Consider the following 57,671-nt stretch of genomic DNA (forward strand, 5'->3'; position numbering starts at 1 on the left):
ATGAGTCCCCGCCCATTCTCCCAAGCACCAAAGGTGCACTGATGCGCCCTGGTCGTGAACCATCAAGAGACTGGTGCCACACGTTGGCAAACCACGACATCTGTATCCACTTGGACACGATCAGGCACCGACGGTTTTCTGGGGCTTCGGCCAGGGGCCGCCTCGCTGTTCGCGACCAGCGGTCTTGATCCTGATGGGTGTCTGGTGCGGATCAGTCCGCAACCACCACTGAGAACAACGGGTGCGTATTGGAAGGGAGGAGCCACCACAACCGGCGGTTGTGGTGGATTGGCATTGCCTGTTGACTACGGCTGGCTAATGGGTGACCCCATTTTCACAATGCCATTCCCGGAGTCAGACCTAAACTCGGGGTCAGATGAAAGCCTTCATCTGACCCCATCTTCAAACCAGCTCTCCCCGGGGTCTGATGAAAACTTTCATCTGACCCCACTTTCACCCTCTCCCAAAAACTCCAGAACCGCCTCCCGATAAGCCGGAATCACAAATGTCGACCCATGCCCCGTATCGGTCTGCAAAAACCGTTTCGGCTCCCCAGCCGCCTCATACAGCGCCACCCCATGGTGAAACGGAATGATCCCGTCCCGAACGCTGTGAATCACCATCACCGGCACCGGTGCAATGTCGTCGATCCTTTCCACCCCCTCATATTCCGAGGGAATGGTCCAACTCAACGGCACCTGGAACGGCCAGGTCAGCCAGAACGCATCAAGCTTTTCCCGGGCAATACCCCGGAAGCCGGAGAAGGTGCCGTCAAGGATGACGCCGTCCAGTGCCGGGCGCTCCTCCCTCTGCACCCATTCACTGGCCAGGGCAATCCCGAGGGCACCGCCAAGGCTCTGGCCGAGAATATGGATGGGCCTCTCGCCAACGTCATCCCGGTTAACCAGCCAGCGAAACCCGGTCTCCACATCGTGCAGGGCGCCCTCTATGTCCGCATCGCCGGTGGACCGGCCGAAGCCCCGGTAGTCGATGGTAAACACGTTATAGCCTTGCTCAGGCAGCCAGGCGACGTTCAGGATATGGCTGCTGATGTTCTGGGCATTGCCGTGCAGGAAATACACCGTCCCCCGGGGCTCATCGCCGTCCGCCTGGGCCGGCAGCCACCAGCCGTGAAGCCTCTCGCCATCCGCGGTATCCAGATAGACGTCCTCGTAATCAAGGTTGAGCCGGTCCGGGGTGACATAGGTGATGTCATCGGGGTAGAAGAAAACACTGCTGCAGCCGCCCTGAACAACCGCCAAAGCGACGATCAAGGCGGTGAGCAGCGGTTTCCTGAGACTCAGAAGTAAGCGTGCAGTCCGGCGTGCCATGTGCTCTGGTACCTGTCGTAATGGTCTTCCCGGGTGAACTCGGCAAACAGGCTGAATTCCCGGCCGAGATGCCAGTTGCCTTTGATATAGGCCTGATCCTGTCGGTGCTGGCTGCTGACGATCCAGGCTTTGGTCCGGGCGCCGGCCATCAGGCTGAACCGGTTGTTCTGGTGCAGCACGCCGAGGTCCGCGCCCGGTGCGGCGTCATAGCCCCGGCGCAGGTCGTCGTCGATTTCCAGGTCGGCGGTGGCGATGGCAAAGGCCTGGGTGGAATCCCCCAGCGCCCAGCTGCCTCCGGCACCGCCTTCAAAGTAGGGCGCCAGCACCCGATCCCCGCCAGTGTCCGTCCGTCTTCCGCCAAAACCGACCTGCCAGGACAGGGGGGAGAAGAACTGGTCCCTCGGGCTCAGGGAGCGGATTTCCACGCCCACCAGTTGTTCCACCTGCAACTCGTCGTTGTCCGTGTAGTATCGGGCATCCAGGCGCAGGAACTGCAGCTGAGCCCCAGGCCGGTAACCCGCCGGAGGGTCCAGCACGTCGTGGTAGGCCGGCCGGAAGGTGAGCTGGGTAAATTCCCGGTGAGCCAGCTGACCGGCTCCCAGGCTCACCCGGAAGGTGTCATGGCCCTGGTCATCGCGAACGTCGGGCTCCGGTGGTCGGGAGCTGGCCTCCACACCGTCAATCCGGCTCCGGGAAACCAGCAGCTCATGGGACAGAGGCGCGGCATGTTCCCTGGGCCAGCCTTCGGCCTCGCTCTGGTAACGCACATAGTCGTAGGTGGCATCGAGCACCCTGGCCCGTTCCCGGTCACTCAGTTGTTGGACCTCGGGTGCATCTGTCTCAACATAGCCGTTGGCGATCGCTGCCGACAGGGTCTGATGCTCGTCCGGCAGTTCCGAGATCTGGTAAGCCACCGAAGTGGCCGCCGAGGGCCGGTAATACACCTCTTCCACCAGGTTCTTGTCCACGACCCAGCGCACGGTATCGGAGGGAATAGCGTGAGTGCTCACTTCCCCCAGCAGGTCGGTTCCCGGGCGCGCCACATCAATCAGCGCCAGCAGCCGGTAGGCACAGTTCTCGTCGAAGAAGTAGTAGTCGAAATTCTTGTCCTGGATTTCCCAGGCGTGGGCCAGCAGCAGGTCGACCTCACTCTGGTCCAGATTCAGGGTGTATTCCCACAGGTCCCGGTGTTCGATGTCCGAGTACAGACGGATCTTCTCGTAATAGGGCTGTACCGTGGTGATGCCCGGATAGCCGCCGAAGATGCCCTTGTAGGCAAACAGGATCTCACTGTCGTGGGCGGCCGCATCGGCGGCATAGGAAATGGTGTTGGCCAGCAGCAGGTTGGTTTCCTCGTCTTCCTGGGGCGGGTCGAGCCGCAGGAAAGTGTGCCCGAACATGGAGGAAGGACTGTTCAGGTAGGAGGCTGCAAACACCAGGGTGACGGTTTCGGTGTTCAGGGTATCTTTCCAGTCCTGGTACTCCGGGCAGGAAACTTCGGAGTCCGGCAGGTCCAGGCGGTCCCGGAGCCAGGCATCCCTGGCCGGGAAACGGCAGCGGGCATGATCGTTGCCACCGCCGGGTTCCTGGATCCCCGCCAGGGTGGCTTCAAGCTCGGCCCGGGGCGAGTGCTTGCCGTTCTCACTCAGGAAGAAAGCCGGGTCGTCGGCCTGGCTGGTGTAGCCATCGCCGAAGGTGTCGGTGTGGTAGTGGCCCAGTGTCAGCCAGGCCGGGTCCTGGTGCAGGTTTTCTGGAATTGGTTGTTGGTTGGCGTGGAGGTTGAAGCTGACGGCAAGGCAGAGAATCGCTTGCCCGAAACGCACGGTCTGGCCCATGGAGAAGATTGATCCGGGTCGTTGGGAAATCGGTCAGGCGCCGTCCCTGGCGCCATGTCCTTCCTTGCGGTTAACGGTTGTTATGCCGCCACGTATTTGCTCAGAGCCTGGTCCTGCTCCAGCAGCGCAACGATGGCATCCACGGCTTCACCGGAAGTGGTGTCGGCGTCCGGGAAGATGGTTGCGAAGTTGTCCTGGAGTACCTTGCGGAATGCGTCACGGTCGGCTTCCTCTACGCCCAGCAGAACCGCCAGGGTATCGAGGTTTTCACCGGAGCCACGGGACATGTCACGGGCAACCTTGTCGATGTTGCTGTCCATGTACATGGCCATGGATTGAACAGACTGGTTGGTCTGACAGCCCAGGGTGCCGGTGGTCATACCAAAGGTCTGGTTACCGAAGGTACCGTTGGTGGTGGCGGCCAGAACGTGGGGAGCAATACCGGATTGTCCTTTCCAGATCATGGCACCCACGCCACAGCCCGGCTGGGCGAAAGCCATGGAGGAAGCACCCAGAAGAATTGCACCTGCGATCAGTTTTTTCATTATCCACTCCTTTCTGTGGTTTTTTGCAGTCGTCGCATTGATCTCCCGGCCGGCCCCATCGGGGACAGCCGGGAAGGAACGGCCCTGACAGGTCCTGTGGAGACAGGTAGACCGTTGGCTTGAGTATAGTCCAAGTTCCGGATTCGCAAGTGAAAGGATTCGTGAGTAATTGATTTATGTCGGATTTTTCACGCTGACGGCGCTGGGATGTGTCTCTTTTCAGGCCATATGGACCAAAAAGCCGGGGCGTGTCGCCACGCTCCGGCTGTTCTGCCGATCCTTCGGGGTGGCTGTCAGCCGCCGAGATACGCGTTGCGCACGTCCGGGTTGGCCAGCAGGTTCTTGCCGGTGTCGTGCAGGCGGATCCGTCCGGTCTCCAGCACGTAGCCACGGTCCGCCAGGTTCAGGGCCTGGTGGGCGTTCTGCTCCACCAGGAACACCGTGATGCCTTCTTCCCGCAACTGGCCGATGATCTCGAAGATCTGCTGGATCACGATCGGTGCCAGCCCCAGGGACGGCTCGTCCAGGATGATCATCCGGGGCTTGCTCATCAGGGCCCGGCCGATGGCCAGCATCTGCTGCTCACCACCGGACATGGTGCCGGCGCGCTGGTGCTCCCGCTCCTTGAGCCGGGGGAACAGGTCATAGACATGGTCCTGGCTCTTGCGGATCTCCGCCTTGGTATTGAAGAACCCGCCCATGTGCAGGTTCTCTTCCACGGTCAGGCCGGAGAAAACCCGCCGGCCCTCGGGCACAATCGAAATGCCGGAGCGCATGATCTGGGAGGTGGGCTCGTTGGTGATGTCCCGGCCTTCCAGGATCACCCGACCGGAGCTTGCCTGGGGGCTGCCGCAGACGGTCATCAGCAAGGTGGTCTTGCCGGCACCGTTGGCACCGATCAGGGAGACGATCTCGCCTTTCTTGACCTCGACCGATACCCCGTGCAGCGCCTCGATTTTCCCGTAATGGGTATGAACATTCTCAAGTACTAGCATGGTTGGTCCTCAGGCCTCGCCCAGATAGGCTTTGATCACGTCGTCGTTCTGGCGGATTTCCTCCGGCGTGCCACTGGCCAGGGGACGACCCTGGTTAATGACGTTGATCCGGTCGGAAATACCCATTACCAGGCTCATGTCGTGCTCAATCAGCAACACGGAAACGTTGTAGTCCTCTTTCAGGCTGACAATCAGCTGATCCAGTTCCTTCGTTTCCGCCGGGTTGAGGCCGGCTGCCGGCTCGTCCAGCATCAGCAGCTGCGGTTCGGTCACCATGCAGCGGGCGATCTCCAGGCGCCGTTGCTGGCCATAGGCCAGGTTGCCGGCTTCCCAGTTGGCCATCTCGAGCAGCCCGACCCGGTCCAGCCAGTACCGTGCCCGCTCCAGGGACTTCTTCTCCCGCTCCCGGTAATCCGGGGTTTTCAGCAGGCCGGCCAGCAGGTTGGTGTTCAGGTGCCGGTGCTGGGCGACCAGCAGGTTCTCCACCACCGTCATCTTGCTGAACAGGCGCACGTGCTGGAACGTGCGCACCATGCCCAGGCGGGAAATCTTGTAGTCGGGCTTGCCCTGGATTTCCTGACCCTGGAACAGGATCTTGCCGCCGGTTGGTTTATAGAAGCCACTGATACAGTTGAACACCGTGGTCTTGCCGGCGCCGTTGGGGCCGATGATCGAGACGATCTCGTGTTCCCGGACATCAACGGATACCTGGTCCACCGCCAGCAGGCCGCCGAAGCGCATGGACAGATTCTGTACTTCAAGCATTGTCTGTCACCCCTGCTCTTTGAGTTCGATTTGAATGCGGCGCATGGGCAACAAGCCCTGCGGACGCCAGACCATCATCAGCACCATGGCGGCACCAAAGATGAGCATCCGGTATTCAGAGAACTCCCGGGCGAGCTCGGGCAGGATGGTGACGGCAATTGCAGCCAGGATCACCCCGACCTGTGAGCCCATGCCACCCAGGACCACGATGGCCAGGATGATGGCGGACTCAAGGAATACGAAGGATTCCGGGCTGATAAAGCCCTGCTTGGAGGCAAACACGGTACCGGCAAAGCCGGCAAAGAAAGCGCCAATGGTGAAGGCCGAGAGCTTCACCGCGGTGCGGCTCATGCCCAGGGAGCGGGCTGCGATCTCGTCTTCCCGCAGGGCTTCCCAGGCGCGACCCACGGGCATACGCATGAAGCGGCGGATGACCAGCAGGGTGAAGACGGCCAGGACCAGGGCAATCAGGTACAGGAAGATCACTTTGTGCTCGCCGGAGTAGGCGATGCCGAAAGTCTCGTGGAAGGAGACATTGCCTTCCTCCTTGACCCGGCGGCCGAACTCCATGCCGAACAGGGTCGGATCCGGAATGCCGCCGATGCCGTTGGGGCCGCCGGTGAGGGTAGTCCAGTTGTTCAGCAGGATACGGATAATCTCCCCGAAACCCAGGGTGACAATGGCGAGATAGTCACCACGTAACCGGAGCACCGGAAAGCCCAGCACAAACCCGAACAGGGCGGCGAGCAGGGCGCCGATCGGCAAGGCCAGCCAGAAGGAGATCCCGAAGTACTGGGACAGCAGCGCAAAGGTGTAGGCACCCACCGCATAGAAGGCGACATAGCCGAGGTCGAGCAGGCCGGCCAGGCCCACCACCACGTTCAGCCCGAGGGCCAGCATGATATAGATGAGCACCAGGGTGGCCAGATCGACTGCCCCGCGGGACACGATGAACGGCCAGACCAGGGCGAGCAGGATGATCGCCACAAAGAATACCCGCTCCATAAGCAGGCGCCTTTCCTGGGAGATCGGACCGCGCTTGGCCATTGGGTTGAGGTTCGGAACCTTGCCGAACACACCCATGATGCTGTCGCGGAACAGCTGGAACAGGAAAACCGCCACCGCAGCGAGGAATACATTGATCACGGTGGCTGTGGTCGCGCCTTCCAGGGCAACAGATGTGCCCTGGGCAACCAGGTTCAGCCCCAGGATCGGGTAGGCGATGATTATAGTGATTATTGCACAGAACAGTGCGTGCTTAAGGTTATGAGCAGCCATCAGATCTTCTCAACCTCCGGTTTGCCAAGCAGGCCGGTGGGTTTGAACAGCAGAATCAGGATGAGCAGGCTGAACGAGATGACATCCTTGTACTCGCCGCTGAGGTAGCCGGACGTCATGCTTTCTGCCACGCCGAGTATCAGACCGCCGAGCATCGCACCCGGGATGCTTCCGATACCGCCGAGGACGGCTGCTGTGAAGGCTTTCAGGCCGGCAATGAAGCCGAACAGGGGATCGACCGAGCCGTAGTACATGCCTAACAGGAGGCCTGCCACGGCAGCGAGGGCTGCGCCGATCACGAAGGTTGCCGAGATGATCCGGTTGGTATCAATACCCAGCAGGTTGGCCATGCCCAGGTCCTGGGAAACCGCACGACAGGCGCGACCGGTCCGGGAGCGGGCAATGAACAGCGACAGGGCTGTCATACAGATCAGCGTGGTGATGAAGATGGTGATCTGCATGTAGGACAGAGACATCTGGAAGCCATCGCCGGAACCAAAATTGAAGCCGCCTTCGATCAGGGCCGGGAAGCCGATGTTGCGGGAACCCTGTGCCAGGTGCACGTAGTTCTGCAGGAAGATGGACATACCGATGGCGGAAATTAGCGGGATCAGCCGGTGGCGCCCGCGAACCGGCCGGTAGGCAACCCGTTCCACTGCCCAGCCCATGGAGCTGGAGACCAGCATGGCGCAGATCAGCGCCACGATCAGGATCACCGGTAGCCAGGCAACGCCGAGGGAGGCCAGGCCGGTAATGGCAATCAGCGCGGTGTAGGCGCCAATCATGTAGATCTCACCATGGGCAAAGTTGATCATGCCGATGATGCCGTAAACCATCGTGTAACCGATGGCGATCAGGGCATAGGTGCTCCCGATCGTCAGCCCGTTAATGAGCTGCTGAGAGAAGTAAAGGAGGTCTTGCATTGTTTTTGAACTCCGAAGGCCCGCTCCCTCCGCTTCCATGCCCCTGGTCCGGGTTATCCGCACCGGGGGCAGGGGAGAATCAACAGGAGCCTAGAAAAACACCTTCTCCCGGATCGCGGTGAGAAGGTGCTCTCATTATTACCGTTTGTTAACGATTTTGGCTCAGTTTACCGGAGTTTTGCTGCCGTCTGAATGCCATTCGTACACAACAAACTCGAATGACTTCATGTCGCCGGCTTCGTCGTATTCAACGGTGCCGATCGGAGTTTGGAAGGTGCCACTGCGCAGGGCTTGGGCAACCTCGAACGGATCGGTGGATTCAGCCTGTTCGATACCATTGGCAATCAGCTGAACCGCGGTGTAGGAGGTCAGCACGAACGGGCCGGAGGGGTCTTCGCCCTTGTCCTGGAAGGCCTTGACCAGTTCCTGGTTCTCGGCTTTCTGATCGAATGCCGGCGGCAGGGTTACCAGCAGGCCTTCAGCAGCCTCGCCGGCGATGGTGTTGATGTCCTTGTTGCCGACACCTTCAGGACCCATGAACTTGGCGTCCAGGTCAGCCTGGCGCGCTTGGCGCAGGATCAGGCCCAGCTCAGGGTGGTAGCCGCCGTAGTAGACGTAGTCCACATCCGCCTGCTTGAGCTTGGTGACCAGGGAGGAGAAGTCCTTGTCGCCCGCGGTGATACCTTCGAACATGGCGATTTCAACGCCCTGATCCTTGAGGGTATCGCGCACGGCGGTGGCGATGCCTTCACCGTACTGCTGTTTGTCGTGAACGATGGCAACACGCTCAGGGTTCTGGCTGGCGATGTAGTTGCCGGCGACCGGCCCCTGCATGCTGTCCAGACCGATGGTGCGGAACACCAGCTCATAACCGCGCTCGGTGATTTCCGGGCTGGTGGAAGCCGGGGTGACCATCAGGATGCCTTCATCCTCGTAGATGTCAGAGGCCGGCTGGGTGGAGCTGGAGCACAGGTGGCCTACGACAAAGCCGACACCGTCGTTAACCAGGCTGTTGGCTACGGTAACGGCCTGCTTCGGGTCACAGACGTCGTCATATTCGACGGCGACCAGCTCTTCGCCCATCACGCCACCGTTGGCGTTGATCTGCTCGATGGCCATACGGGCACCGGAGAACTGCATGTCACCGTACTGGGCTACGGGGCCGGTCATCGGGCCGGCAATACCAATCTGGATCTCTGCGGCTGCCTGACCGGCGGCCATCAATGCAACAGAAGTGCTTACAGCGGTTGCGAGTTTTTTCACTGAGGTTCTCATTAGGTCAGTCCTGTTTTGTTCAGGGTTATTCTTGTGTTCTCAGAGAGCAAACAAACACCACGGGCTGCCGCTTGTCAAGCCGGGCCGGCCAGTGTTTGTTCAGGAACACAACTTTTCCAAACGTGTCCGCGTTGAAGACAGAAAGCTCCAACCTGGCAGAATGCCTGCAAAGCGTGTGCCTGACTGAGAAAAGTGTCACGCGTCCGTGCTGTTCTCTTCCTGATCCGGGAATACCAGTGTGCGGAAGCTTTCGTGTTCGCGCAACTGTTCGAAGCTCGGATCCACGGAAGCATCGTCCCGATAGGCTTCCGAAATATCGATGGCTTTCTCCAGCGTGCTGACGGCGTCTTCCCAGCGGCCGATCTCGGCATAGGCGCAGGCCAGCTGGTAATGGGCGTGGCCGTTCTGCGGGTCCAGTTTCAGGGCCCGGCGGCACAGGCTGATGGCCCAGAGCGGCTCCTGCATTTCAAGAACGGCATCGGCCTTGTAGCTGAGGGCTTCCACATCGTCCGGCCGGAGGTCGAGGATGCGGTCGTAGGCGGCGATCTTGTTCTGCTGGGAGGTTTCCTGGCTTGCCTTGAGCCAGAGCGAGTGCACCTCGTTGGTGCGTTCGATCTCGGCCTGGTTCTGGTGAATGATGTCGGATTTCTGCTGCAGCTGTTCCTCGATGGCCTTGAGGCGCTTCTCGTACTCCACCACCAGTTCGTTAACCCGTTTTTCCGCGACACTGGCCAGCTGGTTGCGCATGTCCCGGATCGAGTTCCAGCCGATCACAACCAGGATGGAGGTGGCACCGGCAATCAGATAGAAGAAGTAGGTGACTGTATCGGTAGCGTAGGACATGGTCTTGTCGGCCACGGACAATTCTTTATCGACCACCTTCTCGATCAGCTCGGCGCGGGTGTCCATCATCTCCTTGCGCAGGGCCTTGCTTTCCTCCAGCAGGTAGAGCTCGATAAACGGCGTGTACATGGGTTCTTCCAGATCCGCCAGAGCGGCGGCCACGTCGTCGGCGGTGACATCGTCGTCCATGGATGGCCGCTCGCCGGTGTCCTGGGCGGCCGCATTCCCGGCCAGGAGGAGCAGGCACAGCACGGTGCCGGTGCGCATTGTCCTGAGCAATGGCAGGAGCGAGAGGATGAATCGGTTGATCATGGTACTGCGTCCGTTTTGCGGTTTTGGAAAACAGCTGACCTTAGCATAGTGGCTGGCGGAAAAAATGCCGTACAGACAGTTTAAAGGGGGATCAGGCGAAGTTAAGTGGAAGTGCCCACTTGCATTTAGGGGTACAAAGACCTCTAATAGTTAGAGGTATAAACAAGTGTTGAGTAGTCGGAGCAACTCTGTGGACAATTACGAACAGGTGCTGGTAGCGCTTCGCCGCGTCATCCGGGCAACGGATCTTCATTCCAAGCGGCTGAGCAAGCATGCCGGGCTCACCGGCCCGCAACTGCTGATCATGCGTACCATCCGGGACCTGGGGGAGGTGACCATCGGCACCATCGCCGACAAGGTCAGCCTGAGCCAGGCCACCGTGACCACCATTCTGGACCGGCTGGAACACCGCAAGCTGGTCTATCGCGTCCGCAGCACCAAGGACAAGCGTAAGGTCCACGCCCATCTGACCGAAGAGGGCGCCGACATCCTCTCCCGCGCCCCGAATCCCCTGCAGGAAGACTTCATCCAGAAGTTCCAGAGCCTGCACGAGTGGGAGCAGACCATGATCCTGGCCTCGTTGCAGCGCGTGGCGAACATGATGGACGCAGACGAGATCGACGCCTCGCCGGTGCTGACTGTGGGTTCGGTGTTGAAGGATGACGGCTGGAAGGAGAAGGCCTGAGGTGTGAAAAAGGGGTCAGAAGAAGGCGTTCTTCAGACCCCGGAGTTGGCAAGGCTTGGCAGTGTTCGCCGGGTGAAAATGGGGTCAGATGAAGGCTTTCATCAGACCCCGGCCTGGCCCCCGGAGTGGGCGCGGTTCCCGAGGTATGCGGGGTCTGAAGAACGCCTTCTTCTGACCCCACCTTCACACATGCTCCCGAGTCCCAATCAATGCACCGAAGACCCCTTCCGCGGCTTGTTCCCAAAGCAGACCTGAAACACATCGTTATAATGCCGCGCAAAATTCACCGTCAGCCCTTCCTTGAGATACTCGGGCAGCTCCTCATAATCCCCCCGGTTCGCCTCCGGCAGGATCAGGTTACTGATCTTCTGCCGCCGCGCCGCGATCACCTTCTCCCGGATGCCGCCAACGGGCAGCACCTGGCCAGTCAGGGTCAGCTCCCCGGTCATGGCGATGTTCTGCTGGGGCGCCTCCTTCCGGGCGATGGACAGCAGCGCGGTGGCCATGGTGACCCCGGCACTCGGGCCGTCCTTCGGCGTCGCGCCCTCCGGCACATGCAGGTGCACAAAGGACTTGTCGAAAAAGGTCGGATCGCCCTTGTACCGCTTCAGGTTGGATGACACGTAGCTGTACGCGATCTCCGCCGATTCCCGCATGACATCCCCCAGCTGCCCGGTCAGCTTGAAGCCCCGCTGGCTGCTGTGGATGCGGGACGCCTCGATGCTCAGCGTAGCGCCACCCATGGCGGTCCAGGCCAGACCGGTGACAACCCCGGTACCTTTCAGTGACTTTTCCTTGCGGAAGGCGGGCTGCCCCAGGTACTCGGCCAGGTCTGCCACGCCCACTTTCACCGGCTGGTCCGGATTATCCAGCAGCTTCACGATGCCCTTGCGGATGATCTTGTGCAGCAGCTTCTCGAGGTTCCGCACACCGGCTTCCCGGGCATACCCCTCGATCACCTGCCTGAGGGCGGCGTCGGTGACATTGAGCTGTTTCTTCAGCAACCCTGCGCGCTTGAGCAGCCGCGGCATCAGATGATGCTTGGCGATCGCCAGCTTCTCCTCGGTGATGTAGCCGGACAGGCGAATCACATCCATCCGGTCCAGCAGCGGCCGCGGAATGGTATCCAGCTGGTTGGCGGTGCAGATGAACAGCACCTTGGACAGGTCCATGCGGACATCCAGGTAATGGTCGAGGAACTCCCGGTTCTGCTCCGGATCCAGGGTTTCCAGCAGGGCAGAGGCCGGGTCCCCCTGGTACGACGCACCGATCTTGTCGATCTCGTCCAGCATGATCACCGGGTTGGCGACCTTCGAGTCCTTCAGGGCCTGCACGAACTTACCCGGCATCGCGCCGATGTAGGTGCGGCGGTGGCCCTTGATTTCGGCCTCGTCACGCATGCCGCCAACGCTGAACCGGTAGAACTTGCGGCCCAGGGCATCGGCAACGGAATGCCCGATGGAGGTCTTGCCCACGCCAGGCGGGCCCACGAGCAGCAGGATCGAGCCGCTGACTTCGCCCTTGAAGGTGCCCTCGGCCAGGAATTCGACGATGCGGTCTTTCACATCATCCAGGCCGTCATGGTCCCGGTCCAGGATGCGCCGGGCCTCGGCCAGGTCGAAATGGTCCTCGGAATACTGGCCCCAGGGCACCTGGGTGAGCCAGTCCAGATAATTGCGGGTAACGCCGTATTCCGGTGAGCCCTGTTCCAGCACCTGCAGTTTCTGAAGTTCATCCCGGAAGCGTTCCTGTACCGGCTCGGGAGGATTCAGCTTGGCCATTCGCTCCTCAAAGCGCTCCGCGTCGGCGGTCTTGTCATCCTTGGCCATGCCCAGCTCGCGCTGGATGACCTTGAGCTGTTCCCGCAGGAAGAACTCGCGCTGATGCTTCTGGACCTTCTCGTTGACCTCTTCACTGATCTCTGACTGCAGTCGTGCTACTTCCTGTTCCTTGCGCATCAGCAACAGGACTTTTTCCATGCGCCGGAGCAGGGGCACGGTATCCAGCACATCCTGGAGCTCGGGCCCTGGCGCACTGGTCATGGAGGCGCCGAAATCAGCCAGGGGCGAGCTGTCGTCTGGCCCAAAACGGGACAGGTATTGTTTCACCTCCTCGCCATAGAGCGGGTTGGTTCGCAGCAGCTCCTTGATGGCGCTGATGATGGCCAGGGTATAGGCCTTCAGCTCGTCTGCGTCTTCCTCAGGCTCAGTCGGATACTCCACCTCCACCAGGTAGGGAGGTTTGCGCCGCAACCATTGAACGATGCGGAACCGCTGCAGGCCCTGGGCGATAAACTGGACCTTGCCGCTTTCCTTCTGGGCATGGTGCACACGCACCGCACAACCGATGGTTTCCAGCTGATCGCTGGCGGGGATGCCCTGTTCGGCGTCGTGTTCCTCCACGTAGCAGATGCCGAGCACGCGATGATCGGTCTCGCCCACGCGCTTGAGGGTTTCATGCCAGGGATCCTGATTGACCACCACCGGCTGAACCTGGGCCGGGAAGAACGGCCGATTGGAAACCGGCAGCACATACATGCGCCGGGGCATGATCTGCTGGGGCAGGGCAAGGCTTTTGCTGTGCTCGTCCTTGCCGATGTATTCGGTCACGTCTTCTTCGAATTCCTCAAGGCTGTCATTGCGGTTGTCGTCATTCATGCCGTCGTTGCATCCCTCAAAGGTTGTCATCGCACGGGCGATGGTGAACAGTGGCCCGCGATCAGGTCTACTTGCGTATGTAGCGGCAGTTACGGTTATTTCAAGGATTTGGCTTTACGACAGTGGCGGAGAGTCCGTGGCTGCGGAAGCTTGATTTTCCCGCCATTGACCCCATGATCGAGGCAGATTCATATATTCATTCAACGGTTCAGGTGCCCAGATGAGCAACTCGCCCCACGTTTTTGACGCCACCATGGAGAATTTTCAGCAGGAGGTGATGGATGCCTCCGCCAACACGCCCATCCTGATCGATGTCTGGGCCGAGTGGTGTGCGCCGTGCAAGCAGCTGATGCCGATTCTCGAGAAACTGGCCAACGAGTACGACGGTGGTTTCAGGTTGGCCAAGGTCAACGCCGACGAACAGCAGGAGCTCACCGCAAGCCTCGGCGTGCGCAGCCTGCCGACCGTGATCCTCGTGAAGGATGGCCAGGCAGTGGACGGCTTCAACGGCGCCCAGCCGGAGAGCGAAATCCGCAAGGTGCTGGACAAGCACGTGGAAGCGCCCAAGGAAGATCCCTATGACGCCGCCCACCGCCTGTGGGAAAACGGCGACGTTAACGGAGCGCTGGAGATCCTCACCGAGCTGAACCGCCAGGACCCCGAAAACATGAAGGTCCTGATCGACCTGGCGCAGCTGAAAGCGGAAACCGGAGACCTGGAAACCGCCGAGCAGGTGCTGGAAAGCCTGCCGCCGGAAGAAAAGATGCAGCACCAGGCGAAACAGCTGGCGGCCCGCATCAAGTTCATGAAACAGGCCGGCGAGCTGCCCCCGGTGGCCGAACTCCAGAAAAAGCTGGAGGCCGAGCCGAAAAACGCCGAAGCCCTCCACCAGCTGGCCCTGCAGCACGTGCTCAAAGACGAAAACGCCGAAGCCATGGACCTGCTGATTCGCCTGATGCAGGCCGACAGCACCTACAAGGACGGCATCGCCAGGACCACCCTGATCGAACTGTTCGACAAACTCGGCAACAACAATCCGGACGTGCGCACCTATCGTAGAAAGCTGTACACACTAATGCACTGACGGAGACAGTACGTGGGGGCTGCCTAACCCCGGGAAACAGTCCAAACACCGGGGTCTGATGAAAGCCTTCATCTGACCCCAACTTCACGCCGTGCCCCCACTCGGGGTCTGATGAAAACCTTCATCTGACCCCACCTTCAAACCACCCCAAAGCCATGCTCAAACTCCCACCCCAACCCCACCACTGCGAACTCTGCCAACGCCACGTCGCCAAACTCACCCGCCACCACCTCATCCCCAAACACCTGCACCGCAAAAAGCGCTTCCAGAAACTGTTCACCAAGGAAGAGCTCATAACCCGAACCCTGTGGGTATGCCGGCCATGCCATAGCGCCATTCATCGCGCGTGCTCTGAGTATGAGCTGGGGCTGCATTACAACACCCGGGACAAGCTGATGGAGCTGGAGGAATTGAGGGTATTCGTGGAGTGGATTCGGGAGAAGCCAGCGGGGTTTGTGCCGAAGCGAGGAAGGTGAGGGTTAGTGAAGCGGTAGGGGGCAAGGTCGGGGTCAGATGAAAGCTTTCATCTGACCCCTTTTTCATAAGGCTAACTGGCGCGCTCGCAATTCAGTTTGCCAGTCCATGAGGCTTACTTCCGGGTCATGAAACCAACTTCAATGTCGGTTGAGTCATCGGAGTGGGTGATCAGGAAAGCAAACTCATCAAAGCTTCCGGCAAGCTGCCAGATTTGGGCAGTGGCGGTTTCGCCCGCCCCGAAGTCCAGTGTTGCCTTGCCGGAGGTATCGATGCTCCAGTCGCAGGCTACGCCTGAGTATGTGCATGCGTTACTGCTGTTGATGATGAGCTCGTTGTCCACAGTATTTTCGGTGGGGATTTTGACATTAAAAGTCCCGACGAAATCTGCATCGCTGATTGGCTGAGTCTTGCTCGCACGTCGAACCTCAATTGCGGTTCCGAACTCTGTCCGCTCTGGGAAGTACATGGAGTTCGCCGACTCAAAGACCCGGAAGGTGTCAGAGAATTCCTCTGTGCCAATAACCTGCCCGTCCGCATCTCGGTATTCGACAGTTTCGGTTTCAGTCAGCTCACCAGTGGCATCGTTTACTGCCCATTGACTCTCGTATACAGAAGCAACTTGAGTTCCGTCGCTTTCGTAAGCGTCGTTGTGATAGTCGTACACAGTTCCGCTGGCTTTGTAGACCAGAATGACGGTTTCCTCTTTCTCCTCATTCCTCGCAACAAGCGCCTTGCCTGCAAAGGACTCAGTGATCACCGGGTTTGCTTGAGAGATGCTCGTGGCTGTGCCTACGTTAAGTAAGTTGCCCAGGCTGTCAAAGTCCAGGTAGATGCCAATGCGCTTGCCTTGTGCCGAGAGCAGGTGTAACTCGTCTGTGCTGGTATCGGCCTGACCACGCTCATCAGGCACTTCAAGTGCTCCGTTAGTGATGGTCGCATTGGTCATACCGACGTCTGACAAGAACTCAGCGCTCATCTCAGAATCAATGGTCAGGATGTCATTCTTGGTTTCCGACAGAGTCCCGTCGCTGCTCTTGGTTACCGTCGCCAGAAGGTAGGACTGAGTGCTGTCAGGTTGGGTGAACGGTTTGGTGGAATAGAGCTTGAGAGTGCTGTTGTCAACGCCCTCGAGGATCAAGTAATAAGGACTACCGTCGGTTGATTCTACGGCACAGGCGGTGAAGGTTTCAGTAACACCGTTGTCGGTGAATTGAAGAGAGCCAGCCGTTGGTATGTTCCAAGTGCTGCCGGTTTTCTTCTCAGAGAATCCCATGTCGTTATGGAATTCGGTAATGGTGTCGCCAGCGGCACCGAAGCTCATCAGGTTGATTTCTTTATCATTAGCCTCTGATCGGATAAATCCGTAGGTTTTGTAAACTAGATGTTCAGAAGTAACGGGCGTCGTACCCGTGCCACAGCTTGTTACTGGGTTTTCAGCGGCAAGCGTTTCTTCCAGGTGGCTTTTAGCCGCTGCCTCAGTCACCAGATCAGTTGGAGCGACTGTATTCTTGCTGGCCACTGAAAGGATGATGTTTTTGACTGATTCAAGATCTGCTGTCGCAACATCGGTCGGGTTCTGATTGGCCGCTTTGTCACGGGCTTCCCGTGTGATCGTTATACCATTGTCCGGAATCCCGTCGTCATCCAGAGTCTGAAGAACCCGAGCAATGTTTGCTGTTTTGGCGGGATCATTGGCAGCCAGGTCGACCGGAGTAACAAGTCCTTTCGCGTTCACTGAACCGAAGTTGATCGTGCCCAGTTTGAAGGAAACAGTCTCGCCATCGTTGTAATTGAACTCGCCGTTGCTATTGGTGATGCCCTTGTAGCCGGCACTAGTCTCATACTCGATGCCATCCACTGCACTGTCCACGAACCGGCCAGTTTCTGACCCTACGGAGATAGTAGTGCTGGTGTCATCAGTTGTCGGCGGTTGTTCTTCGATGTTTGCGGTGTCATTGGAAGATGAGCTTGAAGATCCTCCGCCGCATGCTGTCATGCCAGCAGTGAGTGAAGCTGTGAGAATGGCGAGCAAAAGTTTCTTTTTTTCGAACATCACTGTTTCCGTTGTCATTAGTAAGAGAATGGCAGCATTGCCTGGAATGCTACCTACTGCAGTGGGGGTATCAGGCAAGGAGGATTCGGATAATTGGTGAGTCGTCCCTGATCAATACTCCCGAAGCCCATGTGTTCTGTTAAGGGCTATAAGAAAGTAGGTTTTTCTCGTTACAGGGACAATTTTAGGTTTGCAAATGATTGTTAAATATCAAGTTTTGTTTTGGTTGATATTTAACAAGTCAATAGGCGGAAAGGGTATTTGGTTGATCTGGGGCAGGGGTTTAGGGGTCCGGCATGAAAAAGGGGTCAGATGAAGGCTTTCATCTGACCCCGACTTTGACCCCGGCTTCGGTCCCGACACCGAGTGGGGTTATCCCCATCTGGGGGCTGGCAACAAGTTCTTAGCCGTTGCCTTTCTTCATCTGCTCATACTCGTCCTCGAAGAAGAACTTCTCCTCTCCGAAAGCCGGTTCCAGCTCGTGCAGCCAGGTGGCTGTGTCGCTGTACTTGGCGAAGAACGGGCGCTGTACCCAGTCCGGGTTGCGGCCCTGGAGGAAGCGCAGGACGAAGACCTTCTCACCTTTGATTTCGGTGATGCCCTGGATCTCCACCTTGCCGGGGCCGGCGCTCATGCTCGGGCCGCGGGCGGTGCGGGCCAGGCCGGAGACCTGCTTCATGGCCTCGCGGTAGATGTTGTAGGCCTCTGCCAGCGGCACCTCGAAGTAGTTCTTGGCGCCGGTGTCCCGCTCTACGAACATGTAGTAGGGAATGATGCCCAGCTTCACTTCTTTCTTCCACAGCTTGGCCCAGGCATCGGCATCGTCGTTGACGTGCTTGATCAGCGGGCCCTGGGCGCGGATTTCGGCACCGGTGGCACGGATGCGGCGGATGGCCTCTTCCGCGATTTCGGTGGTGATTTCCTGCCAGTGGTTGTAGTGGGCCATGATGGCGACGTGTTTGCCGGCGTCGACCAGCTTGGCGAACAGCTCGATCAGCTCGTCCGCATCCTTGTCGGTCACGAAGCGATACGGCCAGAAGGTCAGGGCCTTGGTACCGATGCGGATGGTCTGGATGTGGTCAAATTCCGGCTCCAGCAGCGGCTCCAGGTACTGGACCAGGTTCTTGGTCTTCATCACCATCGGGTCGCCACCGGTGACCAGCAGGTCGGTCACTTCGGTGTGCTCTTTCAGATAGCCGTGAAGCTTCTCGGCTTCGGTGCTGGCCATCTTCAGGTCTTTGTCACCCACGAACTGCGCCCACCTGAAACAGAAGGTGCAGTAGGAGTGGCAGGTCTGGCCCTGAGCCGGGAAGAACAGCACGGTCTCGCGGTACTTGTGCTGAACGCCGTCGAGCACTTCACCGTCCAGTTCCGGCATATTCATTTCCATCTGGCCGGCCGGGTGCGGGTTCAGTTCGTCCCGGATTTCCTTGGCGGCGGCCTGGATTTCCTTCTTGTCGGCACCATCCCGGTGCAGCGCTGCCATACGCTCGAAATGTTCGTCCTTCAACATCCCTTTTTGAGGGAAGACAAGTTGGTAGATCGGATCGTTGGGTACATTGTCCCAGTTGATCAGTTCGTTGATCACATACTCGTTGACCCGGAATGGCAGCACGCTGGCTACCACCTTCATTTCAAACAGGGTCTCTTCGGGGAGATTCTGGATGATTTCGATCTTGTCGAGCTGGCGGTCGGTGTAGACCTTGAAACGCCGTTCCTCGAACTCCGTAGTGGGAATCCGGTTCGGAAAGGTGACGATGGAGTTCATAGATCGCCCTCTGTTGTTGCCAATGACAGAAAAAGTGGTCGGACCACTTTTCCGGTGGTTAAAAAACGGGCAGGCAAGTATACATAAATCGGAATTTATTTTCAGGTCTAATTAAAAAATGTCGCCAAAGATGTAGGGTGCGCGGCTTGAAGGAGCTTAAAAGCATCTGAAAATAAAAGAGAAATAGATCGAAGAAAGAGTCAGATCGGTGCCGGATCATTTAGTAACGCTATGAATTTTGGGCGTGTTCGGAAAACTACGACCTTGGTCTGATTCTGGTTGTGTGGTGGTCTGAAAAAGGTCATTCTTGCGTAAGTAACCGCAATGGAATGTTGTTCGAAGGGCCCTATGGGCCCATTTGATTGCTTTGCTCAATCAAAATGTAGTAAAAACACTACAACTTCGGGCGCATCAATGTGAGCACGCTCTCGAATCACCGGCTTGCCGCGGGCCAAAAGCCTGATTCCACAGGGCCAGCCGGGCAGGAAAACTTTGAAAGCTGTTCTATGCTTGATGGAGGTTCCATGTACTGTCCTGCAGTACCGCCATCAGGCTGATACACCCATAACAATTACTCTGCATTTTCACGCAGCTTATCGACACTGTATGCGCAGCGGCTGCTGATCGTGGCCCGCGCTGCACCTTTTGATGCCAAGGGGAGGGTTTGATGTACCAGGACGATGATCCCATTGAAACCAGTGAATGGCTTGACGCACTGGAATCTCTGATCGAGAACGAAGGCGTTGAGCGAGCCAAATATATTCTGGAGCGACTCTCCGAGCGCGCCAGCCGCGATGGCACCGAGTTGCCGTATTCCATTACCACGCCGTTCCGCAACACCATTCCGGTGATTCAGCAGGCCCAGATGCCGGGCGACCTTTTCATGGAGCGTCGTATCCGTTCCCTGATCCGCTGGAACGCCATGGCCATGGTGGTCCGCGCCAACAAGCGCCCGGGCGAGCTCGGTGGCCATATTTCTACCTTCTCCTCGGCTGCCACGCTCTACGACGTGGGCTTCAACTACTTCTTCCACGGTGGCGACGAGAAGCGCGAGTCCGACCTGGTGTATTTCCAGGGTCACGCGGCGCCAGGTATCTACGCCCGCTCTTTCCTGGAAGGTCGGTTCGACGAATCGCAGCTGGACAAGTACCGGGAAGAGGTCGATGGCGAAGGCCTGTCCTCCTACCCGCACCCCTGGCTGATGCCGGATTACTGGCAGTTCCCCACGGTTTCCATGGGCCTTGGGCCGATTCAGGCCATTTACCAGGCCCACGTCATGAAGTACCTGCACAGCCGCGAGCTGATCGACATGGACGGCCGCAAGGTATGGGGCTTCCTGGGTGACGGCGAGTGCGACGAGCCGGAAACCCTGGGCTCCATCTCCAAGGCGGGCCGTGAAGGTCTGGACAACCTGATCTTCGTGGTCAACTGTAACCTGCAGCGTCTGGACGGCCCGGTCCGTGGTAACGGCAAGATCATCCAGGAACTGGAAGGTGTCTTCCGCGGTGCCGGCTGGAACGTGATCAAGGTGGTCTGGGGCCGCATGTGGGATCCGCTGTTCGAGAAAGACGAAGACGGCATCATGCAGCGGACCATGGATGAAATCTGCGATGGCGACCTGCAGAACTACGTGTTCCAGGGGCCGGCCTACACCCGCAAGGAATTCTTCGGCAAGCATCCGGAGCTGGCCAAGCTGGCGGAGAACCTGTCCGACGAGGACATCGCCAAGCTCAACCGCGGTGGTCACGACCCGTACAAGGTCTACGCGGCCTATCACAAGGCCGTCAACCAGGCCAACGGCAAGCCGACTGTGATCCTCGCCCACACCATCAAGGGCTATGGTTTCGGCGCGGCGGGCGAAGCCCAGAACACCGCCCACTCCCTGAAGAAGCTGGACAAGGACACCCTGAAGGAATTCCGGGACCGCTTCGGTGTGCCGCTGAAGGACGACGAGCTGGAAGAAATTCCTTACTACCGTCCGGCGCCGGACAGCCCCGAGATGGTATACATGAAGAAGCGTCGCCAGGATCTGGGTGGCTTCTATCCGAAGCGTCGTAAGGACTGCCAGCCGTTGCAGATTCCCGAGCTGGATATCTTCAAGCAGGTGCTGGAAGGCTCCAACGGCCGCGAGATCTCCACCACCATGGCGTTCGTGCGCATTCTCACAGCCCTGGTGAAGGACAAGCGCATCGGCAAGCGCGTGGTACCAATCGTGCCGGACGAAGCCCGGACCTTTGGTATGGAGGGCATGTTCCGTCAGCTGGGTATCTACACCTCCGAGGGCCAGAAATACGTGCCCCAGGACCGTGACCAGATCATGTATTACCGGGAGGACAAGAAAGGCCAGATCCTCCAGGAAGGTATCAACGAAGACGGTTCCATGGCCGCCTGGATGGCAGCAGCTACTTCCTACAGCACCAACAACTTCCCGCTGATCCCGTTCTATGTGTTCTATTCCATGTTCGGCTTCCAGCGGATCGGTGACCTGGCCTGGGCCTCCGGTGACATCCAGGCCCGTGGCTTCCTGATCGGTGGCACTGCCGGCCGTACCACCCTTAACGGTGAAGGCCTGCAGCACCAGGACGGCCACAGCCACATCCTGGCCAACACCATCCCGAACTGTAAGGCCTACGACCCGGCCTACGGCTACGAGATGGCCGTGGTGATCCGTCACGGTATGAAGGAGATGTTCGAGGAGAACCGGAACGTCTTCTACTACCTGACCATCGAAAACGAGATGTACGAGCAGCCGGCGATGCCGAAGGACTGCGAGGACGGCATCATCAAGGGTATGTACAAGTACGAGTCTGTTGAAACCAAGGGCCGCAAGAAGAGCCCGCGGGTCCAGCTGCTCGGCTCCGGCGCCATCCTCAACGAGGTTCGTGCCGCCGCCCAGATGCTGAAAGACGACTGGGGCGTGGCCTCGGACGTGTGGAGCGTGACCAGCTACAACGAACTGGCCCGCGACGGTCAGCACGTGGAGCGCTGGAACCACCTGCACCCGGACGACAAGCCCAAGAAGGCCTACGTCACCCAGATGCTGGAGAAGGAGCAGGGGCCGGTGGTGTCCTCCACCGACTACATCAAGCTGCACTCCGAGCAGCTGCGGGCGTTCATCCCCAAGACCTTCATGACCCTGGGCACCGACGGCTTCGGCCGCAGCGATACCCGCGAGAAGCTGCGTAACTTCTTCGAGGTGGATCGCTACTACGTGACAGTCACCGCGCTGTCCGCCCTGGCCAAAGACGGAGAGATCAAGGAAGAGCAGGTTCTCGAAGCCATGCGCAAGTACGGAATCGATCGCAACAAAACGAACCCGGTGCTGAGCTAAGGAGACCGCCATGAGTGAACAGGAAATCAAGGTTCCCGATCTCGGCGGTGCTGATGAAGTCGAGATCATCGAAATCATCGCCAGCGAAGGGGATTCGGTTGAGGAAGAAGATCCGATTCTGACCGTGGAGTCCGACAAGGCTTCCGTCGAGCTGCCGGCGCCTCTCAAGGGCAAGATCACCAAGATCACCGTCAAGGTGGGTGACAAGGTCAGCGAAGGCGATGTCGTCGGTATGATGGAGGTCAGCGGTGAGTCCGGTGGCTCCGACGAGTCTGCCGGCGAGGAGCAGGAGGAGGAAAAGGCTGAAGAGCAAGCTGAGGCCAAATCCGAAGAGAGCAAACCTGCGCCGAAAAAGAAATCCGGCGGCAGCCGTAAGGAGACGGTCAAGGTCCCGAACCTGGACGGTTTCGACAACGTGCCGGTCATCGAGATCAACGTCTCCGAAGGCGACACCATCGAGGCGGACGATCCGCTGGTGACTGTGGAGTCCGACAAGGCGACGATGGAAGTGCCGTCTCCCTATGCCGGCAAGGTGGAAAAGATCCTGGTGAAGGAGGGGGACAAGCTCTCCGAGGGTGACGACCTGCTGGAGATGACCATCGTCGAAGAAGGTGGCGAGGAAGAGGAAGCGCCTTCCGCGCCGGCGAAGGAAGAGAAAGCGGAAAGCAAGCCTGCCGAGAAGCCGAAGCAGGAAGCTACGCCGCAGCCCCAGGGTTCCACCTACGAGCCGCCGTCACCGGGTGCCAAGGTCCATGCCGGCCCGGCCGTGCGCAAGTTGGCCCGAGAGCTGGGTGCGGATCTGACCCGCGTGAAGGGCAGTGGCCCGAAAGGCCGGATTGTGAAGGACGACGTCCAGGCCTATGTGAAGGGTCAGCTGCAGCAGGCCCAGCAGGGCGGCGGTGTGGCTACCGGCTCCGGTATTCCGGGTGTGAAACTGCCGGACTTCAGCCAGTTCGGCGAGGTGGAGCGCGAGTCCATGTCGCGCATGATGGCGGCCACGGCCACCAACATGCAGCGCAGCTGGCTGAACGTGCCTCACGTGACCCAGTTTGACGAAGCCGACATCACCGAGATGGAGAGCTTCCGCAAGGCCCAGAAGGCAGCGGGCGAGAAGAAGGGCGTGAAGATGACGCCACTTCCGTTCCTGCTCAAGGCTTGTGCGGCTGCACTGGCGGAACTGCCCCAGTTCAACGTGTCCCTGGACATGGAGCGCAAGGAGGTGGTTCGCAAGAAGTACATCCACATCGGTATCGCGGTGGATACCCCGCACGGTCTGATGGTTCCGGTCATCCGTGACGTGGACCAGAAGGGTCTGTGGGATCTGGCGGCCGAGAGTGCCGAGCTGGCCCAGAAGGCACGGGACAAGCAGCTGAAGCCTGCCGAGATGCAGGGTGCCTGCTTTACCATCACCAGTCTGGGTGGCATCGGTGGTACCGCGTTCACGCCGATCGTGAACACGCCGGAGGTGGCGATCCTCGGTGTCTCCAAGGCGGCCATGAAGCCGGTCTGGGATGGCAACGAGTTCCAGCCGCGGCTGATGCTGCCGCTGTCGCTGTCCTACGACCACCGTGCGGTGAACGGGGCTGATGCGGCGCGGTTTACCAACCTGTTGACGCAGCTGTTGGGGGATATTCGGACGCTGCTGCTGTAAATCTCCGCTGAATCCGCCCCCAGCCTTGATGGTTCGGGGGTGTCGAGAGGCGGGTACTGCGATTCAGAACACGCTACGAGCACATCCCTGTGCGCTTGTTTCGGGCCGTCCCTGGCCCTCAACAGTTCTGAATCGCAGTACCCGCCTCTCTTTTTTTGTCTCCGAGTTATCCCAGCTTTATTCATACGCAGGGGGTAGAATGCTCCGGGGTCAGAAGAACGCCTTCTTCTGACCCCTTCTTGGACTGATCCCCAAAGCTCGAACGCTCAGGGGTCTGAAGAACACTTTCTTCTGACCCCTTCTTGGACTAACCCCCAAAGCTTTGGCGCTGACCTCCAAAACGGGGTCAGATGAAGGTTTTCATCAGACCCCTGATCTGCCTCAGGCTCCAGAGTTAGCTCGGGAATGTCGGAGCTGGGCAAGGTGGAGGAGCGAGGCAAAACCTGTTGCTCTCCCACAAACGAAAAAGCCCCGGCAAATGCCGGGGCCTTTCCGAGTTAACTTCTAAAAAGGAAGGATTAGAAGTTGTACTGTGCTGCGAACATCAGGCGGTTAGCGTCAGCTGATTCGCCGGCAACGGTTTCCTGATCGAAGTAACCGTATTCAACGCCCATCATGACGTTTTGAACCGGTGTCCACATGTAGTTGACGAACAGGTTCTGGTTGGTTTCCGGATCTGCATCAGTTGTTGCGCCTGCAGCAATTGCATCGTCCAGGTCCAGAGTAGTCATGCCATATGCTACGTTGATGCTGCTGCCGCCGCCCAGTGCCATGCTAACGCCGATGTTACCGCCATAGCCTTCGATGGTTTCTACGCTATCGCCATCGATGTAGGCGCTTGGGCCATAGTAGTTAGAGCCGGAGCGCCACAGGTAGCCGGTGGCTCCATCGGTGTAGTTGATTGCACCCTGAACAGAGAACATGTCGCTCAGTTTCAGTTTGGCGCTAGCTGCAGCTGAGAAGCCGATAGCGCTGTCATCGTTCACGCCATCATCGGCTGTGACCTGGCTGGCCGAAGCAGAGGCTGCATAGGAGAAAGCGTCAACCGAATCTTCGATGCGTGCAGTGAAGGCGGGAGCTGAGGTGCGAGTGTTGCCGCCAGCGGCCAGTACTGCTTGAGAGCTCGGATCTTCAATGGCGAAGGACATTGGCCCAGTGGTGTAACGGATCTGCTCGGTACGATCCCAGCTGCCGTGGCTACCAGCAATACCATCAAAGTCGAGTGTCGGGGTAGAGCCTACGAAGCTGATTGTGTTGGACCATGTACGGCCAGCCAAAAAGCCCTGATAGGTACCGTAGGCGTGACGCATACGCAGGCTGCCTGCGCTGTTGCCGGCACCACGGAAATCGCCCTCAATGTTAACCATTACGCCAGAGGCGTGGTTTACTTTCACGCCGATACGGCTTTGTTGTACATCCGCACCGAAGTGGCCATCAATCTCTTCGTTGGCTGGAGTAAAAGAACCGGCGCGAGTGGATACTGCGCGGTTGTCATCGATATCGTAGCTCATGTTCAGACGAGCATAACCATACAGGCTAGCATCGACATCATCGCCGACGTTCAGGGTCAGAGCGCCTGCTTGTCCAGCTACGCCCATCACCGCTACTGCTGCCGTCGCACGAATTGCCATTCTCAATTTGTTGTTGCTTTGCATCGTTGTTGTCTCCACACATTTGTTGTTGTTGGACCCACAAACAAGGTAGTTACGAATCCATGACAATTCAAATAAATTCGTCGATTATTAAGACGAATGTCTATAGGCGGATTTCGTTGATATACAGACATCTGCGGTTGACCTTTCGTCGTAATGGTGAGCAATGACCTCCCAAAGTACATACCTTACAGACAACACCTTTGCGTTTCTGGATATTGAAACCACCGGGGGCAATTCGTCCCATGACCGCATAACGGAAATCGGCATCCGGTTCTGGCGAGCCGGTGAGGTGGTCGGAGAGTGGCAGACACTGCTTAACCCCGAAACCAGGATTTCACCATTTATTGAACGGCTTACCGGTATCAGCAATGAGATGGTGGCCGGAGCGCCGGTGTTCGGGGAGGTGGCGGATGAGCTGGAAGCGCAGTTGAAGGGTTGTGTGTTCGTGGCCCACAACGCGCGCTTTGATTACGGCTTCATTAAATCCGAGTTCCGGCGGCTGGGCCGGATGTTCTCTGCCCGGGTACTGTGCACGGTGAAACTCTCAAGAAGGCTGTATCCCGAGTTCCGGCGCCACAACATGGATGCGCTGATTGCCCGTCATGGCCTCGCGCAGGTGCAGCGGCACCGGGCCATGGGAGATGTGTCCGCGATGCTGGCGTTTTTCGAGCATGCCCGGAACGAGCATGGCGCCGAACCCATGGAGAACGCCATCCGGGAGTTGCTGCAAAAGCCCAGCGTGCCCTCGAACCTGCCGCCGGGCATCATGGATGAGTTGCCCCGTGTGCCGGGTGTGTATCGGTTCTATGGTGAGAACGATGTGCTGCTCTACGTGGGCAAAAGCACCAATATTGCCCAGCGGGTCGCTTCCCACTTTTCCGGGGATCACAACTCCAGCCGCGGCGTGCGGATGTCGGAAAGCCTGCGGCGTGTGGAGTGGACGGAGACCGCCGGAGAGTTAGGGGCACTACTGCTCGAGCTGAAGCAGATCAAGGCCCTCAAACCCATGTTCAACCGTCGCTCCCGGGCGGCGAAGAACCTGGTCAGCATCGAGCTGACAACCAACGAATCCGGCTACCTGCAGGCCCGGCTGGTGCGGGAGATCGAACCACATAGGCTTGGGGGCTATTTCGGACTGTTTCGCAGCAAGCGGGATGCGGAACGGGCACTCAGCGGCATCGCGGCCAAGAACGAGCTGTGCAATCAGCTGCTGGGCCTGGAGCCCGAGCACGAAGGCGCCTGCTTCCAGCGCACCCTCGGCCGGTGCAAGGGCGCCTGTGAAGGGGAAGAGGATGTCGTTCGCTACAACCTGCGGACGCAGATCGCCTTCCACGGCCTGCGCCTGACAACCTGGCCCTGGCAGGGGCCGGTCGGCATTGTCGAGCGTAACGAGAAAACCGGGCGGACGGACATCCTGGTGGTCTACAACTGGATACACGTCGCCACTGTTCACCACGAAGACGAACTGCACGACCTCTCCCTGCGCGGTCAGTCAGTGACCTTTGATCTCGATTCGTACAAACTGCTGGTCAAGACACTTCTCGGACGTGGCAGCAAGCCCCCGCGCCTGATCGAACTGCCGTCCACCGGCACACCGGATGTTCTTATGCCCTGAGTGGCGTATTATGGAACGGTCCGCATTCGTACCTAGTGCGAATCTGAAACATTGCCTGCTATGTTAAAGGTTTAGATCCCGCTGAGAGAGATTTATGAACAAAGAGCCCGTTTCCCGCGAACTGTTTGATGAAGTCATGGTGCCCAACTACGCCCCCGGAAGCATCATCCCGGTGCGCGGTGAAGGCTCTCGCATCTGGGACCAGGAAGGTCGGGAGTTCGTGGATCTCCAGGGTGGTATCGCCGTAACCTGCCTCGGCCACTCCCACCCCGGGCTCATCGGCGCACTCCAGGAACAGGCCGAGAAAATCTGGCACCTGTCCAACGTCATGACCAACGAACCGGCCTTGCGCCTGGCCAAGACCCTGTGCGACCTCACCTTCGCCGAACGTGTATTCTTCGCCAACTCCGGCGGCGAAGCCAACGAAGCCGCCTTCAAACTGGCCCGTCGCTATGGGTGGGAACACTTCGGTCCGGAGAAGAACGAAATCATCTCGTTCACCAACTCCTTCCACGGCCGCACCCTGTTCACCGTCAGCGTCGGTGGCCAGCCCAAGTACCTCGAAGGCTTCGAACCGGCTCCGGGCGGCATTCACCACGCCGAGTACAACAACCTCGACTCCGTGAAGGCCCTGATCTCCAAAGAGAAAACCTGCGCCGTCGTGGTTGAACCGATCCAGGGCGAAGGCGGCGTCATGCCCGCCGATCCCGAATTCCTCAAAGGTTTGCGCAAGTTGTGCGACGAAAACGACGCCCTGCTGGTCTTCGACGAAGTCCAGACCGGCGTCGGCCGTACCGGTCACCTGTACGCCTACGAAATGTACGACGTCGTCCCGGACATCCTCTCCAGCGCCAAGGGCCTCGGCGGCGGCTTCCCGGTAGCGGCCATGCTCACCACCGCCAAAATCGCCGCCAGCCTCGGCGTCGGCACCCACGGCAGCACCTACGGCGGCAACGCTCTGGCCTGCGCCGTGGCCCAGAAAGTCGTCGACACCATCAGCCAGCCGGAAATCCTCAAGGGCGTCAAAGCCCGCTCCGACAAACTCCGCAAGGGCATGATGGACATCGGCGAGCGTTACGGCATCTTCAGCGAAGTCCGCGGTGCTGGCCTGTTGCTGGGCTGTGTACTGACCGAGAAATGGCAGGGCAAGGCCAAGGATTTCCTGAATGCCGGTCTCGATGAAGGTGTGATGGTACTGGTCGCCGGCGGAAACGTTGTCCGCCTGGCGCCGTCACTGATCATCCCGGATCAGGACATCGAAGAAGCGCTAGAGCGCTTCGAAAGAGCAGTTGAGAAGTTGACGGCATAATGACCAAGTAGGCCGGAGCTCGGTTCCCCACGCCGGGAATGTTGAAGGCCAGGGAAGGCCTGAAACAAGCGCACATGGACGTGCTCGTAGCGGTTCCCGGCGTGGGGAACCGGGCTTGGGCCGGCCGGACAACTCCGATACAAGTAAGTAACAGGAAGCAACTATGTGGCTAGTCCGTCCGGCAACCCCAGCTGACCTGGAACCGATCCTGGAAATCGCAGGCACCCAGGGCGCCAGACTGTCCTCGACACTCCCGAAACAGCAGGAAGCCCTGGCCAACAAAATCCGCCACTCCCAGGACTCCTTCGCCGGCAAAACCAGCGACGAAGAAGAACCCCCAAGATTCCTCTTCGTCCTCGAAAACACCGAAACCGGCGAAATCCTCGGCACCGCAGGCATCGACGCCCGCGCCGGCAACGGCCAGCCGTTCTACAACTACCGACGCGACGCCCTCATCCACGCCTCCCACGAACTGGGCGTCTCCCGGCGAGTTGAAGTTCTGTACCCCAGCCACGGCCTGACCGACCAGAGCCTGCTCTGCTCCTTCGCCATCAAACCCGAACTGCGAACCACCGACGCCTTCGAACTGCTCTCCCGGGCCCGTCTGCTGTTCATCGCCGAACACCGCGAATGGTTCAGCAACCGAATGGTCGTCGAGATCCAGGGCGTCCAGGAAGACGATGGCAGCGTGCCCTTCTGGGACAGCCTCGGGCGGCACTTCTTCAACATGGATTTCCAGACCGCCGACCAGTATTCGGGAACCCTCAGCAAGACCTTCATCGCCGAACTGATGCCGCCGAACCCCATCTACGTCACCCTGCTCAGCACCAAAGCACAGGACGCCATGGGCCAGGCCCATAAACTGACCGTGCCCAACCTGGAACTGCTGCAACGGGAGGGATTCCAGGCCGGCTGCTACCTCGATATCTTCGACGCCGGCCCGGTGCTCGAGGCCCGCACCGACAGCCTGCGAACACTGGTCACCAGCGATCGCAAGGAATTGCATGCCAGCCACGAGGACGCCGGGGAAAACTGCCTCATCGCCGCCGGGGAGGGCGCGGATTTCCGTTGCGCCCTGACCCCGGTCGCGGTCACCCTCGAAGGAAAAGTACAGGTTCCGGTTCGCACCTGGCAGCTGCTTAACAAGAGCGCCGGCGACACCGTAAGGATCGCGCCGCTATGAATCGGAATCGCAAACAGGAGGCCCGGCCATGCTGGTAATCCGGCCACTGCAGGAAAACGACCTCGACGATCTCTACACCATGGCGCTCAATGCCGGTAAGGGCCTGACCACCCTGCCTGCCGATCGCGAGTTGCTGCAACGCAAGATCAATCATGCCCGGGAAACTTTCAACCAGCGTTGCGCGCCGGAAGCCGGGTTATACCTGTTCGCTCTGCAGGACATTGCCACCGGCAAGGCCGTGGGCATCAGCGGAATCCAGGCCCGGGTCGGGTTGGACGAGGTGTTCTACAATTACCGGCTGAGCCTCACCGTCAACGCATCGAAAGAGCTTGGCGTGCATGTGCGAACGCCCACCCTGCAACTGTCCAACGACATGACCGACACCAGTGAGATCTGCTCGCTGTTGCTGTCGGATGATTACAAGGGCGGCGGCAACGGGCTGCTGCTGTCCCGTTGCCGGTTCATGTACCTGGACGAGTTCCGCAAGCACTTCTCCGAGAAGGTCTTTGCCGAAATGCGCGGGGTGTCCGACCGGAACGGGCAGAGCCCGCTCTGGGATGCGTTGGGGGCCAAGTTCTTCGACATGGAATTCAGCGAGGCGGACAAGCTCTCCGGGCTCGGCAACAAGTCGTTCATCGCCGAACTGATGCCCAAGTACCCCATCTATGTGCCGATGTTGCCGGACTCGGCGCGGGCGGTTATCGGCCGGGTGCACGAGAATACCGTGCCGGCGCTGAAGATGCTCCAGGCCGAGGGCTTCAACTTCAACGGCCTGGTGGACATCTTCGATGGCGGCCCGGTGGTGGAAGCGTTTGTGCACAATATCCGCACCATTCGCGAGAGTGTGAACCGCTATGTCCTGGTCACCAGTAAGCCCATGAGTCTGGAGGCGCCGCCGGCGGAGCGGGTAATGGTTTCAAACCGTTCCTTCCGGGACTTCCGGGTGACCACGATGCCGGCGAAGTACATCGGCCCCGAGACTGTCCGGATGCCGCCGGAAGTGGCAGAGGCGTTACAGGTGCAGTCCGGGGATTCGGTGCGCCTGGCGCCCTTGAAAGAAGGCGGTTTCTGGCCCATTCATTCCCATAGGGAAAGCGAAAATACTGATGAACTATCCCAGAGCAGGATCAAGAAGTACCGTAGCCATTCATCGTGGGACTGAGGCGCGGATGACAGGAACTCCAGGACCGGGAGGTGCATGACCATGGCCAATCTGACAGGTGAAATCTTTATCGACGGACTATGGCTGACCGGCCACGGTCTTCCCTTCGAATCCGTTCAACCGGTGACCGGTGAAACCGTATGGGATGGTACCGGCGCGAACCTGGAAGACGTCGATGCCGCCGTCCGTGAAGCCCGCAATGCGTTCGTGAAGTGGCAGCGCAAGAGTTTCGCCGAGCGCCAGGCCGTGATTGAGGCGTTCCGTGACCAGCTGGAGGCGAACAAGGAAGACCTGGCGCACCAGATCGGCCTGGAAACCGGCAAGCCGCTGTGGGAGTCCCGCACCGAGGTGGCCGCCATGATTGGCAAGGTGGCAATTTCCATCAAGGCCTATAACGAGCGTACCGGTCACAGCGAGTCCGAGGTGGCCGGCGGCCATGCCGTGTTGCGGCACCGTCCCCATGGTGTGGTGGCCGTGTTCGGCCCCTACAACTTCCCGGGGCACCTGCCCAACGGTCATATTGTGCCGGCCCTGCTGGCGGGAAATACCGTGGTATTCAAGCCCAGTGAGCTAACACCCGGTGTGGCGGAAATGACGGTCAAATTCTGGGAAAAGGCCGGCCTGCCCGATGGTGTGATGAACCTGGTGCAGGGCGCCGCGGCTACCGGCAAGTCTCTCGCCAGCCATCCCATGATTGACGGCCTGTTCTTTACCGGCAGCTCAACCGTGGGCCACCTGCTGCACCAGCAGTTCGGCGGCCAGCCGGAGAAAATCCTGGCCCTGGAGATGGGCGGTAACAACCCGCTGATCGTCCAGGATGTGGCGGATGTGGACGGCGCGGTCCACCATGCCCTCCAGTCTGCGTTCCTGTCAGCGGGGCAGCGCTGCACCTGCGCCCGGCGCCTGCTGGTGCCCAAGGGCAAGAAAGGCGACCAGTTCCTGGACCGCCTTGTTGAGGTGGCCGGCAAGATCAAGGTCGGTGAATTCGATGCCGATCCCCAGCCGTTCATGGGCTCGGTGATCTCCGTGGAAGCGGCGGACAAGTTGCTGGCGGCCCAGGCGAGCATGCTGGAGCAGGGCGGCAAGTCGCTGCTCGAGATGAAACAGCTGAAGCCGGACACCGGACTCTTGTCGCCAGGGATTGTCGACGCCACCGGCCTGGATCTGACCGATGAGGAATTTTTCGGTCCGCTGCTCACGGTCTATCGCTACAAGAGTTTCGATGAAGCGCTGGAGCTGGCCAACAATACCCGCTATGGCCTGTCAGCGGGTCTGCTGTCCGACGACCGCAAGCTCTACGACCGACTGGTGGAAGAGGTTCGGGCCGGCATCGTCAACTGGAACCGGCCGTTGACCGGAGCGAGCAGTGCCGCACCCTTCGGTGGTGTGGGCGCCAGTGGCAACCACCGCCCCAGCGCCTATTATGCCGCCGACTACTGCGCCTGGCCCATGGCCTCCCTGGAGGCCCGCAAGAGCGAGCTGCCCGAGAGCCTGGCGCCGGGCCTGACCTTTGACTGATGACTGACGGAAGCGGAAGCAAAGTATGAGCCAACACGCGGTGGAAGCAAACTTTGATGGCCTGGTGGGACCCACGCACAACTACGCCGGGTTGTCCTGGGGCAATGTCGCCTCCAAGTCCAATGTGAGATCTGTCTCCAATCCGAAGGAAGCGGCACTCCAGGGTCTGGCGAAGATGAAGCGGCTGGCCGACCGGGGCTATGTGCAGGGCGTCCTGCCACCCCACGAGCGGCCGCACCTTCCAACCCTGCGGGCGCTCGGGTTCGCGGGCTCCGATGGGGACATTCTCAAGAAAGTCGCGGCCGAAGCGCCAGCACTCCTGGCGGCCGTTTCCTCCGCATCGCCCATGTGGACTGCAAACGCCGCAACGGTCTCACCCAGTGCCGATACCGCCGATCACCGGGTGCACTTCACGCCCGCGAACCTGAGCGCCAAGTTCCACCGGTCCATCGAACATGAGGTGACCGGCCGCGCCCTGAAGGCCATCTTCACCGACGAGAGCTACTTCGCCCACCACCCGGCGTTGCCGTCGGTCAGCCATTTCGGGGACGAAGGCGCGGCCAATCACACCCGGCTGTGCAGCGGTTATGGCGAGCCCGGCGTGGAGCTGTTTGTGTATGGCCAGATTGCCTTCAATGAAGATGCCCCGGCCCCGGTGAAATACCCGGCCCGGCAGACTCTGGAAGCGTCACAGGCGATTGCCCGTTTGCACGGTCTGAGGGACCGGAACCTGGTATTTGCCCAGCAGAACCCGGCGGCTATCGATGCCGGGGTGTTCCACAATGACGTCATCGCTGTGGGCAATGGCAACACCCTGTTCTACCACGAGCTGGCTTTCCTGGACGAGGATCGGGTGCTGGCGGATGTCCGTTCCCGACTCTCCGGGGCGGAGCTTGAAGCGGTTCGCGTCAGCAGCGCCGAGGTGCCCCTCGAGGATGCGGTCGCCTCCTACCTGTTCAACAGCCAGCTGCTCAATACGCCTGATGGCATGTTGCTGGCGGTCCCCGGAGAATGCCGGGAGATCCCCTCGGTCAGCCGGTACCTGGATAGCCTGGTAGCTTCCGGCGGCCCGATCACCTCGGTGGAGGTCTTTGATGTCAAACAGTCCATGCGCAATGGCGGTGGTCCGGCCTGTCTGAGACTGCGGGTGGTGCTGACCGACGATGAACTCAAGGCGATCAATCGGGGCGTGATCCTCACAGACCAGTTGTACGAGCGGTTGACGACCTGGGTGGAGGCGCACTACCGGGATGAACTGTCCCAGGAGGATCTGGGCGATCCCATGCTGCTGGAGGAAGTGCGCAAGGCGCTGGATGAGCTCACCGGTATCCTGGGGCTCGGCTCGATCTACGACTTCCAGCTTTGAGTTTTTAGTCTCACGCGCTGATCGATGAGGTCAGCATGTCCATGGTGTGCCGGATGAGGGTGTCGGCGGAGAAATCGCTGGTGCCCTCGGCCATCTCCGCCTGGCACAGCAAAATCACCCCGTGCAGGGCGCCGCGCAGGTAGAGCGCGGTCTCGATAGGATCGCGAATCCGTTCCCGGCTCATGGTGCCATCGGCAAGCCCCTGCTCGATGGCGCCCACCATCAGCTCCATCAGCTCGTTCTTGGAACACAGCATCTCGTGGGCCTGGATTTCGTCGGCATCTGCCATGGCGGTGGAGGCCTTGGTCAGGGCCGAGAAGTAATCCGGCTCGTCCTGGTAGAACCGGTAATAGGCCTCACCCATGGCGCGGATCTGGGCCAGCCCCTTGCTTTGAGTTTTACGCGCTTCCTCGAACCGGCTCACCAGACTCTGGCCCGCCCGCAACATGATCCCTCGCTGAATGGCTGCCTTGTCCTTGAAGTACACATACAGCAGGGCCCGGCTCAGGCTGGCGGTACGGGCGATGTCATCCATCGAGGTCTTGTCATACCCCTTCTCTGAAAACACCAGTTCCGCGGCGTCCAGAATGGCGTCGTAACGGGCCTGTTTTTCGCGTTCGCGGCGGGATTTCAGTGGTTCACTCATGGGGCGTTCCGGTTGGTTCAAACAGCAGGTCATGATACCTGAAACCCGATAAAAACCGATTATTGACAATTTGTCAAAGAATGACATGATGTCTGAAAACTGGGTGGGGTAATCCACGGATGCGATTGCTCCTATCCGAAGGCAGGGATGGAAGGATCGGTTTATGAAAATGCATCGACTTGGCGCAGCGATGGTTCCCGTTGCGCTGTTCTCACTGTTGCTGGCGGGCTGCAAGGCCGGCGATGTGTCGCCGGAAGCCAAACCCGCGGCGGTTTCCGTCCGTGTTGCAGAGGTATCCGGCGGGCTCGAAGAGGAGCTGCCCCTGCGGTTCTCCGGTATCGTTCAGGCGGCGCAGCGCGCGACCCTGACCTTCCAGGTCAGCGGTACTCTAAGGGAACGGTCCGTTGAGCTGGGTGAAAGCGTGAAGGCCGGGGACGTGCTGGCTCGCGTCTATAATCCCGCCCTGGAACCGGCCACCGATTCGGCCCGTGCCCGGCTGGAAGAGCTGGTGACTCAGTACCAACAGGCGGCACGGGAGTGGGAACGTTCCAGCCGCCTGCATGAACGGGGCGTGGTCTCGGAACAGGCGCTGGAACAGCTCGCCGCCCGGCGGGACGGCCTGAAAGCCAGTGTCGCCACGGCCGAGGCCTCCCTGGCGGAAGCAATACGGTTGCTGGAAGAGAGCACCCTGAAGGCGCCTTTCGGCGGCCGGATCGAGGCGTTACTGGTGGAGAAAGACGAGTTTGTGGCGGCCGGCCAGCCGGTCATGCGGTTGTCCTCTTCCAATGGCCGGGAAGTGGAAGTGCGGGTGCCAGCTTATCTGCTGGACCACGTGAGCCTCGGGCAAACGTTACCGGTGTGGGCGGTCCATGACCGGAATCTGGCTGCGGTGACAGGATCGGTGGTCGAGATTGCCCAGGGCAGTGCGATCAGGGGTGAACTCCACCCGATACTGGTCAGCCTGCCGGAAGCGTCCCTGGAGCCGGGGCAGCCGGTGGAAGTGGGTATCACCCCAGCCAGCGTCCCGGCAATGACAGTGCCCCTGTTATCAGTCCTCCGGGATCCCGGTGGTACCACTGTATTCCGGGTGCGCGATGACCGGGCCGATCGCATTCCGGTGCAGGTCCAGCGCATTGTCGGCGAGCAGGTGGCGGTGCGCTCCGAAGCCCTGAAGCCGGGTGACCAGGTGGTCTATGCCGGCATGACCCGGCTGGCGGACGGCGATACCGTGGAGATCCGGCGATGACTCGCCGGCTACTGAACGGCCAGCGCCTGCTGGGCATGGTGGTGACCATGCTGTGCCTGCTCGGGATTGCCGCCTACAGCACCATGCCCCGGCAGGAGGATCCTTCCTTTCCCTACCGGGCTGGCCTGATTACGGTGAACTATCCGGGTGCCAGTGCGGAGGCGGTGGAACGGCTGGTTCTCCAGCCCCTGGCCGATGAGCTGCGCCAGGTAGAGGAAGTCGAATTCAGCCAGGGTACGGCCCGTACCGGGGTAGCCCTGGTCAGGCTGCGGCTGGAAGATCACATTTACGATACCGATCCGGCCTGGGACCGGGTGCGCCAGGCCATGGAACGGGCCAGGCTGGATTTCCCCGATGATGTGGGCCAGATGGCCCTGGACGACCGCCTGATTGATATCCCGGCCATTGTTCTGGCTGTCGGGGGCTCACCCTCGGTAACCGAACTCTCCGAGGTCGCCGAGCGGCTTAAACAGAATCTGGCCGATATCCCCGGTGTTTCCCGCATTGAGCTGGACGGTGACGCCGACGAGCAGATTACTCTGGCCCTGGATGATGCCGCCTTGTTCCGTCTGGGCATCTCTCCCTCCCGGGTGCTCGATACCCTGGCAAGGCGCAACCAGACCATCCCCGGCGGTTTCGTGGTGGTGGACGGCCGGCGATTGTCAGTCCTGCCCAACAGTGAATTTGCCGATATTGATGCCATCCGCGCCACGCCGATTGAACTGCCCGATGGCTCCCAGGTGCCGCTGGCGGCTGCGGCCGACGTCTGGCGGGGCCCCGCCGAACCGCGCCAACCCGAAACCTGGTACGACGGTGAGCGGGTGGTGCTGGTCTCCCTGATCATGGAGGAGGGCACCACCGATGCTATCCGCTTTGGTGAACAGGTGCGGGAGCGGATTGAACAATTGCGCCCGGATTTCGCCCCCTACGAAATCCGGGAAATGTTCTTCCAGCCGGACAAGGTGGAGGAACGGCTGGACAACCTGGCCTGGAGCCTGGTGCTGTCGGTCCTGATCATTGTCGGCGTGGTGTTCACCGGCATGGGTTTGCGCATGGGTTTGCTGGTCGCTTCCATCCTGCCCATGGTGGCCATGATCAGCATCGGCCTGTACGACCTCGGCGGCGGTGTGCTGCACCAGGTGGCGGTTATCGGCATGGTGATCTCCCTGGGAATCCTGATCGACAACGCCATCGTCATCGTGGAGAACATCCAGGGCCATCTGGACCAGGGCATGCGTCGACTCGATGCCCTGCGCAAGGCGGTAGCTGAGCTGGCCGGGCCTCTGGGCGCCTCCACCGGCACCACCCTGGCGGCGTTTGCACCCCTGTTGCTGTCCAAGGGCGGTGCGGCGGATTTTACCCGTGGCGTCCCGGTGATGATCATGCTGACGCTGTCGGTCAGCTACCTGCTGGCAATCTCGGCGGTGCCGTTGCTGGCGGCCCGGTTTCTGAAACCAAGGAAGAACGTGCACCGCGACCGGCTGATCGGCCTGGCCCGGTTCCTGGGTGGACTGGTGGCGAACAACCCGAAACGGCTGATTGCCGCCGGAACGGTGCTGGTAGCGATCAGCCTCGCGCTGACGCCGTTCACGGCCCAGCAGTTCTTCCCCAACGCCGATCGTCCCCGGGTGATTGTTGAACTCTACATGCCCGAAGGCACCGACCAGGCCCGCACCGCCGAGGCAGCCGCCCGCCTGGAACAGGCCATCCGCACCCAGCCCGACGCCCTGGAAGTTCACCGTTTCGTCGGCTTTACCGGCCCGAGTTTCTATTACAACCTCCAGCGCGCGCCCCAGGCGCCCAACCGGGCCCGGCTCGTAATTCGTACACCGACCCTGGCCGATACCACCGAGATGGTGCGCTGGGTTCGGGCCCATGCCAGTGAACAGATGCCCGAGCTGGACCTCACCGTGGGCGTGCTGGGGCAGGGGCCACCTCGCGCAGCACCGGTGGAGATCCGCATCTATCATGCCGACGATGCCAAGAGGACCGAAGCGGTTGAGCAGGTGTTCGCGACTTTGCGGCGCGTGCCGGGCACCGTGGATGTGCGCCATGATCTTGATATCGGCGTACCTAGCATTGCCATCGACGTCGATGACGCCTCCGCCGCCCGTTATGGCCTGACCCGTGCCGACGTGGCCCAGAGCCTTTATGGCCAGAGCTTCGGTGTGGTCGCCGAACGCTACCGCCAGGAAGACGATCCGATTCCGCTGGTCCTGCGATCCCGGGAAGGAACCGCGTTGCCCCTGTCGCGCCTGTTGTCCGTCAACATCTACAACAGCAATGGCGACGCGGTGCCCTTGGCGGCGGTGGCTAACGTGGAAACCAGCTGGGAACCGGCTGCCCGGTACCTCCGGGACGGTGTTCCGGTGAACACAGTCACCGCCAACCTGCTCAAAGACTACAGCTTCAGCCAGGCCCTGGACGGCCTCTATGCCGGCCTCGAAAACAACCCGTTACCCGAAGGTACGCGGATGGAAATGGGCGGCGACGCCGAAGGCTCCGGCGATGCCAACGGCGCCCTGCTCAAAGCCGCGCCCATCGGAGTGCTGTTGCTGTTGTTCTTCCTGCTGCTGCAGTTCAACTCCTTCCGCCGGGTCGGCGTCATCCTGCTGACCGTCCCTCTTGCAGCCGTCGGTATCTTCCCCGGCCTGGTGCTATCCGGCTCGCCCTTCGGCTTCCAGTCCTTGCTGGGCGTCATCGCCCTGGTGGGCATCGTGGTCAACAACGCCATCGTCCTGCTGGACGTTATGGACCGGGAGCTGGAAAAAGGCAGCGACATCCGCGATGCCGTCCGCAGCGCGGTGGAACAACGCACCCGCCCCATCCTGCTAACCACCGCCACCACCGTCGCCGGCCTGCTGCCGCTGGCGTTCTCCAGCAGCACGCTGTGGCCGCCGATGGCCTGGGCGATTATCTCTGGCCTGCTGGCCTCGACGGTGCTCACGCTGTTGGTGGTGCCTTCGGTTTGTGTGCAGGTGATTCGGGAGAAAGTGCCGGAGCCGGAGAATGCGCCGGCTTGAGGGGATGGAGATTTGGGCTCGGGGGAGGATTAAGATGGGGTCAGAAGAAGGTTTTCTTCAGACCCCGGAGTCTGCATCAGATCCCTGGGGTTGGTTTGGCTCTCGGGACTGATTGAACTTGGGGTCAGAAGAAGGTTTTCCGCCGGCTTGAGGGGGCGGAGATTTGAGTTCGGGGGAGGATTAAGATGGGGTCAGAAGAAGGCTTTCTTCAGACCCCTGGGGTGGTGGCTGGCTCCAGGGTCGGTCGGGGTCTGATGAACGCTTTCATCTGACCCCATCTTCACCTTTCCAGGCCGCTAGCCCTGGCCCGGATCATCAGGCCAACCCGCTGCCCCACAGGCACCTCCCGGTTCGGAAACACAATCGCCTCCGGCACCGTACCCACCCGATAGCAGGTCTCCCCATCTTCCCAAATCACCGTGCCTGGTTCGTACTCGGTGAAATTGGCCACGTCGTCGGGAACATGGAATTGGAAATTCTCGCCCGTGTTCAGTATTTCATGGACAACCTCGAAAATGGTGAGGTGACCAAGATCCCTGGATTCCGCAGGCGCAGGCTCCCCCCGAAACCGACGCCGCAGCGCATCCCGGATACCGGCAAACCGGCCTAGATCGTTTTGCCCGAACGGTCGGACCTTCCCAAGCTCCACAGTAAAACTCTCCGCGCCCAGCTCCGAGGAAGTGAACGACGAAAACGTGGTACCCGCCTTATGCTGCAAAAGCAACGTCTCCACCTCCGCCTCCAGCAAGAAGCGACATTGCTCGACAGGCACCTCCCGCCCCTCAACAAACGGATACAGCGCAAACTTCTCCCGAAGCGAAGGGCGAATCGCGGTATGCAGATCGTAATGACTCAACGCCAACCCCGAATGCTTTCGGGCAAACTCCCGACACAACTGTTCCAACTCCGAAGCACGGCCGGCCTCAGGCAGTCCCCGGTATTCGTCCCGGCCATGGGCCCCGGCAAACAGCCGGTTCATGTTGACGTCAATAAACCGCTCACCGGCAACCATGGCCGGGGGATTACCCAGGATCAGCAGCAGCGGGCAAGTGAGCGTCCACTCGCCGGCCAGGAGTTCGTTTACAAGCTGATTCAACACCTCAATCGGCGCTGTCTCGTTGCCATGCACTCCGGCAGAAACAATCAGGGCTTCGTGGTTGGGATTAGAATGAGTGGCCGCCGGAGTGAGTTCCAGCACGCCGACGTTGGGCCGAACAATGTCGGTTCCGTCGGGAAGTCGGGCCAATGCTGGTGTCAGTTCGGACGAAGCGTTGGCGAGGCTATGCGCAAGCCAATCAGAAGAGGCATCAAAGAGAATCCTGAAACCTGACATAGCTGAATCCCCGTGATGAGTCTGGGGGCAGTCGGTCTGTTTCCTTCCGGGAATGTTGAAGGCCAGGGATGGCCTGAAACAAGCGCACATGGACGTGCTCGTAGCGGTTCCCGGAAGGAAACAGACCGACTGACCTTGCACCAAAAGCCAAGCGGCCTCTCTATCGTGAAAGGCTCAAGAACCCACAGGCCTCTGATGCCGCAAAAGATGATTCTCAAGCTTGCGGAAAGCAAACACCAGAACAAACGTCAGCGCCATATAAAGCAGTGCCACAAAAATAAACGCCTCAAACGGCGCATAAAACCGCGAGTAAATATTCCGCGCCGCCCCGGTCAGATCCACAATCGTCACCACACTCGCAATCGCACTCGAATGCAGCATGAAAATCACCTCATTCGAATACGCCTGCACTGCCCGCCGGGCCGCACTCGGCAACACAATGCGCCGCATCCGCATCCACCAGTTCATGCCATAGGCCTTGGCCGCCTCAATCTCCCCGTGCGGAGTCGACACAATCGCCCCCCGAATAATCTCCGTGGTATAGGCACAGGTATTCAGGGCAAACGCCAGCAGGGCAGGGTAGAACGGCTCCCGGAAAATCTCCCACCAGAAAGTTTCCTGGATACCGGGAATCTGGGCAATACCGTAGTAGATGATATACAGCTGGATCAGCAGCGGCGTGCCGCGGAACAGATAGGTGTAGATCCAGACTGGCCCGGACACCAGCGGATTCTTCGATGTCCGCAGAATCGCCAGTGGAATCGCGAACACCAGGCCGATCACCAGCGACAGGAATACCAGCTGCACGGTATTCACCATGCCATCCCAGTACTCCATGATGGTCATGGCGGTAAAAATGTCGTTCTGGTCCAGCCACTGGGCAATAAAATCAGGCATGCCTTAACTCCCCTGGACCACGCCAACATTGGCCCGTTTGTTGAGCCACTTGATGAACAGCTCGGAGCCCGCCGTAAGCCCCAGGTAAACCGCCGCAACCGGAATGAAGAAATGGAACGGCATACGTTCCGCCTTGGCGGCTTCCTCGGCAACCCGGACCATATCGGTCAGGCCGATGATGGACACCAGGGCCGTAGTTTTCAGCAGTACCTGCCAGTTATTACCAATGCCCGGCAGGGCGTGGCGCAGCATCTGCGGAAACATGATGCGCCGGAACGTATGCCAGCGCGTGAACCCGTAGGCTCTTGCTGCTTCGATCTGGCCCTTTTCCACGGCCAGGAAGGCGCCGCGGAAAGTCTCCGTCATGTAGGCACCAAAAATCAGCCCGATCGTAACCACCCCGGAGATGAATGGATCGAACTGGAAGAAAAAGTCGATTTCGTACGCGTCCCAGAGGTAATCCGACAGGATGTTCACGCCCACCTGGCCACCGTAGTAGAACAGCAACATCATCACCAGGTCGGGCACTCCCCGGATTACCGTGGTGTAAAAAGTTGCGATACCTTTTGCGAGGCGGTTGCCGGACAGTTTCGAGGAGGCGCCAATGAGGCCCAGAGTAAGAGCCAGGACCAGGGAGAGGAACGCCAGTTCAATGGTGACCACTGCTCCGTCAAGCAGTTCCGGGCCATAGCCTTTCAGGTCGAGCATTGGGAAATCCGGTAGAGGAGGGGCGGCCACAGGGCCGCCCCTGGCAGTTTAGATCTTGATGTCGTAGTTGAAGTATTTCTCCATGATGGCGTCATAGGTGCCATCATTCTTGAGCTTCTTCAGGGCTGCGTTCACCTTGTTGGCAAGCTCCTTGTCACGCTTGCGCATGGCAACAGCCACGCCCTGGCCAAGCTTGACCGGCGCGCCCACTTCCTTGAAACCTTCCTGGGAAAGGATGGTCTGCTCACCTACCGGGTAGTCCACAAACACCACGTCCAGGCGCTGACCTTCCAGGTCCAGGACCATGTCTTCAGCGGTGGTATAACGCTTGATGGTGGCGATGCCGCCGAATTCCTCGGTGGCGTGGGTGTCCATGGTGGTGCCACGCTGCACACCGATGGTCTTGCCTTCCATCTCTTCCTTGCTGGTCACGTCAGCAGAGAAACCGTCACGGGCGAACCAGCCACCCGGAGTGATGTAGTACGGGTCGGAGAACAGAACGCGCTCGGCCCGCTCTTCGGTGATGGACATGGACGAGAAGATGGCGTCGTACTTGCGAGCCAGCAGGCCCGGAATCATGCCATCCCAGGCCTGAATGACGAATTCGCATTCGGCCTTGAGTTCCTCGCACATGGCTTCGGCCAGCTCGACCTCGAAACCGGTCAGCTCGCCGTTTTCATCACGGTATTCGAACGGCTCGTAGGGCACGTCGAAGGCGAGGCGGATTTCTTTCCAGTCCTTGGCCTGGACCGTGCCGGCGGCCATGGCCAGGGCGCAACTTGCTGCAACAATCAGTTTCTTCATGTGTCACTTCTCCAATTTTATGCCTTGTGGGCTATTTTTTAGGTATTTTTATTCCGACACAGGTCAAGATAGCACTCAGCGTCAGAACTTGGGAGCCAGGAACTGTTTCATGCGCTCCGAGTCAGGGTTGTCGAACACTTTTTGAGGCGAGCCCTGTTCCTCGATCACGCCCTGATGCAAAAACAGGACCTGAGTTGACACATCCTTTGCAAACGCCATCTCGTGGGTGACCACGATCATGGTGCGGCCTTCCTCGGCCAGGCTTTGCATGACCCTCAGCACCTCGCCCACCAGTTCCGGGTCGAGTGCCGATGTGGGTTCGTCAAACAGCATCACTTCCGGTTCCATGGCCAGTGCCCGGGCAATCGCAGCACGTTGCTGCTGGCCGCCGGACATCTGGGCCGGGTAGTAATCCTTGCGTTCGTAGATACCGACTTTCTGGAGATAGGCCTCGGCGCGCTCGATGGCTTCCTTTTTGGGGACCTTGAGCACGTTCACCGGCGCTTCAATGATGTTTTCCAGCACCGTCATGTGAGACCAGAGATTGAAGCTCTGGAAGACCATGGAAAGCTTGGAGCGGATCTGCTCAACCTGTTTGTTATCGGCCGGAATCCGCTCACCCTTGCGATTGGTGGCGAACCGGATTGGGTCACCGTGCACGATAATGTCGCCGGAGGTGGGCGTCTCCAGCAGGTTGATGCAGCGCAGGAAGGTACTCTTGCCGGACCCGGAGCTGCCAATCAGGGACACCACATCGCCTTTGCGGGTCTCCAGTGACACTCCCTTGAGTACTTCAAGCTTGCCAAAGGTCTTGTGAATGTCCCTGCAGATCAAGGGAGCTTGGTCCGCCATGGGTGACTCCTGAGATTTAGTTCAAAGGCGCATGTTTTACGGACTGTGGCGGCCGAAATCAATACCTGATTGATGAGGATTGCGGCCGTTCGGTATGACTTGGCTGCGAATCACCTTGTTTCCCTGCTGTTCCATGTCCTTCAGTGCATCGCTGACAAAACGCACGTGGGCAGTCGCTACCTTCTGGGCTGCTGCGGGTTTGCAATTCATGATGGCATCATAGAGCTGTCGGTGCTGACGCACGATGGTCTTGCGCATCTCCTCCCGGGGATTGAGGTTGGCGACCGCCGCATGGACCGTCAACAGCATCATGCTCTTCAGACCGCTGAGAAGGTGGACCAGTACCGGGTTGTGGGAGGCTTCCACAATCGCCTGGTGGAAGCCGTGGTCCGGCTTGGCGTTGCTCAGCGGATCGGTTTCCTCCAGTGCCCGGAAGGCCTTGGTAATCCGGTGCTTGTCGAGGCTGGTGGCCCGTTGGGCTGCCAGGAACGCCGCCTGTCCCTCAAGCTGTTCCCGAACTTCGAGTAAGTCATAAAGAGTGCGCGGATGCCCCTCGTAAAGCTGCATCAGGGGGCTTTGTTCTTCGAACTCGCCGGTCTCCGGGACCAGGCTGGCAACAAAGGAGCCCTTGCCGTGCCGGGTTTCGATCACGCCACGGCCCTGCAATTCGTGCAGGGCTTCGCGGATGATCGCGCGGGACACGCGCAGGCGCGCTGCGAGCTGCCGCTCGGATGGAATCTTTTGCCCCGGAGCCAGCCCACCATCAAGGATGAGGCGCTCCAGCCGATATGAGATTTCCTGGGAAATAGCCATGGGATTGCCTGTGTGAATCGTGGTCTGACCAGTGACCCTTGTAATTGTCCGTGATTGGTCCGTCAACCAATGTGCTCCCAAGCCCCTAAAATATGGCTGATCGAGCGGAATTCGTCCATTTACCATACAGGAAAAACTGGTCTGACCAGTAGCGTCTCGACTGGACTAAATGCGATTTGACTACGAATATCTTTGTAATGTCGGCGTGTGCGCCGGCGTTAGACCTGACGCTTACTAAAAAAACAATGCTAACGGAGACGTCTCGATGACCTCGAACAAGCACATCCGTAATAACTGTGACTCCGGTGAGACCCCACCTCGCCGCAATTTCCTCAAGACTGCCGTTGTTGGTGCCGCTTTTGCCGGTGCAATGATGATGGGCGCCGGACAGGCCCATGCAGCTACCACGTGGAAGATCCAGTCCGTCTGGGATGCAGGTACCGTGGGCTACGACCTGTTCGAACAATGGTGCAACAGCATGGAAGAGAAGTCCGGTGGCGAGCTGATCTTCAAGCCGTTCCCGGCCAAGGCCGTTGCTGCCGACAATAACGCCCTGTTCGATTCCGTACGTAATGGCGTACTGCAGGGTATGAACCCGTTCACCCTGTACTGGTCCGGCAAGATTCCGGCCTCTGTATTCCTGTCTTCCTACCCCGCCGGTCCGGACCAGCCTCACCAGTGGGATACCATGTTCTACTCCATGGGCATGCTGGAAAAGACCCGGGAAATCTACAAGAAGTACGGTCTGTTCTACGTTGGCCCGATCCAGCACGACGCCAACATCATCCACTCCAAGAAGCCGGTAAACAGCCTTGAAGACCTCAAGGGCATGAAGATCCGTGTTCCGGGTGGCATGGTGGCCGAGGTATTCCAGCAGTTCGGCGTTTCCACCGTGAGCCTGCCGGGTTCCGACATCTTCCCGGCCCTGGAAAAGGGCACCATCGACGCGGCTGACTACGTGGGCCCCGCAGTGAACTGGGAACTGGGCTTCTCCCAGGTGACCGATTACATCATGTTCGGACCTCCTGGCGTCATGTCTGTCTACCAGCCGGTGGACCTGATGGACCTGACCGTCAACCTGCGCGCCTGGAACTCCCTGGATCCGAAACTGCAGCAGCTGGTTGAGGACGAAGTGCGGAACTATTCCCAGAAGCACTACCTGACCATTCAGCAGCGCAACATCGAGGCGATGGAGAAGTTCAAGGAAGCGGGGGACACCGTTACCCGTTTGAGCCAGGAAGACTTGCAGGAATTCCGTCGCGCGGCCATTCCGATCTGGTACAAGTGGGCCAACAAAGATGACGACGCCCGTGCCATTTTCGACATGCAGCTCGAGTACATGATGAACGAGACTGTGGGCTATGTTGACGAGTCTGACCTTGAGGGTGTACCGGGCCGGTAACGCCTTCTTGAATCAATAAAAAAAGAAACGAGGGGAAGGACAGGGACAGCTCCGAAGGAGACGTTCCGCCTTCCCCGTTTTGTGGCTGAGGATGCAACAACATGTCTGATCTTGAAGGTTTCGGATTCGTATTGCCGCACTGGTTCTACTGGGGCTGGCTTGCGGTCATGCCGCTGATCATGATGGCCTGGGACAAGTGGAGTAGTGGCCATGGAGGCGAGACTGCCGAACCGGAATTGACACCGGGCGAACTGCAGGCGGAAGAGGACGACCCGCTGATCTATCTCCAGTTCGAGGGTAACTGGTTTACCAAGGTGGTTGACTGGATCTGTGACAAATCCGGTCTGTTCGTGTCGTTCTGGACGGTGAACGCCGTCGTGTTCTATTTCTTTGAAGTGGTCATGCGCTACCTCTTCAACATGCCGACCATCTGGGTGCATGAATCCAGCTTCCTGTTGCTGGGCATGCAGTACCTGCTGGCCGGAGCGTTCGCCATGCTTCACGGCGCCCATGTGCGGGTTGACGTGATGTATAACCTGTTGCCGGTACGGGGCAGGGTCGGCATGGATATCTTTACCTCCATGTTCTTCTTCATGTTCGCCCTGGTACTGATGATTACCTCCTGGACCTTTTTCCAGAACTCCTATTCCATGAATGAAACCACGGTTGAGACCTGGGGCATTCAGTACTGGCCCGTGAAAGGCATGATGGTACTGGGTTCAGTCCTTCTCTTACTCGCAGGCATATCCAAACTGATCAAGGATATCGTCCTGTTCGTCCGTCTTGGCCGGGAGCGCACCGCATGAGCACAAATACAACAACTGCGCCGGGCAGCAACCTGATCGGTAAGCTGAGTACCTGGCTGATGATAGCCGCCACTGTGGGGCTGGCGTTTGTCATCTGTGTTGAGATGATCAACATTTTGTTCTACGACCCTTGGAGTGACGAGAAATTCCTGTTCAAGCTCTCGGGCAGTCTTTCGGACGTCAAGATCGGGCCTCTGACCTATCTGATGTTCGGTTCCCTGGCCGTGGCCCTGATGATGGGGCTGCCGCTGGCATTCGTGACCGGCGGCCTCGGGGTCATGTTCATCTATCTGGTGGGCGACTCGCTGATGCTGAACATCGTGCCGAGCCGCATCTTCCCGATGATGACCAACTCCGACCTTGCCGCGATACCGCTGTTCATTTTCATGGCCTCCATGCTCGAGCGTGCGGGCCTGATCGAGGAAATGTTCAGCGTGGTCTACAAGTGGATGGGTGGCCTCAGTGGTGGCCTGGCAACGGCGACCATCCTGGCTTCCACCATTCTCGCTGCGATGGTTGGTGTTATCGGCGCGGCGGTGGTCACCATGGGGATTATCGCCCTGCCGGCGATGCTCAAGCGTGGCTATGACCACAAGATCGCACTCGGTTCGATCATGGCCGGTGGCACCCTGGGGATCCTGATCCCGCCGTCAATCCTGGCCATCCTCTATGCCGTTGTGGCACAGCAGTCGGTGGGAGAATTGTACCTGGGTTCCATCATTCCGGGCCTTCTGTTGTCCGGCTTCTACATCGCCTATGTGCTGATCCGCAGCTGGATCAACCCGAAGCTGGGCCCGCCGGTGCCGATGGAAGAGCGCATTTCCTTCAGGGAAAAGCTCCTTCTCCTGAAAAGCCTGATCGCTCCGCTGATCCTGGTGTTCCTGGTGCTGGGCCTGCTGTTCGGTGGTATTGCAACGCCCGTTGAGGCCGCCGGTATCGGTTCCTTCGGTGCCATCGTGGTTGCCATGATGCACGGCAAGTTCTCCATCGGCGGCCTGCGTGAAGCCTCCGTGACCACCGCCAAGGCCTCCGCCATGGTGCTGTGGATCATGTTCGGTGCCTCGGTCTTCGTTGGCTTCTACATTCTGCAGGGCGGTCAGCAGTTCGTGACCGACGCCATCCTCGGAACCGGTCTGTCGGCCTACGGCATCCTGTTCCTGCTGATGGTACTGCTGGTCATCCTCGGCATGTTCCTGGACTGGGTAGGGATTCTGCTGCTGGCAGTGCCCATCTTCATTCCGATCGTCGAAGCACTGGAATTCCCGGGTCTGCTGGGCTTCCCGCCGGTGGCCGGTGAGGACGTGGTGCTCTGGTTCGGTGTGCTCTACCTGGTCAACATGCAGATGTCCTTCCTGAGTCCGCCTTTCGGCTACGCGCTGTTCTACATTCGCGGCGTATGCCCGCCGGAAATCTCCATGGGCACGATCTTCAAGTCGTCCCTGGTGTTCCTGGCGATCCAGGCGTTCGGACTGTTCATGTGTATTCTCATCCCCGGCATTGTCACCTGGCTGCCAGGGCTGGTTTACGGTTAATCAATTCAAGGAGTAAATCGATATGTTGACGATCAATCGGCTGGATATTGCCGACGCACGGATCCTGATTGAAGGCGCGGCTGAAAAGGCCCGCGAGATCGGTGTTCCCATGTGCATCGCGGTGGTTGACGAGTCTGGTAACCTGATTGCGTTCGAGCGTATGGACGGCGGCAAGATCACCAGTGTGACCATTGCCCAGGACAAGGCGTTCACCGCAGCGGCAGCCAAGAAAGCCACCCATGACTACAACAAGGTGAACACGCCGGGTAGTCTGGCTTTCGGTATCCATACGGAAGTGGGGTGTCGCATCAGCTCCGTCGGTGGCGGCCTGCCGGTGATCGTCAACGGTGAGGTGGTCGGTGGTATCGGTCTCAGCTCGGGCACGCCGCAGCAGGACATGGACTGCGCGCAGGCCGGTATCGATTACTTCGAAACCAAACGCAAGTAAACGCTGTCTCACCTGAACGGGCGGGCGATCGGGCCCGCCCACGTTATCCGCGCCCACGCGGATTCGACGACATCCAGAATCAGAGAACGTTATGAATACCAAGCCGAAAGCCAGCAAAGCGCAGCTGGCGGAGCAGTTCCGGTCATTCATTGATCCGGAATACGTCATCACCGATGACGAAACCCTGAAACCTTACGAGTGTGACGGCCTCGCGATGTACCGCGAAATGCCCATGCTTGTGGTGCTGCCGGAGACCGTGGAGCAGGTGCAACGCGTGATGCGCATCTGCCATGAAAACGACGTGCCGGTGGTTGCCCGCGGTGCCGGAACCGGCCTTTGCGCCGGCGCCATGCCGCACAAGGAAGGGGTGGTGCTCTCGCTGGCCAAGTTCAACCGGATTATCAAGATCGATCCACTCGGTCGAACGGCAAGGCTGCAGCCCGGTGTCCGTAACCTCGCCATCAGTGAAGAGGCGGCCCAGTACGGCCTGTATTACGGCCCGGATCCCTCGTCCCAGATCGCCTGCACCATCGGCGGCAATGTGGCGGAGAACTCCGGGGGCGTTCACTGCCTAAAGTATGGCCTGACTGTTCACAACATCCTGAGTGTCGAGATGGTGACCGCCGAGGGCGATCTGATCACCATCGGCAGCGATGGTCTGGATAGCTGTGGCATGGATCTGCTGGCGCTGATTACCGGTTCCGAGGGCCTGCTGGGTGTGGTTACCGAAGTGAAGGTGAAACTCCTGCCAACCCCGGAAGTTGCCCAGGTAATCATGGCCGGCTTCGACAGTGTGGAGAAGGGCGGCGATGCCGTCGGCGGTATCATCTCCCACGGGATTATCCCCGGTGGCCTGGAGATGATGGACAGCCACGCCATCATTGCCGCTGACGACTTTGCCCAGGCAGGTTACCCGCGCGACGCCAAGGCGCTGCTGCTGTGCGAGGTCGATGGTACCGAGGAAGAGGTGCACGAACATATCGCCGAGGCCGAGGAAGTTTTCCGCAAGCTGGGGGCAACCTCGATCCGGACCTCCCAGAGCGAGGAAGAGCGCGCCCTGTTGTGGAAGGGCCGCAAGTCCGCCTTCCCGGCGGTCGGTCGGATCTCGCCGGATTATTACTGCATGGACGGTACCATTCCCCGTCGCCATCTCGCCCGTGTCCTGCTGGAAATGGAAAAGATGTCCGACAAGTATGGTCTGCGCGTGGCCAACGTGTTCCATGCCGGGGACGGGAATCTGCACCCCCTGATCCTGTTCGATGCGAACGTTCCGGGTGAATTCGAGATCACCGAGGAATTCGGCAGCAAGATCCTCGAATTGTGTGTGGAAGTGGGTGGCTGTATCACCGGTGAACATGGTGTCGGCGTCGAGAAGATCCGCCAGATGGCGGTGCAGTTCAACGATGAAGAACTACAGCAGTTCCACGACGTCAAAGCCGCGTTTGATCCGACCGGCATCCTGAACCCGGGCAAGGGGGTTCCCACCCTCAAGTTCTGCCAGGAATACCGCTCCATCGAACACAAGCAACACAAGCACGAACAGACGGACGCCGCCCATGGCTGATATGACCCAACAGTTACAGGAGCAAGTTCTCCAGGCCCGCACCAACGGGCAGAAACTCAACATCGTCGGTGGCGGTACCAAGGCATTCATGGGCCGCGCTGCTGACCCGGAGGCCGACACCCTGAGCCTGGCCGGGCACACCGGCATCGTGGAATACCATCCGGTGGAGCTGGTGCTGACGGTGCGCGCCGGTACACCGATCAAGGACATCGAGGCCGCGCTGGCCGAAGAAGGGCAGTGCCTACACTTCGAGCCGCCCCGGTTCGGTGATGCCTCCACCATCGGCGGCACCCTGGCGTGCAATCTGTCCGGGCCGGCCAGGCCCTGGACCGGCTCGGTCCGGGATCAGGTACTGGGCATCCGCCTGCTGAACGGCAAGGGCGAGCACATGCGTTTTGGTGGCCAGGTGATGAAGAACGTGGCCGGTTACGATGTCTCCCGTCTGCAGGCCGGCGCCATGGGTACCCTCGGCGTTATCACCGAAATCAGCATGAAGGTGATGCCGAAGCCGGCTGCCACAGCAACGCTGGTGGAAGAGATGGCCCTCGAAGACGTCATCGACTACATGAACCGCCGGGCTGGTGAGCCCAAGCCCATCACCGGTGCCTGCTGGGTCGATGGCAAGGTTTACCTGCGCCTGTCCGGTGCCCGGTCCGCTGTCGAGGCAACGGCCGAGAAATGGTCCGGAGAGGTCATGGAAGGCGGTGATGACTTCTGGCAGCAGGTGCGCGACATGCAGCACGAATTCTTCGCCGGCAACGACGTGCCGCTCTGGCGCTTGTCGGTGGATTCCACCGCGCCCAACCCCAACGTTGAGGGAAACTGGTTCATCGACTGGGCCGGCTCCCAGCGCTGGTTCCGTGGTGAGGCCAGCCTCGGTGACCTGGAGCCAGTGGCCAGGGCCGCCGGCGGTCAGGTGAGCCTGTTCCGCGGTGGCGATCGTTCCGGCGAAGTCATGCACAGCCAACCCGAGGCGCTGAAAACCATCCAGCGCCGTGTGAAGAACTCGTTCGACCCCGACGGCATCTTCAATCCCGGCCGTCTCTATAGCTGGTTGTAATTATGCAAACGAATCTGGTTCAACAATTTGCCAATACTCCCGAAGGACAGGAGGCCGAGTCCATCCTCAGGGCCTGTGTGCACTGTGGTTTCTGTACCGCCACCTGCCCGACCTATCAGGAACTGAATGACGAGCGTGACGGTCCCCGTGGCCGGATCTACCTGATGAAGATGTTCCTGGAAGGTGAGGAAATCACCGAGAAGACCCGGGATCATCTGGACCGCTGTCTGACCTGTCGCAGTTGCGAGACCACCTGTCCCTCCGGCGTTCAGTATGGCCGGCTGGTGGATATCAGCCGTGGTCTGATCGAGAAGGAAGTGCCCCGGGAGCCGAAGGACAAGTGGCTGCGCTGGGGTCTGGCGCGGGTCCTGCCGAACCGGCAGCTGTTTGGCCTGCTGCTGCGTATGGGGCAGGTATTCCGCCCGGTGCTGCCGGAGAAGCTGCGCACCAAGGTGCCGCCGCGCAAGAGCGCGAGCCCCTGGCCTGCGGCCAGTCATAACCGGGTTGTGCTGGCCCTGGCCGGCTGTGTTCAGCCCTCGGCAACGCCGAACACCAACGCCGCTGCGGCTCGTGTTCTGGACAAGCTCGGTATCACCATGGTCGAAGCGCCGGAAGCCGGCTGCTGCGGCGCGGTGAACTACCACCTGTCCGAACATGAGAAAGGCCTGGAGCGCATGCGCCAGAACATCGACGCCTGGTGGCCCGCCATCGAGGCCGGCGCGGAGGCGATCGTCATGACCGCGTCCGGTTGCGGTGCCATGGTGCAGGACTACGGTCACCTGCTGAAGGATGATCCGGTCTACGCCGCCAAGGCCAAGAAAGTCAGCGAACTGTGCACCGACCTGGGCGCGTTCCTGCTCAAGCAGGACCTGGAAAAGCTCAAGCTCAACCAGAGCCCGGGCAAGGTGGCTTTCCATTGCCCCTGCACCCTGCAGCACGCCATGAAGCAGAGCGGGGTGGTGGAGCAAGTGCTGACCAAGGCTGGCGTCGAACTGGCGCAGACCAAGGACAAGCACCTGTGCTGCGGCTCCGCCGGCACCTACTCGGTGCTGCAGCCCGAGCTGAGCCAGAAACTACTCGACAACAAGCTCAAGGCCCTGACCGTGGACAACCCGGACCGCATCGTGACCGCCAACATCGGCTGCCAGATGCACCTGGAAACCAAGTCCCCGGTGCAGGTGAATCACTGGATCGAATTGCTCGACCAGTGATCCTGAAGACGGGGTCAGAAGAAAGCTTTCTTCTGACCCCATTTTCAATTCAGGGGTCCCACCCCAGGGGTCTGATGAAGCCCTTCATCTGACCCCAAGTTCACCCCAGCCCCCAGGTTGGCTACATCTCAGGGGTCTGATGAAGCTCTTCATCTGACCCCAATTTCAAGTCAGCCACCAAGTGGGCTATAGTCTGGCACCGAGGTTAAAACGGGGTCAGATGAACGAGTTCATCAGACCCCAACCTCCGGGGTAAGAAGAACGCCTTCTTCTAACCCCTACTTCAAAAAAACCAACTTCACAGGACGTGAACCCATGCCAAGGATCAAGGCCACAGCCCTGCTTTGCCTGTTAGCCACCACCCCGGCCCATGCTGAAGTCTACCGCTGGACGGACGCCAACGGCGCCATCCATTTCTCCGACAAGCCACCCAAACGCCTGCCGCACCGGGAGCTCGAGCTCCGGAATCCGGTCACCGTCCCCATGTCCGAGAACCTCCGCCAGTCCCGGAAAATCTCGGCGACCCGGGACGAAGTGCAAACCATGCTGACGGCCTCGGACCGGCCTCAGAAGTCCCGAAGCAGCCGCCGCAGCGATGATAAACAGGCGAAGACGTGCGACGGCTACCGGAACAAGCTCGACCGGATCCAGTCCCAGCTACGGGCAGGTTACAAGAACGACCGCGGCAACAGCCTGCGGGAAAAACGGCGGCGCCTGAGCAAGGCCTACAGCCGGGAGTGCATCCTGCGTTAGGCCGCGCGCTTGAAGCTGGCCAGCGCCATGGCGGCGGTCACGAACAGACCGCCGAACACCCGGTTCATCTGCCGCTGCCGTTGTGGCGTGGTCATGAACCGGAACAGCTGGCTGGCCAGCAGGGCATAGCCCAGCATCACCAGGCAATCCACCAGAATCAGTGTGGTGCCCATAGTGATCAGCTGCGGGCCGTGGGGCGCATCGGCGATCAGAAACTGCGGAAACAAAGCCACCAGGAATACCGTGGCCTTGGGATTGGTCAGGTTAACCAGTGCGGCATTCCAGAACTGCCGGCGGTGACTGATGGCGCTCTGATCTTCCTCGACAGCCTCCATCACCGGCTCCCGCCACTTCTGGATACCCAGCCAGACCAGATAGGCCACGCCCACCCATTTGATGACGGTCAGCGCGGTAGTGGAAGATGCGACGATGGCGCCAAGGCCCGCGCCCACCAGGACAATCTGCGCGCCATAACCCAGCTGAAGACCAAGAATGGCTGGCAGTGACCGTTTCACGCCGTAGCGCAGGCCATTGCTCATGGTATTCACAGCGCCTGCACCGGGGGAGACGCTGATCAGGATCGCCGCGACCAGAAAGGTCAGCCAGAGGGTGAGTGTCATTCCTTACGCTCTTGAAATCTCAGGGAGTGTTATAATAGCGCCTGTTTGAAGCCAGCCATTAACGAGGAGTAGCTGAAATGGCCAAAAAACGCGCCAAAGCGACCCGGCACAGTGCCGTGCAGCGGGAGCTGAGAACGCCAAAATACCAGATGCGGGTTGTCGAGGACAAAACCAAATACAAGCGCAGCCGGGACAAGACCGTACGAGTGGAGGGTTTTCGCAAGGCCGCGTGATCGTGGTTTTACGAAAACCTTCCACCTCTTATTCCTTGAAATACACCACCTGATGGCTGGTGGCCAGAAGCCGGCCATCGGCACTCCAGACTTCGGCACTCTGGTCGAAGAAGCCTTTACCGAAATGCAGGCCCCGGGCATGGCCCAGTACATGGGCGGTACCAAGCTGGCGTAACTGCTCCGCATCTGCGTGGAAGTAGGTAGTCAGCGCTACAGTACCGATCGGTACCAGTTTGGGGCGGCGAATGTAGATCCTCGGGAAGAACACGTCGCACAGGGCTGCCAGTGACAGATAGTCCAGCGGCCGGGGTGGTTCATCCCGCATCCACAACAGGCTCTCCGAGGGGTGGTTTTCACTCGGCTGGCCGCCCAGGGCACCTTCGATAAACCGCATGTCGTAGCACCGGGTCCATACCGGCGCGCCCTGGCGCATGGGTGTTTGCTCTACCTCTTCCGCCGCCGGCGCCTCCGGGAAACTGGCATCCGTGGTGCTCCAGGTGTCCCGCCCCTTGGCGGTCACGGCGGTGGCAAAGGCAACCACTTCCGCTCCCTGAACCAGCTCAGCGAACCAGTGCTGGCTACTGCGGTTGGTCCGGATTGGTCTGGCCCGGGCTTCGAATTCGCCTTCGGCAATGGGAGCCGCGAAGTGCACGGTCAGGGAGACCGGCTCGCCCAGCAGCTCGTCGTGGCTGAGCACGGCATTGAGCAGGGTCGCGCCGGTCACGCCGCCAAAAGGGCCCACCATGTTCTGGTAGGCAGGGCTGGTCTGCCCCGAGAAAACTCCACCAATGACTGGCCGGAGCGACACCGCTTGATCAAACACATGCGACGGCGAATTCATGGTTACCTCGTTGTTTTTGGTTTTACGTAGCTTGCGAAGCGTTCAGTGTAACAAAAGCTTCACAAAGGGCCATGGTGTGGCTGCTACCCTGTACGCTCTGGTTACACAAGGAAAGTCGGGAGTCAGGCCTCAATGAGGATCATTGCTTTTTACAGTCCCAAGGGTGGTGTTGGCAAGACAGCGGCGGCCGTCAACATTGCCTACCTGGCGAGTCAGGACAATTGCCGCACCCTGCTATGGGATCTGGATCCCCAGGGCGCCTCCAGTTTTTACCTGGCAGGCGCCGAAACGGTGAAGGGGCGCAAGTTATCCAAGCTGCTCGAGGGCAAGGCGCCTATCGCCAAGTTCATTCATGACGATGTTTATCCCGGACTGGACTTCATTCCCGCCCATACCAGCTTCCGCAACTTTGATATCAAGCTGGAGCAGGAATCCGGCAGCAATGTTCTGCGGGACATGCTTGCGCCTCTCTCGGAAGAGACCAGCCTGGTGATCCTGGATTGCCCGCCCACGCTGTCACGGTTGACCGAGCAAGTGCTGGAAGTGGCAGACCGGGTGTATGTACCGGTGGTGCCGACCTGGCTGGCAGTGAACAGCTGGAACCAGTTGCAGCAGTTCGTGAAGGACAAGAAACTCGGCGCCCGCAAGCTGCGTCCCTTTTTCTCCATGGTCGATCGCCGGAAAAACCTGCACAAGGAAATTGTGGAGCAGGGCCGCGAGGTTCTGCCGAATGGTATGGGGGTGGCCGTACCCTATGCCAGCGTGGTTGAGCGCATGGGCGAAGAGGGACTGCCGCTGGAGCGGTTGGCTCCCCATAGCCCGGCTGCTGAGGTATATCGGCAGATATGGGCCGGAATCCGGCAGGATTTGTGGAAACGGAGACCGGGTTAGAGGTTGATTTCGATGCCCTGTGATCCTGGCTTTCTTGTGCTTCGGTAGGTTGGTGGCCAACTGTCATAATTCTGAAACGCTGTGCTGGCAAAGTAACTTCTAGAAAAGCTCGATCTGCATCGTTGAGTTTTCTTTTATCGTGTCATTTCGTGTAACCGGGGAGTTCTGCTTCCCGGTTTTTTTATGCCTGTTTCGCTCCAGCGAGTAACTGCCGGGCCCCTCAGAAACAAACCGTCTTGAAACGATACGGTTTATCCCGGATTGGTCTTAGAAAACTGATCGGGAGCAGTTTTTCTGTCATGTACCTGGGTTATATTGGAGCACGATTTAAATGTAACCGTTCGTAATCAGGGAGTGCCCCCATATGAACGCGCGTCATCTTGAACTCTTCCCGCTCAACGATCCCCGGCTCACGATACAGCCCCACGAAACGGAAACCGAAACCCCAGCTGACGAGAGCAAGTCCATGTTCGATCTGTGCAAGGATGATGGCGAGGTTGTCGGCTACGTGAAGACCTGGGTCCACGATGATGGCTTTGCCGGCTTTGTTCACTTCGACCCGGACGGCAACGTGGTGGACTGGCAGGTGTGCAGCAAGCCGGGAACGGACGTATCGCTCAACTAGGGCAAAGCGTTGTTCCCCCGGCCAGCTGAATCCAGCCCGGTCAGAAATTGGTAATCAGAAGATACGTGGTGTAACCCACGAAGACCGCCAACAGGGCCGCACCTTCCAGGCGGTTGATTCTGCCCGGGCCGCGGAACCCATACCCGAGCACGAACAGGGCGAGGGTCAGGCCGGCCATCACCGGCAGGTCACGTATCAGCACCTCGTCGGCTACGCTGATAGGCGTGATCAGGCCGGCAATGCCAACCACCGCCAGGGTGTTGAACAGGTTTGAACCGAGAATGTTGCCCAGGGCCAGATCGTGTTCACCCTTGCGGGCAGCGATGATCGAGGAGGCCAGTTCCGGCAGGGAGGTTCCCACGGCCACGATGGTGAGGCCGATGATCAGGTCACCGACGCCGAAAGCGGTAGCGAGATCCACTGCGCCCCACACCAGAATGCGGGAGCTGATAATCAACAGCACCAGGCCAGCTGCCAGCCAGAACAACGCCTTGCGGATCGGCATGGCGTGAGTCTCCAGCTCTGCGCTCACTTCTGTCGCCATCGGATCATCCGGCGTACGCATGCCGGACCAGATGCTCCAGCCTATCAACGCAAAAAATACACCGAGCAGAACCGCCGCATCCAGCGTACTCAGTGTGCCATCAAGTAGTTGCCATACAGCAAACAGGGTAACCAGGGTCAGGATCGGCAGCTCCTTCCGCATCACCTGGGAATGAACCGCGATTGGGGCCATGAGTGCGGTGATGCCTAGAATCAGGGCAATGTTTGTGATGTTGGAACCATAGGCATTGCCCAGAGCCAGACCGGGGTTGCCCTGGGACGCAGCGAGCGCGGATACCACCATCTCCGGTGCGGACGTGCCAAACCCGACCACGACCATGCCGATCAACAGCGGCGGCATGCCGAAATAGCCAGCTGTGACCGCCGAGCCTTCCACAAAACGATCCGCACTCCAGACCAGCAGGATGAGGCCGACAGCAATGGCGAGCAGGGCAATGAGCATGATGACAAACTCCGGGTTTCAAGCGCGCGAATTTAAAGGCATTCGCGAGTAACCAGCAATCAGATACTTCTACCTATTACCCGATGAGCATAGACCCCGACGACGCCAAGGCCAGAGAGCCCGGCCGTGATCATCAGCACCGGGTAACCCCCGAGATCGGCAATCATACCTCCGAGTACCCCGAACACACCTGCGGCGACCACCTGGATGGAGGCCTGCACGGTGAAGTCGGTACCCGCCCATTGCCTTCGGCAGACATTCATCATCATGGCGAACAGCACTACGGTGGATGCTCCGTCGGCAAGTTGTTCGGCCAGGCCGACGGCGTAGACGGTTGAAATCTCCACGGTTGGTTCTGCGGCCAGAACCCACGCCATGATTGTCAGTGACTGGGCAATGCCCGCCAGAATCAGGGCGCGATGACCTCCCATCAGGGTATACAGCCATCCCCCGAGAGCCGCCCCGATAAGCCCTGCCAGAGTAGTGATGAGCGTGAAAGTACCAATGGCCTGAGAGGTCCAGCCGGCATCCGACAGCATCGGACGAATCATGCCCGAGCCCATTGCATCCGCCACCTTGTATCCGATGACCATCAGCAGCCAGAACGCCATGCCGGGCTGGCGCCAGAAGGCAATGAAGGCAGTCCTCAGGTTGCCATTACCCGAGTCTGGTAAGGCATCCAGCGAAAGAGGTTTGCGCACGCCCCGGAATCGGCCCACCACAAACAGCAGTGCCACCAGC

At 59.6% G+C, this 57,671-nt stretch carries 48 protein-coding genes (1 of these 48 running past the window's edge); 24 read left to right on the forward strand and 24 right to left on the reverse strand.

The window, feature by feature from the left end; all coding sequences use genetic code 11:
- Nucleotides 1-437: 437 nt before the first annotated feature.
- From BM254_RS16435 to BM254_RS16475, 9 genes are all read right to left on the reverse strand, one after another.
- The gene (locus tag BM254_RS16435) at nt 438-1,331 is read right to left on the reverse strand and encodes an alpha/beta hydrolase (protein ID WP_092006338.1); all 894 of its coding nucleotides are present in this window, start codon (nt 1,329-1,331) and stop codon (nt 438-440) included.
- On the reverse strand, nt 1,301-3,166 hold the full coding sequence (locus BM254_RS16440; protein WP_092006341.1) for an Lnb N-terminal periplasmic domain-containing protein: 1,866 nt from the start codon (nt 3,164-3,166) through the stop codon (nt 1,301-1,303). Before BM254_RS16440 ends, BM254_RS16435 begins: the two co-directional genes overlap by 31 nt.
- 80 nt (nt 3,167-3,246) lie before the next feature.
- Nucleotides 3,247-3,711 (reverse strand): DUF3015 domain-containing protein, encoded by a 465-nt coding sequence (locus tag BM254_RS16445; RefSeq protein WP_092006344.1) that lies wholly within the window; start codon nt 3,709-3,711, stop codon nt 3,247-3,249.
- A 293-nt stretch (nt 3,712-4,004) separates the two neighbouring features.
- Nucleotides 4,005-4,706 (reverse strand): ABC transporter ATP-binding protein, encoded by a 702-nt coding sequence (locus tag BM254_RS16450; protein WP_092006347.1) that lies wholly within the window; start codon nt 4,704-4,706, stop codon nt 4,005-4,007.
- 9 nt (nt 4,707-4,715) lie between these two features.
- Entirely contained in the window at nt 4,716-5,471 is a 756-nt protein-coding gene (livG, locus tag BM254_RS16455; protein WP_092006350.1) for a high-affinity branched-chain amino acid ABC transporter ATP-binding protein LivG, read from the reverse strand.
- A 6-nt stretch (nt 5,472-5,477) separates the two neighbouring features.
- Nucleotides 5,478-6,749: a high-affinity branched-chain amino acid ABC transporter permease LivM gene (locus BM254_RS16460; protein ID WP_092006353.1), complete on the reverse strand. Its 1,272-nt coding sequence runs from the start codon at nt 6,747-6,749 to the stop codon at nt 5,478-5,480.
- A complete protein-coding gene (gene livH, locus BM254_RS16465) occupies nt 6,749-7,672 on the reverse strand; it encodes a high-affinity branched-chain amino acid ABC transporter permease LivH (protein ID WP_092006356.1) in 924 nt (307 codons plus the stop codon). Before livH ends, BM254_RS16460 begins: the two co-directional genes overlap by 1 nt.
- A gap of 162 nt (nt 7,673-7,834) precedes the next feature.
- Complete coding sequence (locus BM254_RS16470) at nt 7,835-8,947, reverse strand: branched-chain amino acid ABC transporter substrate-binding protein (RefSeq protein ID WP_092006359.1); 1,113 nt, start codon at nt 8,945-8,947, stop codon at nt 7,835-7,837.
- 195 nt (nt 8,948-9,142) lie between these two features.
- On the reverse strand, nt 9,143-10,102 hold the full coding sequence (locus BM254_RS16475; RefSeq protein WP_425434502.1) for a tetratricopeptide repeat protein: 960 nt from the start codon (nt 10,100-10,102) through the stop codon (nt 9,143-9,145).
- Between the two features lie 190 nt (nt 10,103-10,292).
- Between BM254_RS16475 and BM254_RS16480 the strand changes: the two genes are divergently transcribed.
- Entirely contained in the window at nt 10,293-10,787 is a 495-nt protein-coding gene (locus BM254_RS16480) for a MarR family winged helix-turn-helix transcriptional regulator (protein WP_092006365.1), read from the forward strand.
- A gap of 206 nt (nt 10,788-10,993) precedes the next feature.
- Here BM254_RS16480 and lon read toward each other — a convergent pair whose 3' ends face one another.
- Entirely contained in the window at nt 10,994-13,444 is a 2,451-nt protein-coding gene (gene lon / locus BM254_RS16485; protein WP_092006368.1) for an endopeptidase La, read from the reverse strand.
- Between the two features lie 220 nt (nt 13,445-13,664).
- Between lon and trxA the strand changes: the two genes are divergently transcribed.
- Both trxA and BM254_RS16495 read left to right on the forward strand, forming a co-directional pair.
- On the forward strand, nt 13,665-14,528 hold the full coding sequence (trxA, locus tag BM254_RS16490; RefSeq protein WP_092006371.1) for a thioredoxin: 864 nt from the start codon (nt 13,665-13,667) through the stop codon (nt 14,526-14,528).
- A 155-nt stretch (nt 14,529-14,683) separates the two neighbouring features.
- Nucleotides 14,684-15,004: a hypothetical protein gene (locus tag BM254_RS16495; protein ID WP_092006374.1), complete on the forward strand. Its 321-nt coding sequence runs from the start codon at nt 14,684-14,686 to the stop codon at nt 15,002-15,004.
- 113 nt (nt 15,005-15,117) lie between these two features.
- On the opposite strand, the gene BM254_RS16500 is transcribed toward BM254_RS16495, so the two are convergent.
- Nucleotides 15,118-17,136: a hypothetical protein gene (locus tag BM254_RS16500; RefSeq protein WP_139227097.1), complete on the reverse strand. Its 2,019-nt coding sequence runs from the start codon at nt 17,134-17,136 to the stop codon at nt 15,118-15,120.
- A 325-nt stretch (nt 17,137-17,461) separates the two neighbouring features.
- Nucleotides 17,462-18,826, reverse strand: a complete 1,365-nt coding sequence (locus tag BM254_RS16505) for a KamA family radical SAM protein (protein ID WP_092006379.1) — start codon at nt 18,824-18,826, stop codon at nt 17,462-17,464.
- Between the two features lie 667 nt (nt 18,827-19,493).
- Here BM254_RS16505 and aceE point away from each other — a divergent pair.
- Nucleotides 19,494-22,157, forward strand: a complete 2,664-nt coding sequence (gene aceE, locus BM254_RS16510) for a pyruvate dehydrogenase (acetyl-transferring), homodimeric type (protein ID WP_092006382.1) — start codon at nt 19,494-19,496, stop codon at nt 22,155-22,157.
- 10 nt (nt 22,158-22,167) lie between these two features.
- Nucleotides 22,168-23,808, forward strand: a complete 1,641-nt coding sequence (gene aceF / locus BM254_RS16515) for a dihydrolipoyllysine-residue acetyltransferase (RefSeq protein ID WP_092006385.1) — start codon at nt 22,168-22,170, stop codon at nt 23,806-23,808.
- Between the two features lie 518 nt (nt 23,809-24,326).
- Here the strand turns inward: aceF and BM254_RS16520 are convergent.
- Nucleotides 24,327-25,463, reverse strand: a complete 1,137-nt coding sequence (locus tag BM254_RS16520; protein WP_092006388.1) for a DcaP family trimeric outer membrane transporter — start codon at nt 25,461-25,463, stop codon at nt 24,327-24,329.
- Between the two features lie 163 nt (nt 25,464-25,626).
- On the opposite strand from BM254_RS16520, the gene BM254_RS16525 reads away from it, so the two are divergent.
- From BM254_RS16525 to astB, 6 genes are all read left to right on the forward strand, one after another.
- A complete protein-coding gene (locus BM254_RS16525; protein WP_092006391.1) occupies nt 25,627-27,078 on the forward strand; it encodes an exonuclease domain-containing protein in 1,452 nt (483 codons plus the stop codon).
- Between the two features lie 94 nt (nt 27,079-27,172).
- Nucleotides 27,173-28,387 carry an aspartate aminotransferase family protein gene (locus BM254_RS16530; RefSeq protein WP_092006394.1) on the forward strand — a complete coding sequence of 405 codons (1,215 nt, stop codon included), beginning with the start codon at nt 27,173-27,175 and terminating at the stop codon, nt 28,385-28,387.
- A gap of 163 nt (nt 28,388-28,550) precedes the next feature.
- On the forward strand, nt 28,551-29,570 hold the full coding sequence (locus BM254_RS16535; RefSeq protein ID WP_092006397.1) for an arginine N-succinyltransferase: 1,020 nt from the start codon (nt 28,551-28,553) through the stop codon (nt 29,568-29,570).
- 28 nt (nt 29,571-29,598) lie between these two features.
- Nucleotides 29,599-30,732, forward strand: a complete 1,134-nt coding sequence (astA, locus tag BM254_RS16540; RefSeq protein WP_092006401.1) for an arginine N-succinyltransferase — start codon at nt 29,599-29,601, stop codon at nt 30,730-30,732.
- A 42-nt stretch (nt 30,733-30,774) separates the two neighbouring features.
- Entirely contained in the window at nt 30,775-32,250 is a 1,476-nt protein-coding gene (astD, locus tag BM254_RS16545; protein WP_092006635.1) for a succinylglutamate-semialdehyde dehydrogenase, read from the forward strand.
- A gap of 25 nt (nt 32,251-32,275) precedes the next feature.
- Nucleotides 32,276-33,616, forward strand: a complete 1,341-nt coding sequence (gene astB, locus BM254_RS16550) for an N-succinylarginine dihydrolase (RefSeq protein ID WP_092006403.1) — start codon at nt 32,276-32,278, stop codon at nt 33,614-33,616.
- A gap of 10 nt (nt 33,617-33,626) precedes the next feature.
- Here astB and BM254_RS16555 read toward each other — a convergent pair whose 3' ends face one another.
- The gene (locus BM254_RS16555) at nt 33,627-34,262 is read right to left on the reverse strand and encodes a TetR/AcrR family transcriptional regulator (RefSeq protein ID WP_092006405.1); all 636 of its coding nucleotides are present in this window, start codon (nt 34,260-34,262) and stop codon (nt 33,627-33,629) included.
- A gap of 163 nt (nt 34,263-34,425) precedes the next feature.
- Here BM254_RS16555 and BM254_RS16560 point away from each other — a divergent pair, with 163 nt between their 5' ends.
- Together BM254_RS16560 and BM254_RS16565 are read left to right on the forward strand one after the other, a co-directional pair.
- Nucleotides 34,426-35,508: an efflux RND transporter periplasmic adaptor subunit gene (locus BM254_RS16560; protein ID WP_092006407.1), complete on the forward strand. Its 1,083-nt coding sequence runs from the start codon at nt 34,426-34,428 to the stop codon at nt 35,506-35,508.
- A complete protein-coding gene (locus tag BM254_RS16565) occupies nt 35,505-38,531 on the forward strand; it encodes an efflux RND transporter permease subunit (protein WP_092006410.1) in 3,027 nt (1,008 codons plus the stop codon). The genes BM254_RS16560 and BM254_RS16565 overlap by 4 nt, the downstream gene beginning before the upstream one ends.
- A 280-nt stretch (nt 38,532-38,811) precedes the next feature.
- On the opposite strand, the gene astE is transcribed toward BM254_RS16565, so the two are convergent.
- The 6 genes from astE to BM254_RS16595 form a co-directional block, all read right to left on the reverse strand.
- The gene (gene astE / locus BM254_RS16570; protein WP_092006413.1) at nt 38,812-39,864 is read right to left on the reverse strand and encodes a succinylglutamate desuccinylase; all 1,053 of its coding nucleotides are present in this window, start codon (nt 39,862-39,864) and stop codon (nt 38,812-38,814) included.
- Between the two features lie 174 nt (nt 39,865-40,038).
- Nucleotides 40,039-40,761, reverse strand: coding sequence for an ABC transporter permease (locus tag BM254_RS16575; protein WP_092006415.1), 723 nt, complete (start codon nt 40,759-40,761; stop codon nt 40,039-40,041).
- A 3-nt stretch (nt 40,762-40,764) separates the two neighbouring features.
- Nucleotides 40,765-41,469, reverse strand: coding sequence for an ABC transporter permease (locus BM254_RS16580; protein WP_092006418.1), 705 nt, complete (start codon nt 41,467-41,469; stop codon nt 40,765-40,767).
- Between the two features lie 48 nt (nt 41,470-41,517).
- Nucleotides 41,518-42,273, reverse strand: a complete 756-nt coding sequence (locus tag BM254_RS16585; protein ID WP_092006421.1) for a transporter substrate-binding domain-containing protein — start codon at nt 42,271-42,273, stop codon at nt 41,518-41,520.
- Between the two features lie 81 nt (nt 42,274-42,354).
- Nucleotides 42,355-43,125, reverse strand: a complete 771-nt coding sequence (locus tag BM254_RS16590) for an ABC transporter ATP-binding protein (RefSeq protein ID WP_092006424.1) — start codon at nt 43,123-43,125, stop codon at nt 42,355-42,357.
- A gap of 36 nt (nt 43,126-43,161) precedes the next feature.
- Nucleotides 43,162-43,938 (reverse strand): FCD domain-containing protein, encoded by a 777-nt coding sequence (locus BM254_RS16595; RefSeq protein WP_092006428.1) that lies wholly within the window; start codon nt 43,936-43,938, stop codon nt 43,162-43,164.
- A 265-nt stretch (nt 43,939-44,203) separates the two neighbouring features.
- On the opposite strand from BM254_RS16595, the gene dctP reads away from it, so the two are divergent.
- The 8 genes from dctP (at nt 44,204) to BM254_RS16635 (ending at nt 52,714) form a co-directional block, all read left to right on the forward strand.
- Entirely contained in the window at nt 44,204-45,340 is a 1,137-nt protein-coding gene (gene dctP / locus BM254_RS16600; RefSeq protein ID WP_092006431.1) for a TRAP transporter substrate-binding protein DctP, read from the forward strand.
- Nucleotides 45,341-45,441: 101 nt separating this feature from the next.
- A complete protein-coding gene (locus BM254_RS16605) occupies nt 45,442-46,146 on the forward strand; it encodes a TRAP transporter small permease subunit (RefSeq protein WP_092006434.1) in 705 nt (234 codons plus the stop codon).
- A complete protein-coding gene (locus BM254_RS16610) occupies nt 46,143-47,678 on the forward strand; it encodes a TRAP transporter large permease (RefSeq protein WP_092006437.1) in 1,536 nt (511 codons plus the stop codon). The genes BM254_RS16605 and BM254_RS16610 overlap by 4 nt, the downstream gene beginning before the upstream one ends.
- 22 nt (nt 47,679-47,700) lie before the next feature.
- Nucleotides 47,701-48,126 (forward strand): GlcG/HbpS family heme-binding protein, encoded by a 426-nt coding sequence (locus BM254_RS16615; RefSeq protein ID WP_092006440.1) that lies wholly within the window; start codon nt 47,701-47,703, stop codon nt 48,124-48,126.
- A gap of 91 nt (nt 48,127-48,217) precedes the next feature.
- The gene (locus BM254_RS16620) at nt 48,218-49,690 is read left to right on the forward strand and encodes an FAD-linked oxidase C-terminal domain-containing protein (protein WP_092006444.1); all 1,473 of its coding nucleotides are present in this window, start codon (nt 48,218-48,220) and stop codon (nt 49,688-49,690) included.
- The gene (glcE, locus tag BM254_RS16625; protein ID WP_092006447.1) at nt 49,683-50,750 is read left to right on the forward strand and encodes a glycolate oxidase subunit GlcE; all 1,068 of its coding nucleotides are present in this window, start codon (nt 49,683-49,685) and stop codon (nt 50,748-50,750) included. Before BM254_RS16620 ends, glcE begins: the two co-directional genes overlap by 8 nt.
- A gap of 2 nt (nt 50,751-50,752) precedes the next feature.
- A complete protein-coding gene (glcF, locus tag BM254_RS16630) occupies nt 50,753-51,961 on the forward strand; it encodes a glycolate oxidase subunit GlcF (protein ID WP_092006451.1) in 1,209 nt (402 codons plus the stop codon).
- A 315-nt stretch (nt 51,962-52,276) separates the two neighbouring features.
- Complete coding sequence (locus BM254_RS16635; RefSeq protein ID WP_092006456.1) at nt 52,277-52,714, forward strand: DUF4124 domain-containing protein; 438 nt, start codon at nt 52,277-52,279, stop codon at nt 52,712-52,714.
- Here the strand turns inward: BM254_RS16635 and rhtB are convergent.
- Nucleotides 52,711-53,334: a homoserine/homoserine lactone efflux protein gene (gene rhtB / locus BM254_RS16640; protein ID WP_092006459.1), complete on the reverse strand. Its 624-nt coding sequence runs from the start codon at nt 53,332-53,334 to the stop codon at nt 52,711-52,713. The two genes, BM254_RS16635 and rhtB, sit on opposite strands and share 4 nt — an antisense overlap.
- Before the next feature lie 77 nt (nt 53,335-53,411).
- On the opposite strand from rhtB, the gene BM254_RS17805 reads away from it, so the two are divergent.
- Nucleotides 53,412-53,567, forward strand: a complete 156-nt coding sequence (locus BM254_RS17805) for a hypothetical protein (protein ID WP_175497293.1) — start codon at nt 53,412-53,414, stop codon at nt 53,565-53,567.
- A 28-nt stretch (nt 53,568-53,595) separates the two neighbouring features.
- On the opposite strand, the gene BM254_RS16645 is transcribed toward BM254_RS17805, so the two are convergent.
- Nucleotides 53,596-54,408, reverse strand: a complete 813-nt coding sequence (locus tag BM254_RS16645) for an acyl-CoA thioesterase (RefSeq protein WP_092006462.1) — start codon at nt 54,406-54,408, stop codon at nt 53,596-53,598.
- A 132-nt stretch (nt 54,409-54,540) separates the two neighbouring features.
- On the opposite strand from BM254_RS16645, the gene BM254_RS16650 reads away from it, so the two are divergent.
- Nucleotides 54,541-55,299: a ParA family protein gene (locus BM254_RS16650; RefSeq protein WP_092006465.1), complete on the forward strand. Its 759-nt coding sequence runs from the start codon at nt 54,541-54,543 to the stop codon at nt 55,297-55,299.
- A gap of 364 nt (nt 55,300-55,663) precedes the next feature.
- Nucleotides 55,664-55,924: a hypothetical protein gene (locus BM254_RS16655; RefSeq protein ID WP_092006468.1), complete on the forward strand. Its 261-nt coding sequence runs from the start codon at nt 55,664-55,666 to the stop codon at nt 55,922-55,924.
- A 40-nt stretch (nt 55,925-55,964) separates the two neighbouring features.
- Here the strand turns inward: BM254_RS16655 and BM254_RS16660 are convergent, their stop codons facing one another.
- A complete protein-coding gene (locus BM254_RS16660) occupies nt 55,965-56,930 on the reverse strand; it encodes a calcium/sodium antiporter (RefSeq protein ID WP_092006471.1) in 966 nt (321 codons plus the stop codon).
- A 59-nt stretch (nt 56,931-56,989) separates the two neighbouring features.
- Nucleotides 56,990-57,671, reverse strand: partial view of an MFS transporter gene (locus tag BM254_RS16665; RefSeq protein WP_245777467.1) — the 3' portion only. The gene runs 377 nt beyond the window's last position; 682 of the gene's 1,059 nt are visible here — the last part of the coding sequence; the start codon falls outside the window, past its right edge — the gene reads right to left on this strand; the stop codon is at nt 56,990-56,992.

Origin of the sequence: Marinobacter pelagius (assembly GCF_900114925.1) — a bacterium.
In the GTDB taxonomy this organism is placed as follows: Bacteria; Pseudomonadota; Gammaproteobacteria; order Pseudomonadales; family Oleiphilaceae; genus Marinobacter; species Marinobacter pelagius.

Excerpts from the sequence above, each read along its gene's own strand:
- glcE (WP_092006447.1), top strand. The coding sequence starts at position 49,683 with ATGGCTGATATGACCCAACAGTTACAGGAGCAAGTTCTCCAGGCCCGC.
- BM254_RS16575 (WP_092006415.1), bottom strand. The coding sequence starts at position 40,761 with ATGCCTGATTTTATTGCCCAGTGGCTGGACCAGAACGACATTTTTACC.
- BM254_RS16635 (WP_092006456.1), top strand. The coding sequence starts at position 52,277 with ATGCCAAGGATCAAGGCCACAGCCCTGCTTTGCCTGTTAGCCACCACC.
- BM254_RS16495 (WP_092006374.1), top strand. The coding sequence starts at position 14,684 with ATGCTCAAACTCCCACCCCAACCCCACCACTGCGAACTCTGCCAACGC.
- BM254_RS16535 (WP_092006397.1), top strand. The coding sequence starts at position 28,551 with ATGTGGCTAGTCCGTCCGGCAACCCCAGCTGACCTGGAACCGATCCTG.
- BM254_RS16470 (WP_092006359.1), bottom strand. The coding sequence starts at position 8,947 with ATGAGAACCTCAGTGAAAAAACTCGCAACCGCTGTAAGCACTTCTGTT.
- BM254_RS16525 (WP_092006391.1), top strand. The coding sequence starts at position 25,627 with ATGACCTCCCAAAGTACATACCTTACAGACAACACCTTTGCGTTTCTG.
- BM254_RS16620 (WP_092006444.1), top strand. The coding sequence starts at position 48,218 with ATGAATACCAAGCCGAAAGCCAGCAAAGCGCAGCTGGCGGAGCAGTTC.
- astA (WP_092006401.1), top strand. The coding sequence starts at position 29,599 with ATGCTGGTAATCCGGCCACTGCAGGAAAACGACCTCGACGATCTCTAC.
- aceF (WP_092006385.1), top strand. The coding sequence starts at position 22,168 with ATGAGTGAACAGGAAATCAAGGTTCCCGATCTCGGCGGTGCTGATGAA.
- glcF (WP_092006451.1), top strand. The coding sequence starts at position 50,753 with ATGCAAACGAATCTGGTTCAACAATTTGCCAATACTCCCGAAGGACAG.
- BM254_RS17805 (WP_175497293.1), top strand. The coding sequence starts at position 53,412 with ATGGCCAAAAAACGCGCCAAAGCGACCCGGCACAGTGCCGTGCAGCGG.
- BM254_RS16435 (WP_092006338.1), bottom strand. The coding sequence starts at position 1,331 with ATGGCACGCCGGACTGCACGCTTACTTCTGAGTCTCAGGAAACCGCTG.
- aceE (WP_092006382.1), top strand. The coding sequence starts at position 19,494 with ATGTACCAGGACGATGATCCCATTGAAACCAGTGAATGGCTTGACGCA.
- livG (WP_092006350.1), bottom strand. The coding sequence starts at position 5,471 with ATGCTTGAAGTACAGAATCTGTCCATGCGCTTCGGCGGCCTGCTGGCG.
- lon (WP_092006368.1), bottom strand. The coding sequence starts at position 13,444 with ATGAATGACGACAACCGCAATGACAGCCTTGAGGAATTCGAAGAAGAC.
- BM254_RS16590 (WP_092006424.1), bottom strand. The coding sequence starts at position 43,125 with ATGGCGGACCAAGCTCCCTTGATCTGCAGGGACATTCACAAGACCTTT.
- BM254_RS16595 (WP_092006428.1), bottom strand. The coding sequence starts at position 43,938 with ATGGCTATTTCCCAGGAAATCTCATATCGGCTGGAGCGCCTCATCCTT.
- trxA (WP_092006371.1), top strand. The coding sequence starts at position 13,665 with ATGAGCAACTCGCCCCACGTTTTTGACGCCACCATGGAGAATTTTCAG.
- rhtB (WP_092006459.1), bottom strand. The coding sequence starts at position 53,334 with ATGACACTCACCCTCTGGCTGACCTTTCTGGTCGCGGCGATCCTGATC.
- BM254_RS16645 (WP_092006462.1), bottom strand. The coding sequence starts at position 54,408 with ATGAATTCGCCGTCGCATGTGTTTGATCAAGCGGTGTCGCTCCGGCCA.
- dctP (WP_092006431.1), top strand. The coding sequence starts at position 44,204 with ATGACCTCGAACAAGCACATCCGTAATAACTGTGACTCCGGTGAGACC.
- BM254_RS16460 (WP_092006353.1), bottom strand. The coding sequence starts at position 6,749 with ATGGCTGCTCATAACCTTAAGCACGCACTGTTCTGTGCAATAATCACT.
- BM254_RS16580 (WP_092006418.1), bottom strand. The coding sequence starts at position 41,469 with ATGCTCGACCTGAAAGGCTATGGCCCGGAACTGCTTGACGGAGCAGTG.
- BM254_RS16605 (WP_092006434.1), top strand. The coding sequence starts at position 45,442 with ATGTCTGATCTTGAAGGTTTCGGATTCGTATTGCCGCACTGGTTCTAC.
- astB (WP_092006403.1), top strand. The coding sequence starts at position 32,276 with ATGAGCCAACACGCGGTGGAAGCAAACTTTGATGGCCTGGTGGGACCC.
- BM254_RS16650 (WP_092006465.1), top strand. The coding sequence starts at position 54,541 with ATGAGGATCATTGCTTTTTACAGTCCCAAGGGTGGTGTTGGCAAGACA.
- BM254_RS16530 (WP_092006394.1), top strand. The coding sequence starts at position 27,173 with ATGAACAAAGAGCCCGTTTCCCGCGAACTGTTTGATGAAGTCATGGTG.
- BM254_RS16520 (WP_092006388.1), bottom strand. The coding sequence starts at position 25,463 with ATGCAAAGCAACAACAAATTGAGAATGGCAATTCGTGCGACGGCAGCA.
- BM254_RS16615 (WP_092006440.1), top strand. The coding sequence starts at position 47,701 with ATGTTGACGATCAATCGGCTGGATATTGCCGACGCACGGATCCTGATT.
- BM254_RS16445 (WP_092006344.1), bottom strand. The coding sequence starts at position 3,711 with ATGAAAAAACTGATCGCAGGTGCAATTCTTCTGGGTGCTTCCTCCATG.
- BM254_RS16560 (WP_092006407.1), top strand. The coding sequence starts at position 34,426 with ATGAAAATGCATCGACTTGGCGCAGCGATGGTTCCCGTTGCGCTGTTC.
- astD (WP_092006635.1), top strand. The coding sequence starts at position 30,775 with ATGGCCAATCTGACAGGTGAAATCTTTATCGACGGACTATGGCTGACC.
- BM254_RS16555 (WP_092006405.1), bottom strand. The coding sequence starts at position 34,262 with ATGAGTGAACCACTGAAATCCCGCCGCGAACGCGAAAAACAGGCCCGT.
- BM254_RS16585 (WP_092006421.1), bottom strand. The coding sequence starts at position 42,273 with ATGAAGAAACTGATTGTTGCAGCAAGTTGCGCCCTGGCCATGGCCGCC.
- BM254_RS16565 (WP_092006410.1), top strand. The coding sequence starts at position 35,505 with ATGACTCGCCGGCTACTGAACGGCCAGCGCCTGCTGGGCATGGTGGTG.
- BM254_RS16610 (WP_092006437.1), top strand. The coding sequence starts at position 46,143 with ATGAGCACAAATACAACAACTGCGCCGGGCAGCAACCTGATCGGTAAG.
- BM254_RS16655 (WP_092006468.1), top strand. The coding sequence starts at position 55,664 with ATGAACGCGCGTCATCTTGAACTCTTCCCGCTCAACGATCCCCGGCTC.
- BM254_RS16450 (WP_092006347.1), bottom strand. The coding sequence starts at position 4,706 with ATGCTAGTACTTGAGAATGTTCATACCCATTACGGGAAAATCGAGGCG.
- BM254_RS16440 (WP_092006341.1), bottom strand. The coding sequence starts at position 3,166 with ATGGGCCAGACCGTGCGTTTCGGGCAAGCGATTCTCTGCCTTGCCGTC.
- livH (WP_092006356.1), bottom strand. The coding sequence starts at position 7,672 with ATGCAAGACCTCCTTTACTTCTCTCAGCAGCTCATTAACGGGCTGACG.
- BM254_RS16505 (WP_092006379.1), bottom strand. The coding sequence starts at position 18,826 with ATGAACTCCATCGTCACCTTTCCGAACCGGATTCCCACTACGGAGTTC.
- BM254_RS16475 (WP_425434502.1), bottom strand. The coding sequence starts at position 10,102 with ATGATCAACCGATTCATCCTCTCGCTCCTGCCATTGCTCAGGACAATG.
- astE (WP_092006413.1), bottom strand. The coding sequence starts at position 39,864 with ATGTCAGGTTTCAGGATTCTCTTTGATGCCTCTTCTGATTGGCTTGCG.
- BM254_RS16660 (WP_092006471.1), bottom strand. The coding sequence starts at position 56,930 with ATGCTCATTGCCCTGCTCGCCATTGCTGTCGGCCTCATCCTGCTGGTC.